Source organism: Acetobacterium fimetarium (genome assembly GCF_014284475.1).
Taxonomy (GTDB): Bacteria; Bacillota; Clostridia; order Eubacteriales; family Eubacteriaceae; genus Acetobacterium; species Acetobacterium fimetarium.
Window position 1 is genome coordinate 1 of sequence record NZ_WJBC01000012.1, and the last position, 57,671, is coordinate 57,671.

General features: G+C 46.3%; 45 protein-coding genes and 1 tRNA gene (1 of these 46 running past the window's edge). 27 read left to right on the forward strand and 19 right to left on the reverse strand.

Features of this window, described 5'->3' with window-relative positions; translation table 11 throughout:
• The first annotated feature begins 318 nt into the window (after positions 1–318).
• From GH808_RS09160 to GH808_RS09170, 3 genes are all read left to right on the forward strand, one after another.
• Positions 319–1,575 (forward strand): ammonium transporter, encoded by a 1,257-nt coding sequence (locus GH808_RS09160; RefSeq protein ID WP_186842571.1) that lies wholly within the window; start codon positions 319–321, stop codon positions 1,573–1,575.
• 61 nt (positions 1,576–1,636) lie between these two features.
• Entirely contained in the window at positions 1,637–1,975 is a 339-nt protein-coding gene (locus GH808_RS09165; protein WP_186842485.1) for a P-II family nitrogen regulator, read from the forward strand.
• Positions 1,976–2,231: 256 nt separating this feature from the next.
• Positions 2,232–2,507 carry an HPr family phosphocarrier protein gene (locus tag GH808_RS09170; RefSeq protein ID WP_186842486.1) on the forward strand — a complete coding sequence of 92 codons (276 nt, stop codon included), beginning with the start codon at positions 2,232–2,234 and terminating at the stop codon, positions 2,505–2,507.
• Between the two features lie 277 nt (positions 2,508–2,784).
• On the opposite strand, the gene GH808_RS09175 is transcribed toward GH808_RS09170, so the two are convergent.
• The 16 genes from GH808_RS09175 to GH808_RS09250 form a co-directional block, all read right to left on the reverse strand.
• Positions 2,785–3,627, reverse strand: a complete 843-nt coding sequence (locus GH808_RS09175; RefSeq protein WP_186842487.1) for a beta/alpha barrel domain-containing protein — start codon at positions 3,625–3,627, stop codon at positions 2,785–2,787.
• Complete coding sequence (locus GH808_RS09180; RefSeq protein ID WP_186842488.1) at positions 3,599–4,531, reverse strand: homocitrate synthase/isopropylmalate synthase family protein; 933 nt, start codon at positions 4,529–4,531, stop codon at positions 3,599–3,601. The genes GH808_RS09175 and GH808_RS09180 overlap by 29 nt, the downstream gene beginning before the upstream one ends.
• Before the next feature lie 77 nt (positions 4,532–4,608).
• Entirely contained in the window at positions 4,609–4,917 is a 309-nt protein-coding gene (locus GH808_RS09185; RefSeq protein WP_186842489.1) for a 2Fe-2S ferredoxin, read from the reverse strand.
• Between the two features lies 1 nt (position 4,918).
• A complete protein-coding gene (gene nifB, locus GH808_RS09190) occupies positions 4,919–7,642 on the reverse strand; it encodes a nitrogenase cofactor biosynthesis protein NifB (protein WP_186842490.1) in 2,724 nt (907 codons plus the stop codon).
• Positions 7,635–8,996 (reverse strand): nitrogenase iron-molybdenum cofactor biosynthesis protein NifE, encoded by a 1,362-nt coding sequence (gene nifE / locus GH808_RS09195; protein WP_186842491.1) that lies wholly within the window; start codon positions 8,994–8,996, stop codon positions 7,635–7,637. The genes nifB and nifE overlap by 8 nt, the downstream gene beginning before the upstream one ends.
• Before the next feature lie 46 nt (positions 8,997–9,042).
• Positions 9,043–10,407, reverse strand: coding sequence for a nitrogenase molybdenum-iron protein subunit beta (nifK, locus tag GH808_RS09200; RefSeq protein WP_186842492.1), 1,365 nt, complete (start codon positions 10,405–10,407; stop codon positions 9,043–9,045).
• Entirely contained in the window at positions 10,401–11,996 is a 1,596-nt protein-coding gene (gene nifD / locus GH808_RS09205; protein ID WP_186842493.1) for a nitrogenase molybdenum-iron protein alpha chain, read from the reverse strand. Before nifD ends, nifK begins: the two co-directional genes overlap by 7 nt.
• A 22-nt stretch (positions 11,997–12,018) precedes the next feature.
• A complete protein-coding gene (locus tag GH808_RS09210) occupies positions 12,019–12,402 on the reverse strand; it encodes a P-II family nitrogen regulator (protein WP_186842494.1) in 384 nt (127 codons plus the stop codon).
• Between the two features lie 11 nt (positions 12,403–12,413).
• Positions 12,414–12,740, reverse strand: a complete 327-nt coding sequence (locus GH808_RS09215; protein ID WP_186842495.1) for a P-II family nitrogen regulator — start codon at positions 12,738–12,740, stop codon at positions 12,414–12,416.
• 32 nt (positions 12,741–12,772) lie between these two features.
• Positions 12,773–13,594 (reverse strand): nitrogenase iron protein, encoded by an 822-nt coding sequence (gene nifH / locus GH808_RS09220; RefSeq protein WP_186842496.1) that lies wholly within the window; start codon positions 13,592–13,594, stop codon positions 12,773–12,775.
• A gap of 822 nt (positions 13,595–14,416) precedes the next feature.
• Complete coding sequence (locus tag GH808_RS09225; protein ID WP_186842497.1) at positions 14,417–15,367, reverse strand: hypothetical protein; 951 nt, start codon at positions 15,365–15,367, stop codon at positions 14,417–14,419.
• Between the two features lie 9 nt (positions 15,368–15,376).
• Positions 15,377–16,018 carry a Fe-only nitrogenase accessory AnfO family protein gene (locus GH808_RS09230; RefSeq protein ID WP_186842498.1) on the reverse strand — a complete coding sequence of 214 codons (642 nt, stop codon included), beginning with the start codon at positions 16,016–16,018 and terminating at the stop codon, positions 15,377–15,379.
• A gap of 181 nt (positions 16,019–16,199) precedes the next feature.
• Positions 16,200–16,682 carry a DUF6773 family protein gene (locus tag GH808_RS09235; protein WP_186842499.1) on the reverse strand — a complete coding sequence of 161 codons (483 nt, stop codon included), beginning with the start codon at positions 16,680–16,682 and terminating at the stop codon, positions 16,200–16,202.
• Positions 16,669–16,881: a helix-turn-helix transcriptional regulator gene (locus GH808_RS09240; protein WP_186842500.1), complete on the reverse strand. Its 213-nt coding sequence runs from the start codon at positions 16,879–16,881 to the stop codon at positions 16,669–16,671. The genes GH808_RS09235 and GH808_RS09240 overlap by 14 nt, the downstream gene beginning before the upstream one ends.
• A 305-nt stretch (positions 16,882–17,186) precedes the next feature.
• On the reverse strand, positions 17,187–18,068 hold the full coding sequence (locus GH808_RS09245; protein WP_186842501.1) for an SPL family radical SAM protein: 882 nt from the start codon (positions 18,066–18,068) through the stop codon (positions 17,187–17,189).
• 19 nt (positions 18,069–18,087) lie between these two features.
• Positions 18,088–18,765, reverse strand: coding sequence for a pentapeptide repeat-containing protein (locus GH808_RS09250; RefSeq protein ID WP_186842502.1), 678 nt, complete (start codon positions 18,763–18,765; stop codon positions 18,088–18,090).
• Between the two features lie 242 nt (positions 18,766–19,007).
• Between GH808_RS09250 and GH808_RS09255 the strand changes: the two genes are divergently transcribed.
• The 3 genes from GH808_RS09255 to GH808_RS09265 are packed head-to-tail and all read left to right on the forward strand — an operon-like array spanning position 19,008 to position 21,918.
• Positions 19,008–20,216 (forward strand): pyridoxal phosphate-dependent aminotransferase, encoded by a 1,209-nt coding sequence (locus tag GH808_RS09255; RefSeq protein ID WP_186842503.1) that lies wholly within the window; start codon positions 19,008–19,010, stop codon positions 20,214–20,216.
• Between the two features lie 14 nt (positions 20,217–20,230).
• Positions 20,231–21,178 carry a 3'-5' exoribonuclease YhaM family protein gene (locus GH808_RS09260; RefSeq protein WP_186842504.1) on the forward strand — a complete coding sequence of 316 codons (948 nt, stop codon included), beginning with the start codon at positions 20,231–20,233 and terminating at the stop codon, positions 21,176–21,178.
• An 11-nt stretch (positions 21,179–21,189) separates the two neighbouring features.
• Complete coding sequence (locus GH808_RS09265; RefSeq protein ID WP_186842505.1) at positions 21,190–21,918, forward strand: acyl-[acyl-carrier-protein] thioesterase; 729 nt, start codon at positions 21,190–21,192, stop codon at positions 21,916–21,918.
• A 106-nt stretch (positions 21,919–22,024) separates the two neighbouring features.
• Here the strand turns inward: GH808_RS09265 and GH808_RS09270 are convergent, their stop codons facing one another.
• The gene (locus GH808_RS09270) at positions 22,025–24,019 is read right to left on the reverse strand and encodes a fructose-1,6-bisphosphatase (RefSeq protein WP_186842506.1); all 1,995 of its coding nucleotides are present in this window, start codon (positions 24,017–24,019) and stop codon (positions 22,025–22,027) included.
• Between the two features lie 240 nt (positions 24,020–24,259).
• Here GH808_RS09270 and GH808_RS09275 point away from each other — a divergent pair, with 240 nt between their 5' ends.
• From GH808_RS09275 to GH808_RS09375, 21 genes are all read left to right on the forward strand, one after another.
• Positions 24,260–24,892 (forward strand): cobalamin B12-binding domain-containing protein, encoded by a 633-nt coding sequence (locus GH808_RS09275; protein WP_243166171.1) that lies wholly within the window; start codon positions 24,260–24,262, stop codon positions 24,890–24,892.
• Positions 24,893–24,906: 14 nt separating this feature from the next.
• A complete protein-coding gene (locus GH808_RS09280) occupies positions 24,907–25,611 on the forward strand; it encodes a GntR family transcriptional regulator (protein WP_186842507.1) in 705 nt (234 codons plus the stop codon).
• A 53-nt stretch (positions 25,612–25,664) separates the two neighbouring features.
• Positions 25,665–25,740 (forward strand) — tRNA-Val (locus GH808_RS09285).
• 335 nt (positions 25,741–26,075) lie between these two features.
• On the forward strand, positions 26,076–26,678 hold the full coding sequence (locus tag GH808_RS09290; protein ID WP_186842508.1) for a DUF1819 family protein: 603 nt from the start codon (positions 26,076–26,078) through the stop codon (positions 26,676–26,678).
• Complete coding sequence (locus GH808_RS09295; protein WP_186842509.1) at positions 26,679–27,257, forward strand: DUF1788 domain-containing protein; 579 nt, start codon at positions 26,679–26,681, stop codon at positions 27,255–27,257. It begins immediately after the preceding gene.
• A gap of 14 nt (positions 27,258–27,271) precedes the next feature.
• Positions 27,272–30,940 (forward strand): BREX system P-loop protein BrxC, encoded by a 3,669-nt coding sequence (gene brxC / locus GH808_RS09300; RefSeq protein ID WP_186842510.1) that lies wholly within the window; start codon positions 27,272–27,274, stop codon positions 30,938–30,940.
• A gap of 133 nt (positions 30,941–31,073) precedes the next feature.
• On the forward strand, positions 31,074–34,742 hold the full coding sequence (gene pglX / locus GH808_RS09305) for a BREX-1 system adenine-specific DNA-methyltransferase PglX (protein ID WP_186842511.1): 3,669 nt from the start codon (positions 31,074–31,076) through the stop codon (positions 34,740–34,742).
• 11 nt (positions 34,743–34,753) lie between these two features.
• A complete protein-coding gene (locus GH808_RS09310) occupies positions 34,754–35,782 on the forward strand; it encodes a hypothetical protein (protein ID WP_186842512.1) in 1,029 nt (342 codons plus the stop codon).
• A gap of 212 nt (positions 35,783–35,994) precedes the next feature.
• Entirely contained in the window at positions 35,995–36,456 is a 462-nt protein-coding gene (locus GH808_RS09315) for a DUF6508 domain-containing protein (RefSeq protein ID WP_186842513.1), read from the forward strand.
• A gap of 45 nt (positions 36,457–36,501) precedes the next feature.
• Positions 36,502–36,834, forward strand: a complete 333-nt coding sequence (locus tag GH808_RS09320) for an AlbA family DNA-binding domain-containing protein (protein ID WP_186842514.1) — start codon at positions 36,502–36,504, stop codon at positions 36,832–36,834.
• Entirely contained in the window at positions 36,831–37,943 is a 1,113-nt protein-coding gene (locus GH808_RS09325; protein ID WP_186842515.1) for an ATP-binding protein, read from the forward strand. The genes GH808_RS09320 and GH808_RS09325 overlap by 4 nt, the downstream gene beginning before the upstream one ends.
• A 239-nt stretch (positions 37,944–38,182) precedes the next feature.
• A complete protein-coding gene (locus GH808_RS09330; protein WP_186842516.1) occupies positions 38,183–38,776 on the forward strand; it encodes a type IV toxin-antitoxin system AbiEi family antitoxin domain-containing protein in 594 nt (197 codons plus the stop codon).
• Positions 38,773–39,618, forward strand: a complete 846-nt coding sequence (locus GH808_RS09335) for a nucleotidyl transferase AbiEii/AbiGii toxin family protein (protein WP_186842517.1) — start codon at positions 38,773–38,775, stop codon at positions 39,616–39,618. The genes GH808_RS09330 and GH808_RS09335 overlap by 4 nt, the downstream gene beginning before the upstream one ends.
• Positions 39,619–39,696: 78 nt before the next feature.
• The gene (gene pglZ, locus GH808_RS09340) at positions 39,697–42,243 is read left to right on the forward strand and encodes a BREX-1 system phosphatase PglZ type A (RefSeq protein ID WP_186842518.1); all 2,547 of its coding nucleotides are present in this window, start codon (positions 39,697–39,699) and stop codon (positions 42,241–42,243) included.
• A gap of 36 nt (positions 42,244–42,279) precedes the next feature.
• Positions 42,280–44,343, forward strand: a complete 2,064-nt coding sequence (brxL, locus tag GH808_RS09345; RefSeq protein WP_186842519.1) for a protease Lon-related BREX system protein BrxL — start codon at positions 42,280–42,282, stop codon at positions 44,341–44,343.
• A gap of 108 nt (positions 44,344–44,451) precedes the next feature.
• On the forward strand, positions 44,452–45,465 hold the full coding sequence (locus GH808_RS09350) for a helix-turn-helix transcriptional regulator (protein WP_186842520.1): 1,014 nt from the start codon (positions 44,452–44,454) through the stop codon (positions 45,463–45,465).
• A gap of 109 nt (positions 45,466–45,574) precedes the next feature.
• Positions 45,575–48,409, forward strand: a complete 2,835-nt coding sequence (locus tag GH808_RS15635) for a PD-(D/E)XK nuclease family protein (RefSeq protein ID WP_186842521.1) — start codon at positions 45,575–45,577, stop codon at positions 48,407–48,409.
• A gap of 2 nt (positions 48,410–48,411) precedes the next feature.
• Positions 48,412–51,999 (forward strand): UvrD-helicase domain-containing protein, encoded by a 3,588-nt coding sequence (locus GH808_RS09360; protein WP_186842522.1) that lies wholly within the window; start codon positions 48,412–48,414, stop codon positions 51,997–51,999.
• A gap of 197 nt (positions 52,000–52,196) precedes the next feature.
• Complete coding sequence (locus GH808_RS09365) at positions 52,197–53,501, forward strand: ATP-binding protein (protein ID WP_186842523.1); 1,305 nt, start codon at positions 52,197–52,199, stop codon at positions 53,499–53,501.
• A 182-nt stretch (positions 53,502–53,683) separates the two neighbouring features.
• Positions 53,684–54,280: a type IV toxin-antitoxin system AbiEi family antitoxin domain-containing protein gene (locus GH808_RS09370; protein WP_186842524.1), complete on the forward strand. Its 597-nt coding sequence runs from the start codon at positions 53,684–53,686 to the stop codon at positions 54,278–54,280.
• Positions 54,281–54,308: 28 nt separating this feature from the next.
• Complete coding sequence (locus GH808_RS09375; RefSeq protein ID WP_311135775.1) at positions 54,309–54,611, forward strand: nucleotidyl transferase AbiEii/AbiGii toxin family protein; 303 nt, start codon at positions 54,309–54,311, stop codon at positions 54,609–54,611.
• 109 nt (positions 54,612–54,720) lie between these two features.
• Here GH808_RS09375 and GH808_RS09380 read toward each other — a convergent pair whose 3' ends face one another.
• Both GH808_RS09380 and GH808_RS09385 read right to left on the reverse strand, forming a co-directional pair.
• Complete coding sequence (locus GH808_RS09380) at positions 54,721–56,577, reverse strand: ABC transporter ATP-binding protein (protein WP_186842526.1); 1,857 nt, start codon at positions 56,575–56,577, stop codon at positions 54,721–54,723.
• Positions 56,574–57,671 carry the 3' portion of an ABC transporter ATP-binding protein gene (locus GH808_RS09385; RefSeq protein WP_186842527.1) on the reverse strand. It continues 642 nt past the right edge of the window, so 1,098 of the gene's 1,740 nt are visible here — the last part of the coding sequence; its start codon lies off the right edge, out of view; it ends in the stop codon at positions 56,574–56,576. The genes GH808_RS09380 and GH808_RS09385 overlap by 4 nt, the downstream gene beginning before the upstream one ends.

The following is a 57,671-nucleotide window of genomic DNA, read 5'->3' on the forward strand; positions in this document are numbered from 1 at the left end:
GTTGTCGCTTTGCTGCATTTGAAAGGAACAAAAAGAAAAAGAGGAATAAATAATTCAACTGATTATCTGAGATAAGGTTTTTGTTCTGGCAAACATCTTATTTTATATAAAAAATGATCAGAAAAGCTGATCAAAGATTGTAGATAAATCACTAACGCAGTACCGACAATTGTTACATCGTGTTGTATGCATCAAGGCGAACAGGCGGTAGCCTGTACGAATTGCAAGCATACAACTGATTAACCATTGTCGGGACGGGGTTTGTCAACAACCTGAGATCAGAAAATCTGATCAAAATATTTAGGAAAAGAGGTAATTATCATGATTAATTCTGGTGATGTTGCATTTGTTATCATAAGTTCAATGCTTGTATTCTTTATGACCCCTGGCCTCGGGTTATTCTATGCGGGAATGGTCCGCAGAAAAAATGTGATCAATACATTAATGTCGGTCGTCTTCTGTTGTGGCCTGGCGACCGTGATGTGGTTTGCTTTCGGTTATTCACTCTCATTCGGTGAGGATGTGGGAGGACTAGGAATCATTGGAAATCTGAGCAATGCGTTTTTCAACGGCGTCAGTGCTACCGATCCCGGTGCCTACGTAACCACAATACCGGGTGCACTGTTTGCAATTTTCCAACTGATGTTCTGTATTATCACACCAGCGATTCTCGTCGGATCTTTATCCGGAAGAATGAAATTTTCAGCACTTTTCATTTTTGTTGCCATTTGGTTATTGCTTGTCTACTACCCGCTGGCTCATATGGTTTGGGGCCTGGGCGGTTTCATCGCCGGATTGGGAGCAGTCGATTTTGCTGGAGGTAATGTTATTCATATCAGCTCTGGTATCTCCGGCCTGGTCGCCTGTATCATTCTTGGATCCAGAAAAGGGTTCGGTATCAAAGACTACCATCCGCATAATATTCCGATGTTTTTCATCGGCGGCGCGATTTTATGGGTCGGTTGGTTTGCCTTCAATGGCGGATCGGCTCTGGGAGCAAATGGTCTGGCCGTTCAGGCAGTGGGAAACACGATGATTGCTTCCGCAGCCGCGATGTTAAGCTGGATGCTGATTGAAACAGTGCTTTACAAGAAAGTCACTGTCATGGGTGCCATGACCGGTGCCATTATCGGTTTGGTTGCCATCACACCAGGTTCAGGCTATGTGCCATTCGGGGCCGCGCTGGTCATCGGCGCACTGGTCAGCCCGATCTGTTTCTTCTTTATTACAAAAGTTAAACAAAAATTCGGATATGACGATGCTTTAGATGCTTTTGGTTGTCATGGTATTGGTGGAATTTGGGGCGGTATTGCCACCGGACTCTTTGCCCAATCTTCGATCAACCCGGTTGCGCAATGGAATGGTTTGTTTTTCGGCGACACAAAACTGTTTGTAGCACAAATTATGGCAGTATGTATTTCAGTGATCTATTCAGCCGTGATGACAGCCATCATCATGCTGGTACTCAAGAAGGTCATGACCATTCGCGTTTCTCCGGAAGAAGAATCACTGGGACTAGATATCAGTGAACACAGCGAATCTGCTTATCCGGCATTCTCCGGCATTGACCAATAAATTTATGGGATTAAGACACTGGAATTTTGACAGAGCAGTTTAATCAAGAAAGGAAAATGATATGAAATTAATTGAAGCGATTATACGTCCGGAAAAACTGGAACCTTTGAAGGATGCCTTCCTGCAGGCTCAAGTTAAAGGAATGAGTGTTCGTCAGGTTTTGGGGTGTGGCAATCAGCACGGCTGGATCGCCCATAACAGAGGGTCATCCGTCATGATGAATATGATTCCCAAAATCGAGATCAAGATTGTTGTAACGGATGAAAAGGTGGAAGACACAGTTAGACTCATCATCGATACCGTCCGAACCGGAGAAATCGGCGATGGTAAAATATTTATTAAATCGGTGGAAGAATGTATCCGCATCAGAACGGGAGAAAGAGGTGAAGGTGCTCTGTAATCCTTAAAAAATCTTATTCTTAGTTTCGCGCGATAAAGCTCAATGTATCTGCCAGCGCAGATACATTGAGCTTTTATCATTTATTGCGGTGTTTATTCTGATTATAAATGGGAACGAAGTAAATATAAGGATGACTGCCGAAACAGGATTCAGGTGCTAGGCAGGAAAATATAAAAGCGGAGGCCAAAAAGGGATTGGTCCATACCGGCCTTAAAAAAAGGAAAGGAATGAGAATTTCATTTTAATGGTGTGAGCGATGCGTATAAAAAAAGTAACCGTGATTAACCCGAGCGGACTGCATGCAAAACCGGCGCTGGATTTCAACAAAGCGGCATGTAAGTTCAGGTCCGAAATTAAAGTAAAAAAACTGGGGGACGATCCCCAGGAGGGGAACGGGAAGTCGATGATTAACATCATGGCGATGCATCTGTCAAAGGGAACCGAGATTGAAATCGTGGCTGAAGGTGAGGATGAACTCAATGCCGTCGAAACACTGGCGGCACTGATTGGCGGCGGTTTTGGCGAAGTTTGAAAACCGAATTGCCCTGCAATATGCAGGGTACAGGTTGTCGATAAAACCCGTACCGACCAATTGTTAATCGGTTGTATGCTGCAGAATCGGACACTCTTCGAGATGTCCGCTCTGATGCATACAACATGATGTAACAATTGTCGGTACTGCGTTAGTGCTTTGTCTACAGTCTCTGCCCTGCAATATGCAGGGTATTTTTTAATAGGGGGAAATTCATTTGTGGATTGAATGGATACGCGCAAAAAAGAATACGCGTCGCGTGCGAGAAATCCTGCGGCTATCGGGCCAACAGGGAAGAGGGGAATGAATGAACGGTATGCCGGTTTTTAAAAATAACCGGCGACAGGATTTCCTGCAGCAAGCGGAGATCATCCAGCCGGATGCCGAAATCCAGCTGGCCTTTCGTAGCGATGAGCAGATGCTCAAGATTGCAGTTGCCCGCGCGTTCGCCGATACCGAAAAGGGTGGCGTCGGCGTATTTTGCGCCGGAACGGAGACCCTGAATGGAGTTGGCAACCGCCATGCCCAAATCGTTGTGGGCGTGAATCTCCAGATCGATGCCGGCGGGAATCTGGTTGATGCAGGCCTTGATGGCGCTGGGAGACATGATTCCGACCGTGTCCGAAATCCGCAGGGTGGATGCGCCAAGTTTTATGGCGCGCTGGGTGAGGCGGACGATAAAATCGCGATCCGCCCGGGAGGCATCCTCCAGACCGATGGTCAGCTCCTTGTTGGCTGAATGAACGAAATCTGCACATGCCGTCAGCTGCTCCAGTACTTCGGCTCTGTTTTTTCTGAGCTTTTCCCGGATCAGCAGATCGGAAGCGGGGACGCAGACATGAATGATGTCCGCGCCGCAACTGATGGAGCTTTTGATATCATCCAAGTTCATGCGGTTCCAGGCGATGATCCGGGCGTAGCGGCAGGCCAGTCTGATTTTTTCGAAGGCCTGGCATTCCTCTTTTCCCATCGCCGGGGTGCCGGCTTCAATCCGGCTAACGCCCAGCTGATCCAGCGCCCTGGCGATGGCGACTTTTTCTTTTAAAGTAAAGGCGATGCCGGGACTCTGTTCACCGTCACGCAGTGTTGTATCAACAATATATTTCTGTTTGATGGTCATTTTTCACCTCGCTGGCAAGGGCGTACAGTTCCAGATCGGAAATGTTGCGTCCCAGTTGGGAACAGCCCTCTTTTATTTGTTTTAGTATCGATTTTGCGCCGGTTTCGGAGAGATTCTGTTCCCGCAATTTATAAAGAACACTTTGCTCGCTGGAATGTTTGCCCAGGACGATTTCCCGCTGGCTACCAACAGTCTGGGGGGAAAACGGTTCATAAGTGGCAGAGTTTTTCAGAACGCCGTCGACATGGATGCCGGATTCCACCTTGAAAATATCGGTTCCGATGACGGCCTTCATCGGAGAAACGGGAAGGCGGGTCATCTTTTCATAAAGATTACGAAGCTGATTGAATACGGACAAATCGCCGACAATGGAAGCGGAGTCTCTCAGTTTGAGGCCCATCAGCACTTCTTCCAGGCGCGGAAAATCGTGACCGCAGGAAAAAGCGCAGCTCACACTGCTGCCGCCGGCAAAAATCCACTCAAGGGCGATGGCCGTGGCACAGTGCATGCTGTTGCTCGGGCATAAATCGAGGGTGGTGGCACCGCTGTGTAAAAGCGCTTCAAAGAAGGTACGGTAGTCGCGGCTGATTAAATCCGCCATTCCCGTGAGTCTGATCTTTCGGCGGGCGATGTCAGGCAACGCATTGCCGGAAAAATTCTGTTCAACCAGATCATTGGGAAAAAGCTGCTGGCGGCCATTTTGTTTCTGAATGAGAAAACAGGTTCCGGCAGCGCCGGTATTCCCGCTCAACCCGGAAAGGCTCAGTCGGGCGGCAAGAGTAGCCGGCAGTTCGATCTTCGTGACCCCGCAAATAAAAAGCAGATCACAAAAATGGCTGAGATCTTGCACTTGAATCTGGTTAGTATGGAGTGCTGTCAGGGTTCGGTCAATGATGGTAACCATTTTTATCCCCCGCTTTCTGAATGGATTTTTAAGAAGGGGCTTTCGTAAAAGCCCCTTGAGTTTTACTCGACAGCCGGTTAAATCAGCAGGTCCTCAACGATCTTGCCGCCTTCAATGTGCTCGTCCATGATCCGCTCAACATCGTCCACGGTCACATTGCCGTACCAGACACCTTCCGGATAGACCACCACAATCGGCCCCTTTTCGCAGATGCCGAAGCAGCCGGTATTGTTGAGCATCACATCGCCGGACAATTCCCGTTCGTCTATTTCTTCAAGAAACGTCTGCAGCACCTTGACCGAATCCTGCTGAAAACAGTAGCCCTGCTGGCTGCCGTTGATCCGGCAGCTGGTGCAGATGAAAAGATGGTGTTTAGGTTTAACCATGTCAAATTCCTCCTGATACATTTTTTAAATTCTGCGATTTTATCATTTTCCGGGCGGCTGTTTTCACCGCCTCCTCGATGCGGTCATAGGTTGAAAAGACCTGGATGCCCTTTTTTTCCAGCCGTCTGGCAGGGGCATCGCCGATGCGCATGGCGATGACGCCGTCGCAATCCTTCAGATGGTTTAGAATCCGGGTGAATTTGTCCTCCTTTTCTTCGCATTCCTCCACGCCCAGACAATACTGATTCAGCTGACGTTTTTCCAAGAACTGGGCTTCGTTATTCTTAAAGTCATAGATGTAGAATTCCGTCGCATGTCCGAAATGCTGATCCACCAGCATGCCGCCCTTGGAGGCTACCGCAAAACGCAGGCCCTTCGGACTGGCCACGGTTGGTTCCACCGTCGGTTCTTTTGAGGATCTGAAATCGAGGGAAACATCGCTGTCGAGTTTGCCGATGGCATCGGCCCGACATTGCTTGCAGTGATACATCTGGTTCAGATGCAGTCCGCATTGTTTGCGGATGGCGTTGATTTCCTGATTCGTGGCGATAGTGAGCGTTTCGAAGGCACTGCCCTTGACGGGAATCAGCGGCATAATATTGGAGATGAAGCAGCCCATTTCTTTCATGGCTTTCACCACCTCCTCAATGTGAGCATCGTTGACACCCATCAGGGTAACGGTGTTGATTTTCACGATGATGCCTTCATCGATGAGCATTTTAATCCCGGAAAGCTGATTGGCCAGCAGCAGGGATGCGGCGGCAATCCCGTGGTAGCGGTGACCCATGAAATCCACATGTTTGTAGATGCGGGCGCCGATTTCGGGATCGACGGCGTTGACCGTCACGGTGACATGGGAGACATTGAGCCGGACCAGATCTTTTACATGGTAGGGAAGCATCAGGCCGTTGGTGGAGACACAGAAGGTCACGTTCGGGTCATCATCGTGGATCAGAGTCAGGGCTTTTTTTGTTTCCTCGAAGTTCGCCAGCGCGTCTCCGGGGCCGGCAATCCCCACGACGGTGAGATTGGGAACTTTTTCCCGGACCAGTTTATATTTTTCAAAAGCGGCTTCCGGAGAAAGAATCTCAGTTGTCACGCCCGGCCGGCTTTCATTGGCACAGTCGAATTTCCGCACGCAGTAGTTGCATTGGATATTGCATTTCGGTGCGATGGGGAGGTGCATTCGGGCATTCTTGTGCGAAGCCCCGCAGCTGAAGCAGGGGTGATTGGCCGTCTTTTCCTCAATCGACAGGGTCGACATGACCGATTTTGTTTGTGCCGGCGTTTCATTTCCCAGAATCCTTATTTTTTTGTGGGGATCCTCTTCCAGACCGTATTTGTATTTGGGTCCTTCATTGTAATAGGTGTTGTATAGCTCTTCCCGGAATCCGCCTTCGACGGTTTTGAGCAGTGTGTTGGTGATCTGATCCAGAAGCATTTGCGAGCCTTCATAGCCCAGGGTTCGAACCCGCTGACCGCCGACCCGGTCGTGAATCGGAAAAGCGCATCTGATCAGTGGGATCTGGTGCTTCTCCTCAATCCGGCGGCCGTCAGAATTGCCAAGCATGATATTCGCTCCCAGCCGTAGTGCTTCCGCCTCGATGGTCTCAAAATCGACATCGTTGAGCACGACATAATCATCGACGAAAAGAATCGCTGCCAGTTTGGCGATTTCCTTTTCGATTTTCGCCTTCAGCTCGGGACAGTTGGAGCCGGTGGCCGCAATTACCGGCATCACCCCGTTTTCACAGCAGAGGCGCACCGCAGAGACGACAAAGTCGGGCTCACCGAACACGGCGATCCGGCCGGCTGCATTGTACTTGTGGGAATCGATCATGCCGTCCAGGTAGCGTCCCCGCTGTTTGGCGATGGATTCGGGAATGGGCATTTTGGAAATTTCTGACAGCATATCGATCAGGGCATCGGTATCCCGAAGACCAATCGGCAGATTCAGACGCAGATAGGGAACATCATAGTTTTCAAAAAGATAGACCCCCGGTGATTCTTCCGGTTTGATCGTGTCGGAAAGCTCGATCGTGGCTCGGGCGCCGGCCATCTGCTGGATTTCAGAGATTGGTGTGCCATGTGCCGGCAGCCGGCTGTAGTTCTTCTGATGCTCGCCGTCAAGATTCTCGGAAAGGTCCGGCAACAGGATGTAGTCAAGGCCGAACGCATCGAGCAGGTCCTTGAGGTAGCGGGTATCCGCCGGTGAAATCATCGAGGTGATGATATTGATTTTGTTGTTCTTTTCGGTTGCCATGTCCACATGGGAAACGATGGCGCGGAGTGCCCGGATAAAGCCCTCAAACTGGGTGCCGCCGTAACCGGCTGATTTAACCGGGATGATCTTAACGTTGCTGTCGGGATGGGATTCATAAAAATGATGGATGATCATTTCAACATCCTCACCGATGGTTTCCGCCAAACAGGTGGTGGAAACGCCAATGACTTCGGGATCGTAGAGTTTGATCAGGTTTTCGAGTCCGATGATGAGATTCCTTTCCCCGCCGTAGACGGTGCCTTCCTCGGTCAGTGAGGAGGAAGCGATATCCACCGGTTCGTTGTAGTGAGTGGCCATGTGGCGCCGGATATAGGTGCTGCAGCCCTGGGACCCGTGGAGGATACTCATGCATTTCTGAATACCATAGAAAGCATTGGCGGTTCCCATGGGCATGCACATTTTGCATGGATTGACATTTAAGTTGACTAAATTTTTAGACATATTTCATACCTCCTTGGGATATTATTTCCCAGACGGGACTGTTCATCGAAAGATTGATTTCAGAAGCAAAATTCAGGGTGCCTTCATAACCGGAGAGCGGATGCTTCCGCTCGTGGTTATGGTCGCAGAAAGCGATCCCCAGTTTGTAGGCAAGCGGCCGTTCCTTGACGCCGCCGACCAGAATGTCGGCGCCCATTTCGGTCATGAAGGCTTCCAGTTCGGCGGGATTAGCGTCATCGAGGATGACGGCGTCCTCATCGACGAGATGCTGGATCAGTTCGTAATCTTCCTTGCTGCCCGTCTGCGTGCCCACCATCACGGTTTTCATGCCGAATTCATTGAACTGCCGAATCAGTGAGATGGCTTTGAACCCACCGCCGACATAGATGGCGGCCTTTTTTCCAACCAGATTTTTTCGGTATTTATCTAAAAGAGGGATCACTCTGTTTTTTTCTTCTTCAATAAAGGCTTTGGCTCTCTCGATGACGTTTTTATCGCCGGTCGCGTAGGCGATACGCAGCAGCGAATCGGAGGTGTCCGTGACACCGAAAAAGCTGATTTTAATAAAGGGAATCGCAAAGGTCTCTTCCATTTGCTTAGCCAGATAGGTCATAGAGCCAGCGCACTGCACCAGATTGAGCTTCGCAGCGGGCGCGTTCTTCAGATCATCGACTCTGGCATCGCCGGTGATGTTGGCCGCCACACTGATGCCAATTTTTCGCAGGTAATTCTTGATAATCCACATTTCTCCGGCCAGATTGAAGTCACCGAGAATATTGACGTCAGCTGTTTTTTCGGGCAGGATAGAAGGGGTGATCAGATTCATGATCGCGTTGCAGGCCATTTTATAGCCGGTCTTTTTGGTTCCGGAGAAACCCGGAGATTTAACGGGGATCACCCGGATTTGATATTTTTCTTCGGCATTTCGACAGATGGCATCGATATCGTCGCCGATGACCCCGACGATGCAGGTGGCATAGATAAAGATGACACGGGGTGAATGCCTGGCCATTACCTCGTCGATGGCAGCGGTCAGTTTCTTTTCGCCGCCGAAGATGACGTCTGTTTCGCGGAGATCGGTGGAATAGCTGTTGCGGTAGCCTTCATCGCCGCTGGACAGGCTGCCACGGATATCCCAGGTGTAACTGGCACAGCCGATGGGACCGTGCACAATATGGAAGGCATCGGTGATGGGATTCAGGACCACTCGGGCACCGCAGTAAACGCAGGCACGCTGGCTGACCGCACCGGAGACACTCTCGGATTCACACTTGATACCGCTGCCGTCGCCGCTGCACTGGGAATAGCGGATGGACTCGATTCGTTCCGGTAAAATTTCATTTCCACATTTCATTTTTGACCTCCTTTCAAATAAGGGGGAGGAACCCCTCCCCTAAAAACTACATGACAATTTCAAAATCTTCATCGGCGCAGTCGCGGTCCTGACGGTCCATGATGGCGGTCAGAATCAGCTCGATCAGGCGCATGGCGCCCTTGTAACCGACGATGGGCAGGTATGAATGAACATAACGGTCGATGATCGGGAATCCGGCGCGAACCAGCGGGATATCCTCAGCCCGGGCAACGGCTTTGCCGTAGGTTCCGCCGATCATCACATCGACCGGATCATTTTTAATCCATTGATGGAGTTCGAAGAGGTCGGAAGCTGATTTGACGACGCAGCCCTCAACCTGGTATTTTTCAAACAGCTCCGTGACGCGTTTGTCAAAGGTGGAACCCGGGGTTCCGGTTACGACGTACTTGGGAATCATCCCCATTTCCAGAACAAACTGGGTGATCCCCAGAACTGTATCCGGATCGCCGAAGATGGCGGCGGTTTTTTCATGGCTGTACTGGCTTGAATCCAGCATGATATCCAGCAGCTGGCCGCGTTCCTCTTCCAGCGCGTAGGGCACTTCTTCCTTGCAGAAATGGTTTAAAGCCATGATAAACGCATCGGTGCTTTCCACTCCGATGGGCAGCGGCAGGGTCTGATAAGGAACCTTGCATTTCTTTTCCAGTGTTTCGGCCGGTGCTTCCGACGTCATCTCGCCCAGCGCCAATGCCGACTGGCAGTTGCCCAGATCGATAATTTCCGCCACGGTCGTTCCGCCCCTGGGGAACATCTCATAGGTACCGGTCATCGGCGAATCCATCACGCCGCTGCTGTCCGGCAGCATCGTGAACGGGATGCCCATCAGGGTCATGATGCGTTTCATCTCACGCATGTCTCCGGGATTGACAAAGCCGGGGAAAACCGCAAGTTTCCCGTTTTTATCGCCGGTGGATTCAGAAAGGTACTTGATAAATCCGGAAATCATATTAGCATAACCGGTAATGTGTGAGCCGACATAGCTTGGGGTATTGGTATGCACGACATATTTTCCTTCCGTGATTTTGGCATCCTGGATATAGCCGGTTAAATCGTCGCCGATGGTTTCGCTCAGGCAGGTAGTATGCACCGCAATAATTTCGGGATCGTAAATATCGAAAATATTGCGCACTGCCGTTTTCAAGTTGGCACCGCCGCCGAAGACGGAAGCGCCTTCCGTGAATGAACTGGATGATGCAATTGCAGGATCTTTAAAATGTCGGGTCAGGAAGGTCCGGTGATAGGAACAGCATCCCTGGGAGCCATGGCTGTGGGGTAAACAACCATGAACGCCCAGGGCGGCATACATCGCCCCAACCGGCTGACACGTTCTCAATGGATTGATCCGCAGGGCCGATCGTTTTGATACTTCTTTTGGTGTTAAATTTAGCATGATTCCATACCTCCTAAACTGCCTTCCAGCAAGGGTTCTTTTTTCCATGGGGCCTGTACCATATCCCAGACGGGAACGGTGATGGCCATGGCCACGTCATTGGCAAAATTCAATGCCCCTTTGAATCCGGCGTAAGGCCCGGCATAATCGTAGGAGTGGAGCTGTCTGGAAGCGACACCGGATCGCTGAATCACAAATTTATCCTTGATGCCGGAGAAAAAGATGTCCGGTTTCAGATATTTGAGGAACTCCTCGGTTTCAAAATGATTGTAGTCATCAGTGATGATGGCGCCGTCCATGATATCCTCCCACATTCCTGAATATTCTTCCATCGGAACGCCGGCTGCTCTTAGTGCCATCAGTTCCTGTTCGGACAGCCGCTCCTTGTAATGATCGGGATCTTTGGTCACGGTGATGCTTTCAATATTCTTGGAGTCCGCATCCTTCTTGATGGTATCCAGCACTTCACGGCCTTCATAGTCATCCCGGTGGCCAAATTCATAACCGGCCAGAACCACTTCCACCCCCAGACTTTTGAGTAAATTGATGTAGTGATGGCTGCGCGAGCCGCCGACATAAATGGCCGCTGTCTTTCCGGCGAGTACGGCTTTGCAGCTGGCCATGCCTTCAGCAATGGCGGCTTCTTCCTCGGCGATGACCGCTTCGGTCCGTCTCGATAGTTCCGGATCATTGAAATACCGGGCCATATCGCGCAACGATTTTTTTGTCGCTTCAGGACCGATGAAATTGATTTTCATCCAGTCAACACCGTACTTGGTTTTCATCATTTCCGCAATGTAGTTGATGGAACGATGACATTGAACCAGGTTCAAATCAGCGGTATGCGAATTCTTGATGGCATCGTAGCTGCCATCACCAGTCATGACGGAAACCACATGATAACCGATGCGCTTCAGGATCCGCTCCGTTTCCCAGCCGTCGCCGCCGATGTTGTATTCACCGAGCAGGTTGACCGAATATTTGATGGGTTCGGCATCACCGGTACCGATGACGTTTTTCATCAGACCGTTGTTGGCAATGTGATGTCCGCCGGACTGGCTGACGCCCTTGTAACCTTCGCAGCTGAAAGCCAGCACCTTGATGCCGTACAGCTCTTCGGCTTCGGCAGCAATGGCGTGAATGTCATCGCCGATAAGTCCCACCGGACAGGTTGATGCGATCGCGATGCATTCGGGATGGAAGATTTCAACCGCTTCCTTGATGGCCTGTTTGAGCTTCTTTTCGCCACCGAAGACGATGTCGGTTTCCTGCATGTCGGTTGACAGGCAGTATTCGCCAAATGCTTTCGTGTTCTCATCACCTTTGGCTTTGTTACGTCGGGTCCCCCAGCTGTAGAAACCACAGCCGATCGGACCGTGGGTGATGGTGGCCACATCTTTTAGTGGACCGATGACGACCCCTTTGCAGCCGGCGTAACAGCAGCCGCGGTTGGTCATGATGCCGGGTACGGTCCGGGTATCAGCCTGGATGACATTGGGCTCTCCTTCATTGATGGTAATCACGTGTTCTTTTCTGTTTTTGTATACTTTTGAACTGTACTTGTCCAGAACAATGTCTCTTGGATCCATTCAATTCACCTCTTTCTAAAAATTAAAATGCATCAGCGTGCTGTTCGCCACTTCGGACACGAATGGATTCTTCAATGGGAAGGATAAAAACCTTGCCGTCGCCGGCATTGCCGGTGGTGTTGGTGTTGATGATGATTTCCACGACCTTGTCCACATCGTCATCTTCAACAATCAGGGTGAAGAATCGTTTCGGAATCAGGCGTGATGTTTCAGTCAATGCTTCACTTGCCTCCGAAATGGGAAACTCACCGGTGTCCACGATATTCTGAATCAGGGACAGATCGATTGATTTCTTTCCACGGCCGAGAACCTTCAGACAGGTAAAAGCCGGAAATCCTTCCGCAACCAGTGCCTCTTTGGTTTTATTAACCTTGTTTTGGCGAATAATCGCCATGACTTCTTTCATGGTGCACCTCCTTACAGGCCGACTTTTCCAGTACTGATTGTATATGCCTCTTCCACGGGAGAAATAAAAATTCGGCCATCTCCAAAAGCACCTTCTTTGCCGGTTTTCGCATTTTTGGTAATGATTTTTATCAGATCATCTTTGTCTTCATCATTGACGATTGTAATCAGCATGACTTTGGGAATTTCATCATAATAGACATCGCCGACCTTGATGCCCTTCTGTTTGCCACGTCCGTAGACGTCCAGTTTTGTAACCGCCGGAAAACCGCCCTCCAGCATTTCGGATAAAACAACCCCTGTTTTTTCTGGTCTGATAATTGCGCGTACCATTAACATATGAGCACTTCCTTTCTTTTTTTTGTGTATTACTAGATATCCATCAGGCCGTGATCCATCAGGATCTCTTCCAGTCGATCCTGAGCCATCGGTTTCGGAACAACAAACATGTCATTGCCGTCGATGGCGGCGGCCAGGCTGCGGTATTCATCGGCCTGGACAGCGGTATCGTCGAATTCAAGCACCGTTTTTTTGTTGATTTCAGCACGCTGGACCATGTTGTCGCGGGGGACAAAATAGATCATTTGAGAGCCCAGCTCCTTGGCGAAGGCTTCAACCAGCTCTTTTTCACCATCGACATTACGGCTGTTGCAGATGATGCCGCCCAGACGGACACCGCCGCTGTTGGCATATTTCTGAACACCTTTAGAGATATTGTTGGCAGCATACAGGGCCATCATTTCGCCGGAAGCGACGATGTAGATTTCCTGCGCTTTTCCTTCACGGATCGGCATTGCGAAACCGCCGCAGACGACGTCACCCAGGACATCATAGAAGACATAATCGAGATCATCGGTGTAGGCACCCAGTTGCTCCAGCATGCTGATTGAGGTGATGATCCCCCGGCCGGCACAGCCGACGCCTGGTTCGGGTCCCCCGGATTCGACACATTTGATGCCTCTGAAACCAGCCTTCAGGATGGCATCCAGTTCAATTTCTTCACCCTCTTCACGCAGGGTATCCAGAACCGTTTTCTGGGCCAGACCGCCTAACAGCAGTCGGGTTGAATCGGCCTTGGGATCACAGCCGACAACCATGATTTTTTTGTCCATTAAGCCGAGTCCGGCGGTCAAGTTCTGTGTAGTGGTCGATTTGCCGATACCACCTTTTCCATAAATTGCGATTTGTCTCATGATTTTTCCTCCAAACATTTTTTTAGAATTCAATGACTATCCAAATCCGTCATAAAAGCAGAGGTCCCGATCCGCCAGATGATGGGGATCGAGACCTCTTTGTCTAAGGGGGGTGTTTGGATAAAACAAAGGAAGTCTCAATCCGCAGATAAATGGCGGGATCAAGACTTCCTCGTCTAAGGTATTTAGTTTAACCGGCAATTGCGAAAGTCCCGTTGGCTTTGCGGTCAGTTTCGCACGAACCAATTTTTACACTGTACGGCGGACAGTCTAGCGACTGTTCGCCTACACGTTACAAAACTGGTTGTGGAAACTGATCGTAAAGCAATAATTGTTCGCTATTTGCGAGATTCGTAACGGCCTGATTAAAATAAGGTCTTGACCAATCGCCAAAACGGCGGCAGATCAAGACCTCATTGTCCAGGATGGGTAAGAAAAAAGGTCTTAACCAGCCACGCAAACGGTAGCTGATTAAGACCTCTTTGTCTAAAGGGGGATGAATAGTTAAACGAAAGAGGTCTTAACCGGCCGCGCAATTGCAGTTGATTAAGACCCTGTTGTCTCACTAAAATTTGGATTTGATTGTTTTCTATGCCCTTATTATCCACGTGCGGACCGGGAAAGTCAAGCAGCTTTGCATGTAAACCCTTTTCATGTTTGCCTGAGTCGGAAAACGGACCGAAATACGCATGCTTGTTTGTATCGATCCGGCATGATCATTTTCTATCTGTTTATCAGGATGAAATCAGTTTCACAAAATGCCCGTATATCCATCCGGAAAAGCGGGTAGAGAATCCTTAATAAATTCTTAAAGATTATGGCTCAGCCGCAATGGGAGCATTCGGAGCAGTTGCCGCAGGCCTTTTTCAGGGGATCATGAACCAGTACGGAACGGACCTGACTTGTTAACAGATCAACTGCGATGACCGTATCTTGGACAATCTCCAGCGCATTTTTGTGAAAAAGAACGGTCATCGGTTCGGGGATCATCACCTCCGGATCGATTTTTCCGGGTTTCATCACGGGCTGAACAAGCTGGGTGCTGCCGGAGGTGGTGACCATCAGGCCGCTGTTGGAAGTCAGCAGGGAACTGATCGTGCCGTCCTGGCCATAGGTCACCGAGTTCTGGTCGCAGTTGATGCCGTGGGCATTGCAGTCATAGGCCAGGATGATGCCGACAGGGGTATCGACGGGTTCCGGCAGTGCGGGCTCGAAGCTTTTAAGGTTGCCGTTTTCGTAAAGAGAAAACCCGTAACGCACCTTGATCAGACCATCGGGACTTTTTATTTCGATGATTTCCTGTGGCCACAGAGTTAAACTCTTCAGGGCGCCGCTTTCATAGAAACACAGGCTGACGATCTTTGCCGTGAAATCACCCACCAGCAGATCAAAAGCAATGGGTTCGGCCAGGGTGTATTCATCATTTTCGGTCCAGTACCCGTTGATCCGCCCGTTTAAAGGAAACAGCCGGTGGATGCTGCCGCTTTCATAAAAGCTGATGCGCTCGGCGGAAAGCAGGCCCAGGGAAGTGGCTACCCCGGTTGCTGCCGCCAGATCAATGCTTTTTATCTGGCCGCTTCTGAAGAATTCAAGCGAAAGCCCCTCCCGGTTTCTCAGCGTGGATTCTCCGTGATTTGGTATCAGAGTGCCAAGCGGTGTTTTGATGTGGTTCGCCTGATTAAAGGCGCAGCCTTTGAGAATACCGTTTTTATAAGTTTCCGAAAAGGTCACGCCGGTCAGCGGGCCGTATTTTTTCGTTTTGATGCTGTTCATTTCAGTCTCCTATTCTTCGCATACGACATGAGTGATGACCACATGCTGGCCGGCAGCATCTTCGGTCGGCTCGGTGTAAGCGAGTCCCATTTCGGGGAGTTTATTTTCAAACCACGGCGGAATGTGGCTGCATACCACTTCCAGGGCGTAAAAGGGGGTGCCCTTCAAAAAAGGCAACAGAATCATCTTGGTACTCAGTTCAGGATGGGATCGCTGCACTTGGTTCAGATCCAGAAAATAGCGGCCGGCATCATCCGTTGCCACCGGGGCTTTGGACACCGGATTGGTATCCGTTTCAGTTTCCTGGGCAAGATCGATTAGATCGGCCTGGATGGCATCCAGCAGACCGAGGTCAAAATCCGCAGCTTCGCAGATGATGAAGCCGGCTTTATCAAAAATCTGGTAGGGAATGCCGGTCAGGGATTGGGTGATGATGATCCGGCAATCGTCAAAAACAGCAATGATCCGGGGGACATTTTCCCGGATCGCGGCGATGCCGCCGGAGAGCTCCGACTTCACCGGAATTTTGCCGGATTGACGCCAGGCTGGACCCTCCTTTGTATAAAAAACAAGGTTTGTCGTGGTATCGAAACGGGTAATCTGATCGGTATCATCACAAAAAACGGCCATTACATTAGCATTTCTTTTCATTTGCTTACCTCATTATTTGAATTCCCTGGAAATATTTCCTGAAAAGGAATAAATTAAATAGTAGTATAGCACAGAAATAAAAAAGTGCGACTAATTTGACGCCGCAATGGTGAAAAAACGATTGCAGAAATTTTGCCTTGAGCAAATAGCAGACATAAAAAAAGAGAGCTTTTTAAACTCTCTATTCACTGTCATCATCAGTAAATTCGTCTTCCAGTTTTTTCTGTCGCTTCTTGACCAGGGTGCCGGTGATAAACAGGGCGGCAAAGATCAGGGCAAAGAGCATGGCGAAGATAAAGGCGGTCAGAGCGCCCAGCGCCAGCAGATTGTCTTTAAAATAAGGGTTGTTCATGTACATGGTAATGGCATAAATTATGGCAAAGGCTGCGGAGCCGATGAGGCTGTAGATCAGGTAGTTTTTAGTGGTCGGCTTACTGTAAAAATCCCACTGGCCCTTTTTATAGCAGCCCACGATCACGCCGATACATCCGACCATGAAGATACTCCACTCAAAACCCCACTGGCTAAAGGGGGCATTTAAAATCATCGATTGTACAATGATGCTGCCCAGCAGCAGCCAGAAGAGAATCCAGAAGCAGACGTGCTCGATTTTATACAGCTCCAGTTCCTGGCGTTCATCCACGACTTTCTTAAATTTTTTCATTTTCATTTTCCTCCCAGAATAAATCGTTCAGTGTTTTTCCCAGTGCTCTGCAGATGGCGATGCAAAGCTGCAGGGACGGATTGAACTTTCCGGCTTCGATCATGCCGATAGTCTGCCTGGTCACACCGACCATTTTGGCCAGCTGCTCCTGAGAAATCTCATTTTCAACACGCGCGATTTTCATTTTTAAATTTTTCATCGAATCCCTCCCCTGTATTACAAATAGTATACTATATCCGTTATAATGTCAACTATATATTGCATAAAGTTTGGAATAAATGACATACAGCAGATTTATCCCCATGAAAAAAAGCCGGATTGCTCCGGATCAGACTTTAGATAAGGGCCTAACGCAGTACCGACAATTGTTATATCGTGTTGTTTGCATCAAGGCGAACAGGCGATAGCCTGTCCGAATTGCAAGCAAACAACTGATTAACAATTGGTCGGTACGGGTTTAGCGATAGCATCAGCGAGATTGCTCCGGCTGATGGACGGTGTTTCTCACAAAAAAGTCAGCTGCTGGCTGCCGTGATCAAGTTTGTAGCTGGCGATGATATCCGGCATTCGGTAGAGGATGCCATGACGGTCGCAGTCGCGCTTGAAGGCAGTCCAAAGGGAGCCTGCCTTGGGACTGGCACAGCTGTACTGATTGCCGAACGTTCTTAGATACTTATCTTTGATGCCCGGAAAATGCTGATCCAGTTTTTCATAAAAATACAGGGCCTGCCGGTCACGTAGTGTCACGCCGAAAGCGGGGTAGATAAAACGGGCACCGCTTTTGGCAGCAAGCCTGACGATGCTTTTGATGTTTTCCTCGGTATCGTTGATAAAAGGAAGAACCGGCATCAGCAGAATGCCGCAGTAAATGCCGCTTTGGGAAAGCTCTTGGATGGCAGCAAAGCGCTGGCTGCTCGGCGCCGCGCCGGGCTCGATGATCCGGGAAAGGGCATCATCGGCAGTAGTGATCGTCATTTTGACGATCACCGGCGAACGTTTCTGAATGGCGGCAAGCAGATCTTTATCCCGGGTAACAAGCGGACTTTTGGTGGCAATGGCCACCCCGAAACCGTGGGCGCGAATCAGTTCCAGGGCCTGTCTTGTCAACTGGTATTTTTCTTCGCACGGGTTATAGGGATCGCTCATGGCGCCGGTGCCAACAACGCCTTTTAAAGCTTTGCGCCGGAGATTGTCGTTAAGAATCAGCAGAGCGTTTTCCTTGGCTTTCACCTGATCGAAGCGCTCAATGCCGTAGCATTCACTGCGGCTGTCGCAGTAGATGCAGCCATGGGAGCAGCCCCGGTAGATATTCATGTTGTAGTCGGTGCCGAACCAGAAATTGTTTTTGGTCCGGGTCAGCATGTTTTTAGCGGGAATGGTTTCCATCTTAAGCCTCCCAGTTAAATTATTTTACAATCAGGCCCAATAATTTGGCCAGCTCCGCAGCCTGATAGACGGTGACAGCAGCGCCGCGCAGATCGTCAATGGCGACAATCAGACCGCTGATTTCACAGCTGGTAAAATCCAGGCCTTTTAAGGGCGTTTTGAAAAAATTGGCTTCTTGAAAATTTGCACCATCGAGTTCAATCTTGGAAAGTTTACACTCGGAGATGGTGGCACTGCGCAAATCGCAGTCTGAAAAAATAGCATCTTTGATCCTGGCTTTGCTGAAGTTGGCATATTGCAAACTACTGTCATCGAAGAACAGGTTCTGAAGCTGAGCCTGATAAAAATCGGTGCCGATGAGTTTGCTGGATTTGAATTCACAGCGGTTGAAATAACCCTCACCGAAATTGCTGTTGGACAAGTTGCAGGACTGAAAGCGCACATCGCGCAGATCAATTTTTTCAAAAGAGCAGTCGCTGAACACACAGTTTTCAAACAGGGATTCCCGGAAAGACAGCCGGGATAAATCCACATCGGATAGCATCAGGTCTTTAAAATGCTGGTTTTCGATTTCCGTTTCATCCTCCCTTGCTTGTTGAATCAGTGTCGGGAGATCAGCTGTCGTTTCCAGATCAGGGTGGATGTTTGGTTTGATGATTTTTATTAGTTTTTGGCCATTTGGCTTGTTCTTGTTCATGTTTTTGCCAACGCCGGGATGGTTAATAAATCGGTTGGCATGATCTTATCCTGCCTTTCTGAGTATTTCATTAATTTTACCATGGCAGTTTGCTGGGGGGCAATCAATAAAGTCCGATTATTTGCATTTCTTTACAATAAAGTTTATAATTTCCACAGAACCAGAATTTGAGTCAGACTTGGCAAATAACAGGATTCTTCACGGGACTCAATGACATGAAATACAAAAAACAGGAGAAATAAATGGAAACCTCTTACCGCATCCAGAAAATGAGCGAGCCGGCCCTGCTCAAGTACTATCCGCTAGTCAGCGAAGCACAGAAAAAAGGAAAAAAAGTCTATTTCCTGAACATCGGCCAGCCTGACATAACAACACCGGAGGGCTTTTTAAAACGTGTGAACAGCATCGATCAGAAAGTGCTGTCTTACCAGGCACCGGAGGGAATCACCGCGCTGCGGGAAGCCGCTTGCGGCTACTATAGCCGCCTGGGACTCAACTACGATACCGGGGACTGTCTAGTCACCAACGGCGGCAGCGAAGCGCTGTTGTTTACCTTTATCGGAATCTGCAATGCCGGGGATGAGATTCTGACAGCTGAGCCGCTCTACAGCATCTACAAGGAAATGGCAGCCGCCACGGATGTCAAGCTGGTGGGCTTCAAGACTTATGCGGAGGACGGCTTTGCCTTGCCCGATCCATCCGTGATCGAAGCCGCCATCACGCCCAGAACCCGGGCGATTCTGATGACGAATCCCGGAAACCCGACGGGAAAAGTCTTTACAAAGAAGGAAATCGAAGTCATGGTGGAACTGGCGCTCAAGCACCACCTGTACCTGATTTCCGACGAGGTCTACCGGGAATTCATCTACGGTGACGAAGGCTATCAGAGCCCGGCCCAGTACGACGAGCTGGCTGATCAGTTCATCCTGGTCGACAGCATATCCAAGCGCTACAGCGCCTGCGGAGCCAGAATCGGCTTCATTCTGTCGAAAAACCAAGCTCTGATGGAACAGCTGAAAAAACTCTGCCAGATGCGTCTGGCCGTATCCACCCTGGATCAGCTCGGCGCAGTGGAGCTGCTGAATCTGGACCAGCACTTCTTTGACGGCATTTTGGCGGAATATACAAAGCGACGAAAAATTGTCTATGATGCCCTGCAGAATATTCCCGGGGTCATCTGCAAGGAGCCCATGGGTGCCTTTTATTTCATGGCAAAGCTACCGATTAAAGACGCGAGCCATTTCATCGAATGGATGATCAACGATTTTGATTATTTGGGAGAAACCGTGCTCTTGTCACCAGCCAACGATTTCTATCTGAACCCCGCGGACGGTGCCGACGAGGTGCGCATCGCCTATGTGCTAAACGGTGCGGATATGCTAAAAGGGATGACAATTCTAAAACACGGCCTGGAAGCCTACTGCATGGCTTTCCCGAAAGCCTGTAAATAAAAGAGGAGAAAAAATTGGAAATCAAATCAGTACAAAAAGGACAGGATTATCTGGGGTATCTGTTCATCAAGTCCCAGATGACAAAAACGGCGACCAACGGGAGCCGTTATTTCAACATGGTTATGAACGACGTGAACTTCGACGAAATCGATGCCAAAAAATGGGACGTGAAACCTGAAGATGAAGCCATCTACACCAACGGAAAGCTGGTCAAAATCAAGGGGAAAGTTCAGGAATTCAACAACCGGCTGCAGCTGATTGTGTCAAAAATGCGTCTGGTGGACGAAAATGACGAGGTCTCCATCGATGACTACATCGAAACGGTACCCGTCAACATCGACGAAATGATCGGTTATATCAACGACACCATCGACGATTTTACAAACAGCGACATCAAAACCATCGCCAGCCGGATTTTCAACGATCAGGTCGGGCATCTGTCGTATTTTCCAGCCGCCAAGAAACATCATCATGCCATCAAGGGCGGACTGCTGTATCACACCTATTCGATGCTGAGAATAGGCAAGAGTCTGGCCGGCATCTATCCCTTCATCAACAAGGATCTGCTCTATGCCGGAGTCATCCTTCACGATATCGGCAAGATCAATGAAATGGTGTCCGACGCCAACGGCTCTGTGTCGGACTACACGCCGGAGGGAAAACTGCTGGGACATATCACCCAGGAAATCGTGGATCTTGAAATCGTCGGTAGCGAACTGGGAACCGATCCCGAATGCCTGATGCTGCTGAAACACATGATTCTCTCCCATCACTACCAGCCGGAGTTTGGAAGCCCGAAACGGCCGATGTTTCCGGAGGCGGAGCTGCTGCATCACATCGACATGATCGATGCCCGGATGTACACGATGGAAAAGGCCATCGACCGCATTGAACCGGGCACATTCACAGAGCCGAACTGGAGCCTTGACGGCATCAGTCTATATCGCAGAAGTTTTGAATAGGAGATGGGATAATGGCGGTTGTAACATCAGAGAAAAGAAGAATCACCTGTTATGAGTCAGATTACGCAGGGAAAATGCTGCCGACCACGGCGATGAATTATTTTCAGGAAGTGTCGACCAACCAAGGGGATACGCTGGGCATCGGCAGCGATTTCCTGAATGAAAACAGCATCGCCTGGTTTCTGGTCAAATATGTCATCCGTTTTAAAACTTACCCCCGCTACAAGGATGAAGTCATCGCGACGACGCAGGCGACGGGCATGGACAAATTCTGTGCCATCCGGCGCTTTACCATCGAGGATAAAAAGGGCGAGGCGATGGTAGTCGCTGATACCCAGTGGATGCTGATCAGTCGTGAAAACGAGAAGATGGAACGCATCAGCGAGTATCCGGAATTCGACGTTTACGACTGCCACGAAAAGGGCGAACCGGTCTTCAAAAAGATCGCCAAGATAAAGAATGTGGATTACGCCAAAACCTTCCATGTGCGGTTTTTGGACATCGACTTCAACAAGCATGTTAACCATGTTAAATATCTTGCCTGGGCCATCGAGGTTCTGCCGCTGGAAGTAGCGGAAACCATGGATCTGACCGAGGCCAAGATCGTCTACAAGGCGCAGTGCTTTTACGGCGACACCATCGAAGCCCTATGTGAAAAGCTCAGCGAAAAACTGTTTCGTGTGGACATCGTTAACCAGGAAAACGTGTTGCTTTGCCAGCTGGAACTGAACCTCGGCTAGAACGGAAAAGGACGATTGCAGAATTTCTTCTGCAATCGTCCTTTCTGCTTATTTTAACCAAACCGGCAGCAAAGCAATTACTGTTTGTGCGTCAAGTATTTTATATTTAAATCAGTTTTTCCTTGATAATCCCCTTGCGATAGGCGGAAATCAGCATTTCGAGATCTTCAACCTGACTCAACAGCGCCTTGCCGTTGTCAGTGTCGCGGACGCGCTTTCGATCGGCTGATTTTTCCACCACCGAGAGGGTGGAATTGATATCGATCCCTTCGGCGATGGCTTTCTCCACCGATTCAAAGGGATCATGGCTGATCAGAATCAGACCGTAGGAATTGTAGATCAGGGTGTAGCCGGCAATTCCGGTGGTCTTCTGGTAGGCTCTGGCAAATCCGCCGTCGATGACCAGCTGTTTGCCTTTGGCGCGGATCGGGCTTTCGCCGGATATGGCCTTGACAGGAATATGCCCGTTGATCAGATGGCCCTCTTCCGGGTCGACGCCGAATTCAGCCAGGATATTTTTGGCCAGGACATCATCGTCGTCAATCAGCGAATAGAACGGGACATAACGTTCTTTGTGCGGCACCTTGTCGTCGATGAAATAGCGCTCAAAAGTTGCCATTTTGTCTTTTCCGAACAGCGGCGAGTCCTCGTGGCACCACAGAAACCAGAGAATGTCCGATTCGTTGTGCGGGGTACACTGATCGGTATTGCCGAAATAAGCCTCTCTGGCCATCTGGTCGAATTTGTCCATCAGCTCTTTTCCGGTATAATCGCGCTTGTCCAGGCGGAGGGTCTTGAAACTGCCGTCGGCATTGAGCAGGACGCAGGCGTGAAACAGCAGGTTGTCGTTGAAGACTTTGTACATGCTGCCTTTGGCGTACATAAACCGGATGTGCTTCTGAAGCTTTTCGCTGTGCAGGAAAGCGTAAACCAGGCGATCCACCACCAGGGCTTCTTCTTCCGTCAGTTCACAGGGACTGTTCGGGTTAAGGGTGGGAAAATATACGTCATTCAGAGGATAAACCACCCCTTCGACAGAAACCGTACCGTTCTCAAAGTCGATGGCGCGCAGCAGCTGGCGCTTTTCCATGTGGTATTCGGGATGATTGTCGATCAGGGCTTCTTCCAGTTTGAACTGGATGATCGAAATCGCCTTGTGCATTTTTCCCATCAGCGTGATTTCCTGATCCGTCACATTCTGCGGCTCGGATATTTTGGGCACGAAAGCAAGACAGGGATCCTCGGCGTAAACCAGGTTTGCAAAAGAGGCCAGGGGCAGAAGATTGATGCCGTAACCGTCCTCGATGACGTCCATGTTGGCATAGCGCAACGCGATGCGCACGGCGTTGGCGATACAGGCGGCGTTGCCGGCAGCGGCGCCCATCCAGAGAATATCGTGATTGCCCCACTGAATGTCCAGGGAATGATGCTGCATCAGCGTATCCATGACCACATCCGGACCGGGGCCACGGTCGTAAACGTCGCCGATGATGTGCAGGTGATCAATGGTCAGCCGTTTGATCACCCCGGAAATCTCCACAATAAAATGCTGGGCCCGGTCCAGTTTCACCAGGCATTCAATGATTTCATTGTAGTATTCCTTTTTGTTGAAACGGTGTTCGTCTTCCTGCAGTAGCTCCTCCATGATGTAGGCGAAATCCCTGGGAAGGGCTTTTCTGACCTTGGAACGCGTGTATTTTGAAGCCGCGGCGCGACAGACAGTAACCAGACGGTAAATGGTGAGCTTGTACCAGTTATCCAGAGACTCCTGGTTTTTCTCCCGTTTGATCAGATCTATTTTTTCTTCCGGATAATAAATTAGTGTAGACAGCTCTTCCAGCTCCTCAAAGGCGATGGTGTTGCCAAGCTCCTGGTGCACCTTCCGTTTGATGGTGCCGGAAGCGTTCTGCATCACATGATTAAAGGCTTCATGTTCACCATGAATGTCAGTCAGAAAATGCTCGGTGCCCTTTGGTAAATTCAGGATGGCCTTGAGATTCACTACTTCGCCGACGGCGGTGGTGATGTTCGGAAAGCTCTGGGACAGAAGTTCTAAATATTTCTGATTTGCCTGTAATTGTGTTTTGGTAAAAGAATGCATTAAAATGACCTCTACTTATCATTTGAATCTAAAAACTGTAAATGTTTTCGTAATTGATTATACACTTGAAAACACTAAAAAGCCATAAAAAATAAGTGGCGATAGTAAAGACAAACGGATTATTAAATGATAGAATAGCTAGGAAACCGAGAGACGAACGAAGTAAACGTATAAATGACAGGTTGATTTAGTTAAGCCTGGCGCTTGATAAATAATTTTAACAGATAAACAGGTGATAGTATGATGGATACAAAAATTATTTCAGCCGTGGAGACAATAGATGAAAAACGTGCCATGAAACTGGTCGCGGCGGAAATTGAATTGGGAAAAGACAAGAAAGAAATATCAAATCAGCTGAATTATGCGCTTCAGCGTGTCGCCACGCGATATGAAGCAGGGGAATACTATATCGCTGATCTGATTATGGCCGGAGAACTGGTATCGAATCTTCTCAAAATGATGGGGATGGACAGCACCCAGTTGATCAACGGTAAAAGCCTGGGCAAGGTGGTGGTCGGCACGGTCTTTGACGACATTCACGATGTCGGCAAAAACATTTTTGTGAGCATGCTCAGAGCCGAGAATTTTGAAGTGGTGGACATCGGGACGGACGTATCCACGGAAAAATTCATCGAGACCATCAGAAAAGAAAAACCGGATATCCTCGGCATCAGTGGCATCCTGACTTCCGTGGTTGAAAACATCAAACAGGTCATCGACGAGATCAACGCCCAGGGACTGCACGAGAAGCTGAAGATCATTCTGGGCGGAGCCCTGGCCGGAACAGACTATGCAAAATACGTCGGTGCCGACGGGTATTCCGGCGATGCCATTGAAGGTGTCAGCATCTGTAAAAAATGGCTTGAACAATGAATGGGTGATCAGCGATGAAAAAAATTCTCTATCTCGATATCGTCAATGATATCAAAGGAAAAATTGAAAAAGGAATGATGAAGCCCGGCGATCTGCTGCCGTCGGAACATGAAATGTCCGAGCAGTATGACGTCAGCCGGACGACACTGCGAAAAAGCCTGGCGCTGCTGGTCAACGAAAAATACATCTACACGATTCCCGGCAAGGGAAATTATGTGTGCGAGCCGTCGTCCAATCAGTACCAGTTTTACTTTGATGAAATCGACAGCCTCAAAGGCGAAATTGAAGAAGTGAAACTGGTCAGCGTCGGGGTCATCACGCCGGGACGAAAGCTCATGCGCGAGCTGAAAATCGGATCTTTCGAAAAGGTCATCAAAATTCAGAAGGCGGTGGAGATAAAAAATGAAGTCATTCAGTATTCGACGATTTATCTGCCGTACCAGAAGGGAAACCCCATCGTTGAGGATGTCATCAATTTTGCAAATTTCCATGGCATCATGGAAAAAGGGAAGCTTCAGTTCCAGCTAAAAAAGGTGCTGAATATCGATATCGTCAATCCACCGCTGGAAGTCCGGGATCGGCTGAACATCGATCATGACGAATGCTGCTTCCTGGTGTCCCAGAACATCATCTCAATGGAGGACGGCATGCCGATCAGTTACAATGAGTTTTTTATCAAGCGGAATTATTTTACCCTGTCCGCGGAAACAACTTTTTAAAAAAGACTTTACTTTTTGAAAATATTCAGGTAAAATTATCAAGCAGTAAAAGTGATCTCGTAGCTCAGCTGGCAGAGCACTACCTTGACATGGTAGGGGTCGTTGGTTCAAGTCCAATCGGGATCACCATATTTGAAGTATTGCGTCCTTCGGGGCGTTTTTTTTATGTAAAAAAACGAACCTGTCCCAAATCTGTCCACTTCCAGCCCTTATAATCAAGATAGTTATATTATTCGTTTCAGCTAGGACAAATGTCAAAGGTGGTATCAACAAAATTTCCGGGAAAAGGTCGCCTTGGATTATCCCCAGTTAATAAGGGCTTGCAGCAGGATAAAGCGTTGCACTTGATTAAAAATAGGTGTAAAATTCTTTTAGTGTGTATAAAAAGTGCGTGCGATTTTTTCACAACAAACCAGATAATTCTGGGATGTCACTAATTGAAAAAAATACCGGAGGAAATCAAGATGCCCAAAAAAGAATACAGTGCCGGAATGACTAAGTTTTCCTTCTGGTTTTCAGAATTTAAAAAGATGGTTCAGCTACAAGACCGTGGCAAAAGCCTGGACGACATTAAGCAGATGAATCTAGCCGAAAACATCTTCTCGGCAACAACACCGAAGCGGGCCAGCCAAATCTTTAATGCAGTATCAACCCGCATAAAAAGTTTAGATCCAACCTTCTATACCGTATTTAACCAAAGCGACATTGCCAACCAGAAGATCATTGTCTTAATCGCCATTATGGAAACAGACAGTTTATTCTTTGATTTTGTTTACGAAGTCTACCGTGAAAAGCTGATCATTGGCATGGCCGAACTGGCGGACAGCGACTTGAGCATTTTCTTTAAAAACAAACAACTGCAAAGCGAAAAAGTTGCCAAATGGACGGATCATACCCTAAAAACGTTGGGGAAAAGTTATAAAACCGTTCTGACTGAAGCGGGGGCCATTGATCGCTCAAAGGGCAACCGAAAAATACTAAAACCAATCCTGGACCGGTCGCTGGAAGACTGTCTGGTACAAAATGGTATGGCGGTGACTCTCCATGCCTTAACGGGGGTACGATAAATGGCGACATTAGCAGAGCGACTGGATCAAGCCGAAACGATCATCAAAACCGAAAGCTTTCGCCAAAACAAAGGACTGGGCAATGAGGTGGGTTATTATATATTTGATTACCCGGCCGAGAAAGAACTGGCAGTCCGGGAACGGATCCGATATATGCAGGGAAAAAACAACCGGGGATCCGATGGGTTTGAACTAAAGGTCTTTGACCTCTACGATCTGGTTATTGATATTCTGGAGGCCGAAGGCTTTCTGGAGCAGTGCTTCCGCTTCGAACAGAAAAAAGGCATGGAGCGGATTATCAAAGCCGTGGGCAATCTGCTTCAGGTAAACGATGAAAACAGCCTGATTGTGAAGCACATCCAGGAGAACACCCCAGCGGATGCCGTGGTCTTTCTGACTGGTATCGGCAAATGCTATCCGATCCTCCGCTCGCACAAGGTGCTCAACAACCTCCATCAGGCCATCGACCGGGTGCCAGTGGTGCTGTTTTTTCCGGGAAAATACGACGGCCAGGAACTGGTGCTGTTTTCCGAAATCAAAGACGACAATTATTACCGGGCCTTTAAGCTCGTAGACTAAGGGGAGAGAAAACTATGTATATCAAGGATATGTTCGCCAAACCCATTGACCGGGACATTAAGGGCGTTATCAAGGTTGGTCAGGCCGATGACGAAAACATCAAACAGGAACTGGAAGAATATGTAGTCACTGAAGAACTGCAGAAACATTTTGCCGATTTTTTTACCAGCTATCGCAAAGGCATCAATGGCCATACCGACAAAATGGGTGTCTGGATCTCCGGCTTCTTTGGCAGTGGTAAATCCCACTTTCTGAAAATCTTATCATATCTGCTGGAAAATAAGCAGGTTAACGGTAAAAGAGCCCTGGATTATTTTGTTGATGATGACAAGATCGGAGATGCTATGGTTTTGGCCGACATGAAATTGGTCGCCAGCGTCCCCACCGATGTCATCCTCTTTAACATCGATTCCAAAAGTGAAATGACAGGCAAAAACTCTAAGGATGCGATTGTGGCGGTGTTTTTAAAGGTGTTCAACGAGATGCAGGGCTACTGCGGATCGATCCCTTATCTGGCCGATTTGGAACGAGAACTGGATGAAAAAGGTCGTTACGAGGAATTCAAAGAAAAATTTGAAGACGATTTCGGAAAAAGCTGGGAATCCTCCCGTCATAAATTTGATTTTATTCAGGACAGCATTGTCGATGTGCTGGATGACATGGGTTTTATGAGCGAACTGGCGGTACGGAACTGGTGCGAAAAATCCACCGATCCCTATCCCTTAAGCATTGACGGTTTTGCCCGGCTGGTCAAAGAATATCTGGATGGCAAAGCCAGCAATCATCACATTGTTTTTCTGGTCGATGAAATCGGCCAGTATATCGGCGATGACTCCAAACTGATGCTCAACCTGCAAACCGTCACCGAAGATCTGGGCACTGCCTGCAATGGAAAGGTCTGGATTGTGGTCACCAGCCAGCAGGACATCGATTCAGTGACCAAAACCAAAGGCAACGACTTCTCCAAAATCCAGGGCCGTTTCGACACCCGGCTCTCCCTGTCATCAGCCAACGTGGATGAGGTCATCAAAAAAAGAATTCTTGATAAAAACACCACCGGTGAACAAACCCTCAGCCTCCTCTACGAAAACAAGGCCACAATCATCAAAAACCTGATCGTCTTCAATGACGGGATTGAAAAAAAACTCTACGCCGACGAACGGGATTTCGCAGCTGTCTATCCCTTTGTCCCGTATCAGTTTAATCTGCTGGCCAGCGTGTTAACCTCCATCCGCACCCATGGGGCATCCGGTAAGCACCTCTCCGAAGGGGAACGCTCGATGATTGCACTCTTCAAAGAATCCGCCATGAAGCTGATGAACCAGGAACAGGGTGCCATCATTCCCTTCAATGTCTTTTATGACGCCCTCCACCAATTTCTCGACCACAGCCATAAAGGCGTGATCACCCGGGCCCTGGACAACGCCTACATCAACCCCGACCATCAGGCTGACTGCTTCAATGTCAACGTTCTTAAAACCCTGTTTATGATTAAATATGTAAAAGAGATCACCGCCAATCTGGACAACATCACCAGCCTGATGATTGCGGAGATTGACACCGACCGGATTGCCCTGAAGAAACAGGTGGACGAAGCCCTGAAGGTGCTGATGCGCCAGATGCTGGTCCAGAAAAACGGCGAGATCTACGTTTTCTTAACCGATGAAGAACAGGAAATCAACCGCGAGGTGGACAGCCAGACGGTGGAAATGGCCGAGGTTATCAGCAAGGTCGCCGAACTGATTTTTGAGGTGATCATCCCGGACAAGAAATACCGTTATCCGGCGTTAAACGGACGCTACAACTTTGCCTTCAATCAATTGGTCGATGACCGCCCCTATAAATCGAACCAGAACCATGCCATTGGGGTGGAGGTGATCACCCCCAGCTCCGATTACAGCGATGACGAAACCAACCTGCGAATGAAGTCCGGCCGGGAACAGAAGGTCCTGGTGGTACTCCCTAACGACGGCGCCTTTATCTTTGAACTCCAGAATGCCCTGAAAATCGAAAAATACCTGCGTCTGACAACTACCGACCGACTGGCCAAATTTGAGCAGATCAAAGAAGCCAAGCGGGTGGAGATGCGGGAAAGAAACGAAAACGCCAAGCTCTTTTTAGTGGAAGCCATGAAAAAGGCCGATATCTATGTCAACGGCGATAAAACCCAGATCAGCCAGAAGGACGTCACCGCCCGGATCACTGATGCGATTGGCAAGCTGGTGGCCACGGTTTATCATAAACTGCCCTATATTGACACCGCCATGGGGGAAGTCAATATTCGTGCTTTATTTAAAAGCTCTTCCCAGCAGGCCTTGTCCCTGGAGGGAACAACCAATCCCAATGCCCATGCCCTATATGATGTGCTGTCGTATATCGGTGCTAATTCCGTCCAGCATACCAAAACATCGATGAAGTCAATCATGGACCGTTTTATCAAAGCCCCTTATGGCTTTGTGGAAGATGACGTGGAGTGGCTGGTGGCCAGGCTGTTTAAAGACGGGGATATTTCCCTTACCGTCAGCGGCGCCTCGGTGACCCTTTTGAATAAATCCGAAGAGGAAGTCATCCGCTACCTGACCAAGAAAGAATATGTCGAAAAGCTCCTGACCGACCGTCGGGAAAAAGCCAATGACAAACAAAAAAAAGCCCTCCGGGAAGTCGCCAAAGAACTCTTTAATGTCTCAAAAATGGATGACGATGATGATTCCATGATGAGTGCCTTCCAGCGGTACGCTCAATCCCTGATGAACGATCTGGAAAAACTGGAAATCAGCTACGAGAACCACCACCTGCCCGGGAAGAAAATTGTCGATTCGGGACTGGCTCTCTTGCGCTCGGTGGTACAGATCCAGTCTCCAGTGGAATTTTTCAATAAGATCGATCGGGATCGGGATGATTTTCTGGATTTTGCTGAAGATTACGAACCGGTCAAAGCCTTTTTTGCCGGGGAACAGATTAATATTTTTATCAGGGCCCAGGAAAAGATAAAAATCTATGATGAGAGCCAGACCTTTATTGTCAGCAAGGAAATCGAAGACCGGGTAGCGGAGATTAAACAAATTCTGAAAATGTCCGCCCCCTATAACGAGATCCCCAGGCTACCGGAACTGATTGACCGCTATGTCCATGCCTACAGCCATTATCTGACCGATCAGCTCCCGCCGATTATCGATGCTATCAACGGAGCCAGGAAAAGGGTCTTTGATGAATTGGAAACCCGAGCCTTCAAGGATGATTTGGACAAAGACTACACCCAGAAGTTCAGAGCCCTTGAGGATAAGGCCAACGCCTGCAATAACGTTGCCACCCTCCAGAACATTAAAGTAGAAGCCGATACCCTAAAAATTAGACTGCTCAATGAAATCACCGCAAAAGATCAGAAGGAACGGGAACGACAGGAAAGCGAGCGACTGGAACGGGAACGGCTTGAAAAAGAACAGCAGGAAAAAGACCGCACCAGAGAAAAACCGGGCACCTACAAGAACGACAAAACCTCAGTAACACCGCCACCACCCCAGCCAAAAATCAAAAAGAAAAAGAACATCAGCATCAAGGCCATCAATCCCCAGGTAACCTGGCAGATCGAAACCCCAGCCGACCTGGACGCCTGTATGACTGAACTGAAAAACCGGATTCTGGCCCAGCTGGAAACCGACACCATCGTCAACATCGAATTCTAATTTGAAACAGACAATGTTTCATGGTGGGCACCGCCCGCCTTTGCCTGTAAAAAACCAACCTAATGCATCATTTCGTAGGGGCGATCCGTGATCGCCCGCTCCCTTAACCCCAATCCACAACAGAGAGGTAATCATGAACAAAACAGCCATCAAAACCTTCGCCATCTGGGCCCGCAACAAGCTTATTGATGATATCACTTATAAAGCCGGACTCCTCGGCATTACCGATAAAGAAATCAAGCCCCCCTTGCCCCAGTCTACCTCCACCGTTCAGTTTTTTGACATCGGTACCAAAGAACCTTATGCCATCACCGGCAATGATATAGAACAACGCCGAAAACTGGTGGAAGCTCTGGTGAATAAAGACGCCGACCATCCCACCGCCTTTAAAAATCTGGTGGAAGAGGTGGCCTATACCTGGTTTAACCGCCTGATCGCCGTGCGCTTTATGGAAGTCAATGACTACCTGCCTACCCGAATCCGGGTGCTGTCATCCGAAAGCCCGGGTAAGCGGGAGCCGGATCTGGTTACTCGTCCCTTTGATGCGGAGCTGGACTATTCCCAGTCGGAACAACAACAAATCGCTCATCTCCAGGACAATAACCTGTGGGATGAGCTGTTTCGGATGCTCTTTATCAAGCAGTGCAACGCCTTTAATGCGGTTCTGCCGGAGCTGTTTGAAAAAACCAACGACTATACCGAACTGCTGATGAACGTATCCTTTACCGATCAGGATGGCGTTGTTTTTCATCTGGTTAATGATATCGACGAAGATGATTTTAATGTAGAAAAAGAAGGCCAGGTGGAGATCATCGGCTGGCTGTATCAATATTATAATACCGAACCCAAAGACGAGGTTTTCGCTCTCCTAAAAAAGAACGTCAAAATCACCAAAGAGCGCATCCCCGCGGCCACCCAGCTGTTTACCCCAGACTGGATCGTCCGCTATATGGTCGAAAACAGCTTGGGACGGCTGTGGCTGGAAGGTCATCCCAATGACAGTCTGAAAGCGGACTGGAAATATTATCTGGATGAAGCCGAACAGGAGCCGGAGGTACAAAAACAACTGGATGTCATCCGGGAAGAGTACAAAAATATCCGCCCCGAAGAGATTAAAATCATTGACCCCTGTATGGGTAGTGGTCATATTCTCGTTTATGCTTTTGATGTGCTGATGGCCATCTACGAAAGCATGGGCTACAGCCAGCGCGATGCCGCTAAAAGTATTCTGGAAAATAACCTCTTCGGCCTGGACATTGATACCCGGGCCTATCAGCTGGCTTATTTTGCCTTGATGATGAAGGCGAGACAATATAACCGGCGGATTTTAAATGGCAAAAACCGGCCAAAGGTCTATGCTTTTGCTGAAAGCAATGGCTTAAACCGAACCCATTTATATGCCTTAGACACCGGTTTTGATAAAGAAGAACGGGAAGTGGCAGTAGCGCAGATCGAAAAACTCCTGCAAACCTTTGTTGATGCCAACGAATATGGCTCAATTTTAAAGATGGAAGATTTGAATTGGGAGTTGCTGAGGTCTTATGCCGATTCGTCCATTACCCGAGGTCAGATAAACATCGATAGTATTGGCGTGGAGGCGACCATTGAACGATTCAAAGGGCTTATTGAACTGGGCCAAGTGCTGGCGCAAAAATATGAGGTGGTGGTGACCAATCCGCCATATATGGGTAGTAGTGGTATGGGGACAAAGCTTTCGGATTTTGTAAAGAAGCAGTATCCGGATAGTAAAGCTGATTTGTTTGCGGTATGCATAGAAAAAGGGAATGAGATGTTAAAACCGAATGGCTACAATTGTATGGTAACAATGCAGTCATGGATGTTTTTACCAAGCTTTGAAAAAATGAGAGCTAAACTGCTGACAACAAAAACTATTACCAATCTCATGCATATGGAGAACATGGTTATGGGGATCGCATTTGGTACGGCAGTTGCCGTATTTAGAGAGCACCATATTAAAAATTTCAAGGGCACGTACAACTTGATTAAATTGGCAGATGTGAAGGAGGATCAACCAGTAGAATTCCCTGTGATTGGAAACCGATTTGCTCAAGTAAGTACGGAGAATTTTTCTAAAATACCGGGGATGCCAATTGCTTATTGGGCTTCAAAAACACTAATTGAAGATTTTATAGTTGGTGATAGGATGGATAGTATTGTAAAGCCAAAACAAGGGCTTGCCACTGCAGATAATGATCGGTTTTTACGCCAATGGTTTGAAGTAAACATAAATAAGATTTCATTCGTATGTGAAACGCTCGATGCATCCAAAACTGCACATAGAAAATGGTTTCCTTATAACAAAGGCGGTGTGCGTAGACAGTGGTATGGCAACTATGATTATGTAGTTAATTGGGAAAATGATGGAAAAGAAATTCGTAATTTTAAGGATAATAAAGGAAAAGTCCGATCAAGACCTCAAAATACTGATTTTTATTTTCGAGAGTCAATAACATGGTCTTTAATCACAAGTGGTGGATTTAGTATTCGTTATCGTAAGATAGGGAGTATCCATGATGTGGCAGGAATGTCTGCATTCTCCGAGGATCATGAATTAATTCTATATATTCTTGGTTTATTGAGTACAAAGATTGCAAACTATGTGTTTAAAATGCTAAATCCAACGATTAATTTACAAATTGGTGATTTTAACAATTTTCCCGTAATTAGGACAGGCAACAAAATGATTATACTTGACATAGTAAGAAGAAATATATCAATTAGTCAAACCGACTGGGACTCCTTCGAAACCTCCTGGGATTTCAAAACCCACCCCTTACTAGCCTTCCGTACCAATGTCGATTTGGGCGTGCTCCGCTCCTACGAACAGGATGAAAACGGTCATCTGGTTGATACCGAAACCACCTTAGGTAACGGTGGCATCCAGACAGCCTTTGAACGCTGGCAGGATTTTACCGAGCTCCAATTCACCCAGCTCAAACAAAACGAAGAGGAACTCAACCGGATATTTATCGACATCTATGGTCTCCAGGATGAACTCACCCCGGAGATCGAAGATAAGGATGTGACCGTACGTCGGGCTGATCTGGGCCGGGAAATCCGTTCCTTTATTTCCTATGCTGTCGGTTGCATGTTCGGCCGTTACAGCCTGGATACTGAAGGCCTGGCCTATGCCGGTGGGGACTGGGACAGCGGCAAATATCAAACCTTTATCCCGGATCAGGATAATGTTCTTCCTATCACCGATGAAGAATATTTTGAAGATGATGTAGTCGGCCTCTTCGTTGCCTTTGTTAAAAAAGTGTATGGGGAAGCGACCCTGGAAAACAATCTGGATTTTATTGCCAATGCCTTGGGTAACAAAGGCAATACCTCCCGGGAAATCATCCGCAATTACTTCCTGAAAGACTTTTTCAAAGACCATTGCAAGGTTTATCAGAAACGCCCGATCTATTGGCTCTTCGACAGTGGCAAGGAAAACGGTTTTAAAGCCCTGATCTATCTCCACCGTTACAATACCGACACCATCGGCAACCTCCGCATCGATTACCTCCACCGGATGCAGAAGGTCTACGAAAGTGAAATGGCCCGCATGCAGGAAACCATCGACAACAGCACCAACCCCCGGGACGTCTCTGCGGCCACGAAACGCAAAGAAAAGCTGATCAAACAGCTCAAAGAAACCAAAGAATACGACGAAAAAATTGCCCATCTGGCTCTGGCCCGAATCGAACTGGATCTGGATGACGGGGTTAAGGTGAATTATGAGAAAGTGCAGACGGATGTGGAAGGTAAGAAAATTCAAGTACTGGGGAAAATATAAGGTGATGCGAAATGAATGAACTGATAAATAAAGAAGTTAAACATAAAAAGTTCGGTGTTGGTAAAATTACCGAACTAAAAAATAATTACATTTATGTATCATTTGAGAAAAAGACAATAGAGTTTAAATTTCCAGAAGCATTTAAAGAGCATTTAAGTATCAATGATTCAATTCTTGCAGAAAGACTACACGATTTGATCGTGAAACAGGAAAAACAGAAGCAAAATGAAAAGATAATTGAAGCAGAGAAACGAGTGAATTGTTTAAAAACCAGCACTATCAATGAGACAGCCAATCAAAGAGTTCGGATAACATCAAAAAAAACAAACAAAAATGGCAATATTGCATTTAAACTAAATTATTGTGATGGCGGACAGACTGCTAAACAGATTGGGTTTAATGGCGTGTGTAGTGATAAGATAATCAAATACAACATCTATGAAGAGGAACGAGCCTGGTGTAGTAATAGAAGATCTCCGTGCTATGAACATTATATCAGTTTCAATCCAAACCGAAAGAAATTAGAGGGCTTAATGGGGGATGAACCTGATGGCGATTATGTATGTTATGAAAGCCAGATCCTACGTAGCTGGAGAGCAGGTGCAGGTGAAACCAGCAGTGGTCAAACAAAAAGAATTCGAGAAGCTCAGCAGAATAAATTAGCGATACTTACGACAATTTTGCCTTATATGGAGGAAGAGGATAGGATTATTTTCGGCTTGTTTTTGATCGATGATATTTTTCAAGGCGATAATGAGGAGTCTGGATACGTCGCATCAAATTCCAGGTATAGAATTAAACTGTCAATGGACGAATCGAAGCAAATGAAGTTTTGGAATTACTACACGAACAGTAAGGACTCTGGCATTGCAAGCTGGAGAACCGGTTTGTTTCGGTATCTGGAAGATGAGATCGCATTAAGGATTCTATGTGATGTGATTAAGTTGAAGCAAGATAAAATAGAAAAAGAATTGGCTGAGGAATTGTTAAACCACTTTTTAAAAGTTAATGGAATTGATCGTAGTTTGATTATATACTGAGTGGTATCTTTGTTATTGTTACTATGTTTGTGGATGAAGAACCTCTTTTGAACAGTCAGCCGGAACTGATCTTTTATATGATAGATAATGAAGTGGATTTTAATAAAGCGATAGATCCAAACAACAAAATGAAATGCTCATAATGGTTGATCGTCCAATAAGATAAAGGGGATTGGTACAGGTAAATGGTTCAGGGTCAACTGGAGAAAAGTATGAAAATTGATGCAAAAAACAGAAATGATCATAGTCAAAAAAAAGAACAATTTGCGGTATTAACAAAATACATCAATGAGTTGGCAGAAGCAGAAGTATTTGGCGAATGGGTAGTTGATCGTAAAAATGACGGCTCTCCGGAACACCCAATTCAATTTCCTTTTGTGAATTTCAGCAGGGTTTCGGAGGCTTTTGTAGAGGATTTCTATAAGTTCTCAGAAAGCCATCTAGAATATGAGCTTCAGCAATATGGTGACATCCTTGAAAGAAACGGACTCAAATGGGATAATGCATTAATGCGACGAGCAGATGTTGAGAATTTAGATGAACAGGTAATTCTGGCCCTGATGATGGGTGCCATCCGTGCAGAACGATTCTGTGATGGTGCTCTGCTTGGCTTTTTTGAAGACGGCTATATGTTGAAATGGCTAAAGCGTTTGAAAGAGATTGATACCAAGTAAAAAGCTAATTGGGAACAACGATACAATGGAAGGGATAATAAACCAATGGAAGAACTGCTTACAGGCGAATCCAGTAGTATTGAATATAAACAAGAAGTGCCAAGCAACAGTGAAAAGTATTTAAAAACCATCATCGCTTTTGCCAATGGCAATGGTGGTCAAATGGTTTTTGGAATCGAAGATAAAACCTGTCAAGTGGTGGGCATTCCACAAGATCAGGTTTTTATGACGGCGGATCGGATCACCAACGCCATTGCTGACGCCTGCCAGCCAGTTATTTTGAAATTAAATATAAAACTATTGAAGAAAAGACGATTATTATCGTCAAGGTGTTTCCGGGGGCAAGACGACCCTATTATCTTAAATCAAAGGGCATGATGGAAGGGACTTATATTCGTGTTTCTGGAACAACACGCAAGGCCGATGATTTTGTGGTGAAGGAATTATCCTTTCAGGGAGAAAATAAATATTACGATCAGACGATTGCCCTATGCCAAACCGTTACCCAAGATCAGATTAAGGCATTGTGTCACACGATGTACGATTATGCGATCAAACAGTGTACAACAGCGGGTGAAAGAGCTGAAGTAAAAACAGTGGAAGAAAAGCATCTGATTGCCTGGGGATTGTTAGTGCAACGTGAAGGCAAAGTTTTTCCCACAAACGGGTTTTTATTATTAACCAACAACCCTTTTTTAGAAGCATCGATTCAATGTGCGTTATTCAAAGGGACGGATCGGACTGTTTTTATCGATCGTAAAGAGTATGATGGCGCCCTATTTGAACAGGTTGATGAAGCCTATCGGTTTGTCCTGCGCAACATTCGGATGGGTGCAGAGATCAATGGCTTATATCGTAAGGATGTTTATGAACTGCCGATCGACAGTATCCGGGAATTGATTGCCAATGCGGTCAGTCATCGCTCATACCTGGATCCGGCAAAGGTTCAGGTTGCCATTTATGATGACCGGCTGGAAGTGACTTCGCCGGGAATGCTGATTGGTGGGATAACGATCGAAGATCTGAAATCGGGTTGTAGCCGGCCGAGAAACCGTGGTATTGTGAGTGCCTTCACCTATATGAAGATTATTGAGCAATGGGGAAGCGGTATACCGAAAATGATCAGTGCCTGCAAGGAAGCTGGTTTACCGGAACCGGAACTGAAAGAAATGGGCGGAAATTTTCGGGTGAATATGTTTCGGCCGGGAGAGAAGACCACGCAAGCTACCACGCAAGCTACCACGCAAGCTACCACGCAAGCTACCACGCAAGCTACCACGCAAGCTAACGAAGAGATCGCTAAGTTACTTGAATTTTGTGAAACACCGAAAAATCGAAAAGAAATTCAAGAATACATGAAATTCGAAAATCGTGAGTACTTCAGGAAAAGCATTCTTAATCCACTGATAAAAGCGGGACTATTGAAGCTGACGATGCCAGAAAAACCAACCAGCCCCAATCAGAAATATTATCATAGTGTGGATTAAGGAACCAATAGCGAACAAATAAGGAACGAATTATTTCTAAAAGGTGCCAATAATGCTGGCACCTTTGACACCATTTCTGGCACCTTTGGCACCAATTAGTAGGTTGTGATTGAGTAACAGCGGATCATTACCATTGTTGAAACGGAGGGATATCATAAACGTGATATGGTTGAATGGTTCAGAGTGTTTCTTTTTGCGCTAATATAGTTTATAATATTAGTGCGAAAGGAAGTGGAATAATGAAACAATACGAACAGCTGGACAAATTGATCGCCGATTATGGCGGAGTCATTCAAACTTACCAGGTTGTTGCTGAAGGCATTTCTAAACCTACTTTTTATAATTATGTCAAAGTGAGAAAATTGGAGCAGGTAGCCCATGGGGTCTATGTTTTAAGGGATGCATGGACAGATTCGCTGTACCTGATCCATCTTCGCTGTGAGCAAGCAATTTTTTCTCATGAAACCGCCTTGTTCTTTCATGATTTGACGGATCGGGAACCGGCGCCTTATTCGATTACGGTTAAGACAGGTTATAATCCCACTCGCCTGAAAGCCGATGGAATCCACGTTTATACGGTTAAATCGGAGCTTCATCCGGTGGGTCGCACCACTGCGCAGACATCCTTTGGGCATACAGTTCCAATTTATGATATGGAAAGAACCATCTGTGATTTGATCCGCAGCCGAAAAGGGATTGAAATCCAAATTTTTCAAGAGGCAATGAAGCAATATGTCCGACGCAAAGATAAGGATCTGCGAACACTGATACAGTATGCAGCCCTGTTTCGGGTTGAAAAAATCTTGAGGCAATATCTGGAGGTGCTGTTATGATTAAGACATCAAAACAATTAAAGGATTTGATCCGAAACCTTTCAAAAAAGAAAGCTGCGGATGCCCAGATGCTGATGCGTCATTATATGATGGAACGCTTTCTGGAGCGAATATCCCTTTCTGAATATAAAGACCAATTCATTTTGAAGGGCGGAATTCTGGTGACGGCGATGATCGGGTTGAATGCACGGTCGACTATGGATTTAGATGCCACGGTCAAAGGTATCAACGTGAATCCTGAAGACGTTGAGCAGATCATTGTTTCGATTGCCTCAGTTCCCTTGGATGATGGGGTATCTTTCCGTATCAAGAGCATTGGTGAGATAATGGATGAAGCTGAGTATCCGGGCATCCGGGTTAGTCTGGAGACAAAATTCGATGGTGTAATCACACCGTTTAAGGTTGATATATCCACAGGCGACATCATTACGCCCAGAGAAGTCCGTTATCAACTAAAACTGATGCTGGAAGAACGTGCGATTGATATATGGGCTTATAATCTTGAGACGATTCTGGCCGAAAAGTTGGAAACCATTATTTCCCGTAACACCACCAATACACGGATGAGAGATTTTTACGACATCCATAGTCTGCTTCAATTGTATGGTGAAAACCTGAATCCGACAGTTTTCAACCAGGCACTGATGGCAACTGCAAACAAGCGTGGTACAGGTCATTACTTAAAAGATATACCGGTGATTGTTGATGAAGTGGAAAACAGTGAGGTCATGGCGAATCTTTGGAGGGCTTATCAAAAGAAGTTTTTTTATGCCTCAGAGATTACCTGGGAGACAATCATGGAATCCGTTCGAAACTGTATGCGATTGGTTAAGATAGGATGAAGATTATGGATCGTGCTAGAAAATGAAAGATATCAATAAGGTTAGACTAGCGAGCAAATTTATAATGGAGGACACCACATGGCAGAACTGAATTTAAAACAAATCACCGATAAACTCAACGCTGAATTTTCCGGAGAAAACCGGAAGTTGGTTTTCTGGTACGATGATCATGGGGATTTTGCGACTGAAATCGAGACATTAGAGCTTACCGGCGCGAAGCTGTATCGGCTGGCGCCGGATAATCAGTTTCAGACAAAATACTTTCTGGAGCGGGTGGATACGGTCACCAGCTATCTGGTTTATGCACCCTTTCCCCGGCCTCCGGTGCGGGATAATCATCTGGAGGATACCATCCGTTATTCTAAGGTTTTTCATGCCGACCGGGTGTCCCTGCTGACCGTCGATCTGGGTATTGATGAGAAGTACAAACCGGTAATCCAGAAATATATCAAATTCTTTTCGGCCCGGGAACGGACCCAGCGGTTTTATGATCTTGAGATTGAGAACTTTACCCGGGAAACCATTGAAGTGGCGCTTATGAGTGTGCTCTGTAAAACCCGGACCGCTTCGTTTGAAGAGGTGGTGCGGGTTGTTTTAATGGATGAAAGCGTTTCTGAAAATAGTTCTGAAGACAACCGTTTTGATCAAAATAAGATGCTGGGTGAGTTTGAAAAGTACGATCTGCTCATACCGTTCTGGGGGCTTTGCGAGGAACACTTTGGTTACAACGATGTGACTCCAAACCTCGAAAAGCTGGTCGTGACCCTATTTGTTACCTATACTGCCCGATATCTCCAAGCCGATCTGCCGGAAGGCTTAAAAAGCTTTGTGAGCTATAAGTCCGGGAATATTATCGCTTTTCTTGACAGTCTGATGAACAACGTCCTTTATCGTGAAAAGTACGATGATTTGTCGGCCTATGTGGCCAGGGGACTCAATGCCGGTGCCGTGTTTAAGGGCTATGATCCCGGGGCTTTAATGGCCTGTGATACATTTGCTGTTATCGATCGGGTTATCATTGCCTGGATAATCGAGCGTCTGCTGGCAGAGGATACCGGGGCAAAGCTTTCGGATCTCACCATTCCGGCGATCTGTGAAGAACGCCAGAAAAAACATTTTGCTGATGTCTTTAACACCAGCTATGGACTCTTTAACCATGCTTATTATCTGATTATTAGCGCCAACTATCAGTGCCAAAACAATTTTAAAAGCGTCGTCGATCGGTATCTGGAGGCCGACTACAGGATTGATGGTCATTACCGGAAATTCTATTATTATTTTGATCAGCTCAGTGAGACCGTCGGTTTTGAGAAGCTTCGGGATCTGGTTGAGAACATCTATACCAACGAATACCTGACCAAGGTAATGATCGGCTGGAATGACGCCCTGGTTAGTGAAGGCTTGCCAGCAGGTTTGCCGCTGCAGCGAAGGTTTTACGAACAGTTGATCAGACCGATCAAGGATAAGCTGGTGGTGATCATCTCGGATGCCCTGCGCTATGAGGTGGGACATGAACTGTTTTTAAAACTTCAGGATGATGAAAAGTGTACCGCCAGACTGTCGGGCATGTTAGGGGTATTACCCTCTTATACCCGGCTGGGAATGGCGGCTTTGCTTCCCCATAAGACGCTGACCATCTCTGATGATTATAAGGTACTGGTGGATGGGTGCACCGCTGATGATCTGAAACAGCGGGAAACAATTCTAAAAAGCTATGTTCCCAACAGCCGGTGCGTTCAGTTTGATGAAATCCGGGCCATGAAAAAGGCCGAGCTTCGGGATGTCTTTACCGGCATGGATGTGGTTTATATCTATCATAACCAGATTGATGCCCGGGGGGATAAGCAAAACACCGAAAATGAGGTGTTTACCGCTTGTGAAGAAGCCATCAACGAGATCCACGGGCTGATCAAGCGCTTGTCAGTCAACGCCAACACCTATCATTTTATGGTTACCGCCGATCACGGATTTATCTACAAACGGGATAAGCTTCAGGAAAGCGACAAGATCTCGAATGGCGCCGGTAAGGATGCCTTGGTCAATCGCCGTTTTATTATCCATCAACAGGCGCTGTCCGGGGATGGCATTGCTTCGATGCCGACGGGGAAGATCATGGGTAATGATGACACCAAAACCGTGTCCTTCCCGGTGAGTTCCAACGTCTTTAAGGTGGCTGGCGGTGGACAGAATTTTGTCCATGGGGGATCGTCACCCCAGGAAATGATCATCCCGGTTATTGATGTCAAAACCGAAAAAGGCCGGATTGAAACCCGGCCGGCCCAGATCATGCTGGTGAGCATGGTTCAGAAGATTAACAACCTGATTGTTTTTCTCGAGTTTATGCAGTCGGAACCGGTGGGGGACGGTATCGTCGCAACCAGTTACCGGATTTACTTTATCTCGGAAGACAATGAGAAAATCTCTAACGAACAGAGCTATACGGCGGATAATAAAGATGACAACGCCCAACAGCGGATTTTCCGGTTGCAGTTCTCGTTTAAAAACAAACAGTATGATAAATCAAAACAATATTATCTGGTGGCTATTGATGAGAAAAATGGCGTGGAAGTGCTTCGGCATGGAGTAGCCATGGATCTGGCCTTTGCCAATGATTTTGGGTTTTAGATGTCTTTTAGTGGATAGGGATAGGATGGTGTGACCATGAGCGAAATCAATCAGGAAGTTGGGACAAATCAGGAACAAGTGCTTAAAAAACTCCAGACTTGTTTTGCGGGAAAAATTGTCCGGAAAGATTTAACCAAGAAAATCAAAGAAGGTGCCAACGTGCCGGTTTATGTGCTGGAGTACCTGTTGGGGATGTATTGTTCATCCATGGATGAAGAGGAAATTGAAGCCGGGGTTGTGAATGTGAAACAGATCCTGGCGGAAAATTATGTCAGGCCGGATGAAGCCCAGAAGATTATTTCCAAACTCCGGGAAAAGGGCAGTTATACGGTTATTGATCGAATTGGGGTGCAACTTAATTACAAACTTGATATCTACGAGGCGGAGTTTTCCAATCTGGGCATTAAAAACGTGCCGATTGCCGAGAAATATGCATCGGAATTTGAACGGCTTTTATGTGGAGGGATCTGGTGTATTGTCCAGATGGAATATTTTTATGACGAAGGCGACAAAAACCGCTGTCCCTTTGTGATTCGCAACCTGACCCCGATCCAGATGCCCAGCCTGGATATGGATGAGGTCAAGGCTGGTCGTGAGCAATTTACCAAAGAGGAATGGATTGATGTAATCCTCCGGTCCACCGGTATGGAACCCGATCAGTTCAGCCCCCGGGTGAAATGGCTCCATTTGGCTCGGCTGATGCCTTTGATTGAAAATAACCTCAACCTCTGCGAACTGGGACCAAGAGGGACCGGGAAATCCCATGTTTATAAGGAAATCTCACCCAATAGCATTCTGGTATCCGGCGGACAAACCACCGTGGCCAATCTCTTCTACAACATGAGCAACCGCACCGTTGGACTGGTGGGAATGTGGGACTGTGTGGCCTTTGACGAGGTTGCCGGGATCCGCTTTAAGGATAAAGATGGCATCCAGATTATGAAAGACTATATGGCCTCTGGATCCTTCAGCCGTGGTAAAGAAGAAAAGACGGCCTTGGCGTCCATGGTTTTTGTGGGGAATATCAATCAGAGTGTCGATGTCTTATTGAAAACCTCCCATCTCTTTGATCCTTTTCCCCCGGAAATGAACAGTGACAGTGCGTTCTTTGACCGGATGCATTGCTATCTGCCGGGATGGGAGATCCCCAAATACCGCCCCCAGTTTTTCACCGATAGCTATGGCTTTATCACCGATTACCTGTCGGCCTTTATGCGGGAACTCAGGAAGATATCCTATGCCGATGCTTTTGACAAGTATTTTAAACTGGGGAATAACCTGAACCAGCGGGATGTGATTGGGGTGCGCAAAATGGTATCGGCTCTAGTCAAACTGATTTATCCCCATGGCCAGTTTGATAAGGAAGATGTCCTGGAGATCCTCCGCTTTGCCCTGGAAATGCGAAGAAGGGTAAAGGAGCAGTTAAAGCGTATTGGCGGGATGGAGTTTTATGATATCAATTTTTCCTATATCGACAACGAAACTTTTATTGAAGACTTTGTGCCGGTACCGGAACAGGGTGGCGGTAAGCTGATCCCCGAAGGAATCAATAAGGCCGGTCATGTCTATACCATTTCCAGAGGCCGGTCGGGCATGATCGGGGCTTATAAAATTGAAACCGAAATGACCACTGGTTCCGGAAAATTTATCTGTACTGGGATTGGTAGTGCCCGAGAAGCGAAAGAGGCATCGGATACCGCCTATCGTTATTTAAAGGCCAATAGCAAATCGATCAGCGGTCAGATTTCAACCCTCACTAAAGATTATATGCTCCACGTCCAGGATCTCAACGGGGTGGGGATGACCAGTAGTCTTTCTCTATCAGCCCTAATTGCCCTCTGCTCGGCGGCGTTGAATAAACCAGCCGTCCCAAGTCTGGCCATTCTGGGAAACCTCAGTATTGGAGGAACATTGACCAAGGTGGAGGAACTTGCCAATATTCTGCAGGTTTGTCTGGACTCCGGGGCCAAGAAGGTGCTGATCCCTATCGTTTCAGCCGGTGATATGGGGTCGGTACCTCCGGAACTGATGGGTAAGTTTAATTTGATCTTTTATCAGAGCCCGGAGGATGCGGTGTTTAAGGCGCTGGGGGTGGAGTAGTGGAAAGAAAGGAAAAGAAGCCAAACCGAAAAAATACAGGCCAGTGATACCAATATAGTCATGGGTATTTTGTTATAATGCTCTAAGAAAAACGATAAGGAGGTTTGCATGGAAAAAACAAAAATGAAACTCTTACGGGTCCTGGATATTCTCAAAGAAACAGATGAAAATCATCCGCTGACAGCCAACGAAATTTGTGAAAAACTTCAATCATATGGGATCGAAGCAGAGCGCAAGTCAGTTTGCCGGGATATCAATACATTAAAAGAGTATTACAATAATGAAAGTGATTATGGATACGAGATAGAATTATCGGATGACAACCGGAAAGGCTATTACATGTGTAGTCGGAGTTTTGAGGATTGGGAGCTGAAAATCCTCATTGATGCAGTCTGGCAAGCCCGGTTTTTAACTGAGAAGAAATCAGAATCTCTGGCCAAGCGGTTGAGACTGCTGGCCAGTTTAGAAAGCAGAAAAGTTCTGCAAAATGTAACGCCGGTAAAATCCTATGTTAAAACCAATAAACTTAAGGTCGCCGAACACATTGATATGCTGTTGATCGCCATTCGAAAAGGACGGAAAGTAAAGTTTCAATATGAATATACGGATACGAATTTGGATCGACAGGTTAAGTTTGATGGAAAAGAATATCTGGTCAATCCCTATTCCTTGAAATGGCGTGGAGACCGCTATTATCTGATTGGGAATTATGATAAGTATGATAATTTATCCTTCTATCGACTCGATCGAATTGTCAATTTTTCGATTACTGATATTCCGGTAAAACCAGCCAAAGAAGTGGTCGGTGATAACCCATCTAACAAAATCGAAGAATATGTTGCTAAAAGTCTCTATAATTTTGGTGGAGAGAAGATACACGTAGTTTTAAGAGTGAAACCAAATATGGTAGATGAACTGATCGACTATTTTGGCGAAAACATCGAGTTTAAACAAAATGGCTCGGATGAGTATGATGTCAGAGTTGCTGTCAATGATGGTGATGGTCTATATTTCTGGCTTTTGCAATATGGAGAAAATGTAAAGGTTGTTTCGCCAGTTCAGGTTCGTGAGGAACTGTTGAAACGGACACAAAAGATCAAAGAACTTTATGCAAATGATTAATTAAGAATAGAACAGATTTAGATTGCAAAAGTGAATAATTGTTTACTGATGAAAGATTGAGAAACAAAAAAATAATTCATGTCATTAAATTGAGTTGGAGGAAATGTCCGTGAAATCAGCTTTAACATTTAACCAGTTTGTGAAAGATAATCCATTTGTAAAGAAAATGCTCATTGTTCCTAATTATACGGTGGGTGAACAATACATAAGACAGGCAAATGATCAGGGGATTCCCTGTATCAATCTGGAATGCAAAACCATTTATGATTTGGCTTTGGGTATTTGTCAAGTTCAGACCGCTTTAGATGGTGAAGAACTGAAGCTGATTAATCAGGACGTTGCCACCAATCTGATGATGGATATCATGCAGGATCAATTGCATCAACTGAGGTATTTTGTCAATCCGGAGTGGATTGATATTCCCACCGCCAGCGAACTGATCCATCAAATCGATGAGATCCGGATAATGGATGCCCAGGATGTGTTGAAGACCAAGGCGGATTCACCAAAATTAATGGATTTGACGATTATATTGGAAGCTTATGAAAATCGGTTAAAGAAAGACACCTTGGTGGATTATGTTAGCCTTTTAATAATGGCCATTGATCTGATTAAAAATGAAGCCGGTTTTAAAAATAGCAAGTTTGGTATTTTTGCCAATACCAATGCCATTGGCGTGGAGCGGGCATTGATCACTGCCCTTGCCGGAGCAGATATCGAAATTATCCAAACACCCCGGATTGAAGGCATCGATCGGCCAGAAACCTTTTATTCCCGAGTACCTGAATCCTTTGAAGCGGGAAACGATCTGGCCGGGATCTATGGGGCAGAAAGTCAGCCGATCAAGCAACCAGCCATCGATTTTTTCCGATCCTATGGCCAGGTCAATGAATTCAAATATGTAGCCCAGGATATTCTGGAAAAAGGTTATGCCTTTGGCGATGTTCAGGTTGTTTTCACCCATTATTCCTACGCCCTTTTACTTCATAATTATGCTCAATCAATCGGTCTAAACCTAAGTCTGCCCGGAGGGATCCCCGGATATCACAGTGAAATCTACGCTTTTATACGAGACCTCTTCACATTTGCAAGAAACGGATATTTTGAAGAGGACTTGAAATCTGTTTTACATAATCGTTCATTAAAACTGGCAACCAATAAGAAATCAAATCGACGGCTTTTCGAAGACTTTAAAATCGAAGGGGTCGGTTTTGGCCGTAGCCGATATCAAAAAGTAATTGAGAAATTTGAGACCTTCCAGGATTCCGAGGATGAAACGGAACGGGATTATTTTGTGTTTGGAGAATTCTTAAGCAAGTTATTGTCACTATTTCCGGAAGATCTGTCGAAAGCGGTTAAATTGAAAGGTTTTATCCTTGGCATCGCCGGTTTTTTATCAGATTATTGTACGAAAGATAACCTGAATGGGGACTATCAACGGGAGTGCCAGCAGGCTGTAACCGCGTTGATTGATTTTGCAGAATTTTCGACCATCGCAATGAGTGCCGGGAGTGCCATGAATCAAATCCAGGTGCTAATCGAAGCATTATCGGTTCAATCAAGCCGGGAAGCAGAAGACGCGATTCTCTGTACCAGTTTTTCAACGGCGGGCGTTATTACCCGACCCTATGTTTATGTGATCGGTCTTGATGCCGATCGCTTTCCCCTTAAAGCAAACGAATCATCGGTTTTATTAGATCAGGAACGGCAGAATTTGGGATTAACCTTTGGGATGTCCACCAGTGTCGAAAAAAACAGTATCTATAGACTGCTGGAGAGTCTCGCCGGAAAGATCAAACGGGTAGTGTTTGGTTATAACTATTTTGATACGGTGGGGATTAAAGAAAAGAATGCATCTTCTTTTTATAATCGCTTGCTGGAAATTCAGCAGGTTGATAAGAAATCTTTAGAGAAAAGCGGTTTCATTGGTGCGAGTAAAAATATTCTGGAAGAAAAAGAATATTATCTTTTTGCCACGAAAGCCCAATCCGAACAACCGACAATGGGGACAATTAAGCGCCGAGGTTATGATCTGGGGTATCAGATGAAATCTTCAGATCAGGGTCTCGGTTCACTTTCGGCCAGCAGTATTATGAGGTTTCTTGATTGTCCAAGACAATATTTTTACCGATATCGTTGCAATCTGACACCGCCAGAAACGGTAGAATATGATCGATCTGTCTGGTTGGATCATCAGAAAAAAGGGATCTTTATGCATAAGGTGTTGGAGGACTATGTGGCAACCGTCATCGTTGGAAATAAAGAGCAAGAATTCAAGGTCACGGCATTTGCTGACATTTACCAAAAGAATTGTGATGAGATGCGAGAAAGGGTGCCCTATCTATCCCGGACGGCCTATGAAATGCAACGCCATCGCTGTCAGGAAGACGCCAGAGGTTGTCTGATCCAACTGTGTGATGAAATGAAAACACAGCGCTTTGTGCCGGTTGCCACCGAACTGACTTTTGGGATGCACCTGGCCGATCCTGTGGCGATCAAGTTAAATGATGGTAATACCCTGGCTTTAAAAGGCTCAATCGATCGGGTTGATGCACTCGTTGATGGTACCTATCGGATTGTTGATTACAAGACTGGTAAGTTTGCCCCGATGCAAAAAAAGCGGGAACTAGGTTTTGATGCTTTTATTCAGGATTATGTTTATGCCATCGTTCTTGAAACCATTTATTCAGATAAATCTTCGGAAGTATCGGAAAGTCGGTATGATTTTCCCTGCGATCGCAACGCCCATTTAATAACGGAAATCAACCAAACATCAAAAATGGCAGTGATGGACACATTAAATGGGATTGCCGATGATATCTGTAGTGGAAATTATGGGCGCTGTTCCGTAGATCCGGATAAGTATATCAATTGGGAAACAACCTGTGGTTATTGTAATTATGGGACATTATGTCAGGCTGAAGCCTGTGCCTGGGAGGTTTGACAATGGAAGATAAAAACAGATCGCAAATACTGAATGATTTTACTCCCAATATTCTAATCGAGGCCGGGGCCGGATCGGGCAAGACCACCATCCTGGTTAACCGGATCTTGAACCAAATCAAAAATACCGAGATTACCTTAGATAAAATGGTAGCGATCACCTTTACCGAAAAAGCGGCCATCGGACTACAGGAGCGCTTTCAGGTAAATTTGTTCAAAGCCCATACCCAGGCAGAGGGGGAGCAAAAAGAAAAACTTAAAAGAGCCATTGAAGATATGGATAAGATTCACATCTCGACGATTCATTCCTTTTGCAGTAGCATGCTCAAAGAAATGCCCTTTGAAGCAGGGCTTAGCCTAGATTTTACAATTGTCCGGGATGATCAGGATGCAGTATTTAAAAAAGGTCTATTTGCTCAGTTTTGTGAAAATGATCAAACCGCCTTTGATCCAGAAATCAGTGAAATAAAGTCGCGAATGGGGGAAGTGGGTATTAATCCCGATATTCTGGAAGATACCTTTTATGCCATCTGCGAAAAAGATGGCATCAACTGGGTCTATGATCAGGATATCTTAGAAAAGGATTCCCAGGACTTTTTCTTAAAGGCCCGACAAATCTTAAAACAGGTTTGTGAGGTTTTAAATAAACAGGATGATCCAGCCATTGGGTTCACTGAGATTGAACTGAAGCGTGGTGGTGCCCTGAGGGACGATGAAACCCCGGTAATTAAAGATGAAACCCGTTCAGTGTATAAATGGTTTACACAACAAGAGCAGGCAAAAGCGAGACCCTCTTCAGATTGCATGGGAATGCTCGAAAAGCTCGATGCGAAAATGAATATTTGTGCGGGCAGAAATGATAAAAATAAAAATTATAACCCGGCGCTTTTGAAAACCGGTAAAGGTGTAAATGATAGACTGAAGAAAGATTATGAATTGGATCAAGTCTGTGCAGAATTAAAAGAGGATTACTCATGCTATCGACATGCCTTGTGTATGCGGTTTTTAATGGGAGCGATCAACTATTTTAATGCTGAAAAAAAGAAAGAAAAAAAACTGACCTATAAGGATTTGCTGGTATTGGCCAGGGATATGATCAAGCAGTCTGAAACAGCCCGGCAGTTTTTCAGTCGTAAATATACCTGCTTCTATATTGATGAATTTCAGGATACCGATCCCATTCAGACCGAGCTGATCTTCTATCTGGCTTGCCGGGAGACGACCTTGCCGGAAAACTGGGAAGACTGCCAATTAAAAGATGGCACGCTTTGTATGGTCGGTGATCCCAAACAGTCCATCTTTGCTTTTACTGGAGCCGATATCAAGCTCTATAACCGGGTCAAGGAAAAAATGCAACAGGACAGCAACTCCAGGGTCTACGGATTACAGCGAAATTATCGCTCAAACAGGCAGATCTGCGACTGGGTTGAAAACAGCTATTCGAAAAAATTAAGCGGGTTTGGTTTCCCGGATCAAACCGAAGCAGGAACCAGTCAGGCAATTTTTGAAGGTATGACCACCTTGACACCAGAGTGTGTTGGCGATCATCAGACGTTAAAGGGTGTTTATCGGTACCAGTTAGGGGAGGGAACAAAGGATGAATTGATTGAACGGGATGCCCCTTATATCGCTGAACTGATTGCCGGTTTAATTGCGAATCAGGCTCAGATCAGTCGTTATGATACTGCGACTAAGACCACAGCGACCCGAGCCGTTACCCCAGGTGATTTTATGATTATTACCTGGTTTACAACCTCGATGCCGCAGTACATCAATGCCTTGAAAGAAAAAGGAATTCCTGTTTCAGTGGCGGGGAAAATTGAGACAAAGGCTCTGGAAGAGGTTAACAACCTGGTGCTGTTGCTGAGCTATCTGGATGACTACCGAAACAGCTATCGGTTAGCTTTGGTTCTCGAAAAACTATTTGCCTGTCACCTGGAGGCGGACCAGCGGTTTACTTATCATCATATCATCTGGAATGAAGCGGCGGTTCAAGCACTAGTCGATATCCGCATCAAAGAGAGTCTGCTTCAGATTCGGAAACTTTTATTACTGATTAACCAGGTTCCTCCGATGGTGGTGGTTGAAACCGTGGTCAATGATTTTAAAACGATTATGGCAAATAAAAACTATGATGTCATCACCCTGAATTCCGCCATGGGAAATGTGGAACAGCTATTGGAAGTGGTTCGGGCTGAACCCTATTCGACTTTCTCAGATATTTTTGCAAGGTTACAAAGTCTCACCGAAAATACCCTGGATCGGGAAATGTCAATCACCGATCTGATTGAAGAAGACGGCGAGTACAATGCTGTTCGAATCATGAATCTCCACAAAGCCAAAGGACTTGAAGCTAATGTGATCATCCTGGCGGATCCTTCAACCGGGGTTTCCGGCTTCAACGACACGATGCTCTTTATCGAGGAAGACGGCATTAAAAAGGGATTTGTCATCCCGAAAGATAAATATGGCAGTTACATTGGAAAGCCAGATGGTTGGGATGATGCCAAGGCCATATCGGACGCCTTAAAAAGGGAAGAACATCTCCGGTTGCTTTATGTGGCCTCCACCCGGGCTAAAGAAGCGCTCATTGTTGCATCCGGGGATCGCATCGATAGCCGGGGGAAAGTTGCAAGGAATACGGCCTGGAAAGAGCTGGAACCCTTGATTGCATGTCCCCAGGAAACAAAGCAGATCTGTGACGGGATACTGGATTATCCCGGGGTGGCTGAGAATATTATCAATCATGAAAAAGATCAACCAAAGCATTGGGGGATTGTGGATACCCATAGCGAATTTATAAAGCATCAATCGGCTTTTGAATCCTGCTGTGAAGAGGCTCAAAAACCAGTGGCCGGGCACATAAATCCCAGTAAGTTCTTAAATCATCTGGCTTCCAATTGCGATGAAGATGCGGAGCCACTTAGTGAGCAGGAAAGTGTTAACAAACCGCTTCGGGGGAACCTCTACGGGATTATCATTCATAAACTGTTTCAGCTATTGGTTGATGGCAGATATTCTAAAATTGCTGATCTTTCAGAAGTCGAGCTTGAAATGATCATGAAGAAATCGATCCTGGCGGGTCTGGAAAGTGAACAGCTAACGAAAAAACAGTGCGATCTGTTAAAAATCGACCTATCAATTGAATTGGCACCGTTTATTGAGCAGTTAAGCGCTGTTTATGATGCGCTTCACGAAGATTTGCGGTTAAAAGCTGAAAATCTTTGTCAAGATCAGCTCTTCTGGAATCGGATTCATCAGGCTGATGCTGTTTATACTGAACTGCCATTCCAGTTGCAGGTGAAATCAGAAAAGGCATCAGAGTTGATTGATCTTTTGAATTTAGCAGAAGTGGAAAAAACAAAACCACTTTATATGCGTGGGATCATCGATCTGGTGATTGTTAAAGGAAATGACTATACCATTATCGATTATAAAACCAATGCCAGGGGAGAGATAGAAGATCTGGATAAATTTAAACAGAATTTAGAGGCTATCTACAAACCTCAGCTTGATTTGTATGAGCTGGCACTAAAGGAAATGGTTGGCGAAAAAAATGTGGAAGCGAAAATTTACAGTTTGTACAATTAGGCTGAAAAATGCAACTGATGATATAAGAAACCAATTGAGAAGACTATTATGCAAATTTATTCTGCGGATATGCAAAGCTGTTTTTAAGTTGTCACACCATATATACAAGTATTCATTGTAAAAAATGTTGACTTGCTACGAATATTCGTCGTAATATATGTTAAGATGGATTGGAACACTAAAATGAGGTGATAAAAATGGAACGACTGGCAATGGAACAGCTAAATAAATGGAAGATAAAGAAAAACAAAAAGCCTCTGATTATTCGAGGGGCCCGGCAGGTCGGTAAAACCTGGTTGATGAAAAACTTTGGAGAGAAAACCTATGATCACGTTGTTTATATCAATTTTGATAATAATCAGCAGATGCAGGATCTGTTTGAAGCCAATATGAAAATTGAACGGATAATTACCGGTCTGGAACTTTATTCAGGCAATAAGATCGATCCCCAAAATACCCTGCTTATTTTTGATGAAATACAGGAAGTGCCCAAGGCATTGACTGCCTTAAAGTATTTTAATGAAAATGCACCGGAATATCAAATTATTTGTGCCGGTTCATTACTGGGGGTTGCCTTGCACCAGGGGACATCATTCCCGGTCGGTAAGGTAGAATTTCTTGACCTCTATCCTTTGTCCTTTACAGAATTTATGAAAGCTATGGGAAAAGATCAATTTGTTGAACTCATCGAAAAAGGCGATTATGAGCTGGCGAACACTTTTAAACAGGAATACATTGATTTGCTCAAATATTACTATTTTGTTGGTGGGATGCCGGAAGTCGTTGTCAACTTTGCAGATAATCAGGATTTTAATGAGGCAAGAGAGATACAGCAGCGAATCCTGACCGCCTATGAGCAGGATTTTTCGAAGCATGCACCAAATGAAATGATCCCGCGCATCCGGATGTTATGGAATAATATTCCGTCCCAACTCACCAAAGAAAACAAGAAGTTTATCTATGGACTGATCAAGGAAGGGTCCCGCGCGAAAGACTATGAAATGGCAATGTTCTGGCTGACGGATTGTGGTTTAGTTCACAAAGTACAACGAGTAACAACACCAGGTCTGCCATTAAAGGCATATGAAGACTTAAAGGCCTTCAAACTGTTTATGTTAGACGTTGGTTTACTATCCTGTATGGTTAGACTGAATCAAAGCGTTCTGCTTGATGGAAATGATCTGTTCAAAGAGTTTAAAGGGGCTTTGACAGAGCAATATGTTCTCCAGCAGTTAAAGACGCTAGAGGGCATTGAAACCTATTACTGGACAAATGATCGGGGGAGTGCTGAGATCGATTTTCTTGTTGATAATGGAAGCAATGTGTTTCCCATTGAGGTTAAGGCTGAAACCAATTTGAAAGCTAAAAGCTTAAGAACCTATCATGAAAAATTCAGTCCCAAAGTATCAATTCGTACGGCAATGACGGATTATAAACAGGAAGATTGGCTGATTAATTTGCCTTTGTGGGCAATCAACACATTACAAATGAAGTTATCTTAAATAAAACACAAGAGCACTAGATTAATCTAGATTTTTATTTTAACACCAATATTTTTAATGTAACAGATGAGATGTTACATTAGAAATATTGGTGTTAGATTTAAGAAAGAACAATTAAAGTTTGTCTTTATTGTTCGTATAAACTATAATACATACGAACGATAAAGACAAGGGGTGGTCGCATGACGGATAAAGAAATGATTCTGGACTCTTTAAATAAGAATAATGGTGTGATTGAGACGAAACATTTTGCAGAGCGGGGGATTGATAATAAGGTCTTCCGGCGATTAGAGCTGGAAGGCAGAATAGAGCGAATCAGCAAAGGGATTTATATTGATGCACAACAAATGGTGGATGATTATTTAATCATGCAGTATCGCTGTAAAAGAGGAATTTTCTCACATGAAACGGCGTTATTTCTCCATGATTTATCCGATCGGTCACCGTTGAAACTGATGATGACCATTCCCACCGGTTATAATACCCGGTTATTGAAAATGGACGATCGCTATCAATTTTTTTATATGAAAAAAGAATTTCATGAAATTGGTAAAATGAATGTGCAGTCGCCATATGGTCATACGATTACAGTTTATGATAAAGAGCGAACCATCTGCGATTGCCTGAAAAAAAAGGATAAGCTGGATACCGATCTTGTTTTAACGGCAGTCCGGCAGTACATGCGTGATCCAGAGAGAGATTTTATTAAACTTCAGTCGTATGCAGATGTTTTTAAGATTTCATCCCTGGTACATCAATACATGGAGGTGTTAGCATGATCATCAATAGTCCCAGACAACTGAAAAGATAGAATCAATATTGGTAAGAAATATCTCCAATACCAGAGCTAGAGACTATTATGATCTTTATATTCTCATTAAGCTCAACAACTCAGTGTTGGATCGGGATGAACTGAAAGTAGCGATCAGGAAAAAAGCTGAAGAAAGAGACAGCACCAAGTATTTAGATAATTACGTTGTTTATCTGGATAGTATTTTCGAAAGTCAGGAACTCCGTAAAATCTGGAATGACTACAGCAAGAAATATTCGTACGCAGAAAATATTGAATTCGATCAGATCATTAAAACGATTCGAGATTTATTGACATAATTCCTTAAAGTATTTTAATGAAAATGCACCGGAACATCAAATTGTCTGTGCTGGTTCATTGCTGGAGGTGGCATTGCACCAGTCCGGCCGGCATAGATTATTTAACTGTTTACACCGCCAGATTATTGAACTGACTGTTGTACAAATCGGCGTAGAAGGTATCGGCGGCCAGCAATTCCTGATGGGTTCCCTTTTCCACAATGGTGCCGTTTTTCATGACCAGAATCAGATCGGATGATTTGATGGTGGAAAGCCGGTGGGCGATGACAAAACTGGTTTTTCCCTTCATACTCTGAACCATGGCTTTCTGCACTTCCAATTCGGTTTTGGTGTCAACACTGGAAGTCGCTTCATCCAGAATCATCAGGGCGGGATTGGCCAGCATCGCTCGCGCAATCGTCAACAGCTGCATCTGCCCCTGGGAGATTTCACCATCATCATTGGCGATCACCGTATCATAACCTTCCGACAAGGTTCTGATAAAATGATCGCATCGTGCCGCTTTGGCAGCCTGAATGATTTCCTCCCGGGTGGCATCCATTTTTCCGTAAGCAATATTTTCGGCGATGGTGCCTTTAAAAAGCCAAGAATCCTGAAGGACCATACCAACCATGCGTCGGAGCCCGCTTTTGGAAAGCTCCTTGATATCAATGCCATCAACTTTAATCCTGCCGCCGTTGAGCTCGTAGAATCGCATCAGCAGATTAACCAGGGTGGTCTTGCCGGCACCGGTAGGCCCAACGATGGCAACCATCTCATTCGGTTTTACGGTAAAGCTCACATCCTGCATCAAGATGTCCCCCGGATGATAACCAAAGCGGACATGTTCAAATGAAACGGCCCCGTCCGGATTGGCAATCTGCTTAGGTGAGCTGATTTCAGGCACTTCTTCCGCGGCATCCAGAAATTCAAAAACCCGTTCAGCTGATGCTAATGCGGCCTGCATGGAATTAACAAAATAAGACGACTGGGTAATGGGGTCGGCAATCTGGTTGACATACTGTAAAAATGCCTGAACGGTGCCGATCGTCATGGTGCCATTAATGGCAAAGATGCCTCCGACAATGGCGGTCACCACAAAACTGAGCTGAGTGAGAAAGCGAATCGCCGGATAGATGGCATAGATGACAAATTGTGATTTTTTGTTGGCTTGATATTGCCGGTTGCTTAATTCCCGCTCGGTTTGAATAATCTGCTGCTGTTGGTTAAAGCTTTTAATAATCAGGTTCCCGGTGTAATATTCTTCAATCTTACCATTGAGTTCCCCTAAAACGACCTGATTTTCATAGAAAACAGCATGCGTTTTTCCGGAAATCCATTTGGTGGCAAAAACGCTCAGCGACATGGTTGATATGATGATCACGGCCATGATCGGGCTTAGGGCGAACATGATGACAACACTGAAAACAATATTGCACACAGCATTGACAAACTGCAACGTCCCGGTTTTTAAAATCTCGGCAATCTTATCGGGATCATTGGTGGTTCGGCTTAAAATATCGCCGGTTTCATTGGCATCATAATAATGCAGCGGCAGCTTTGTAATCTTTTCACTTATTTTCTCCCGTAGCGATAAAGCCAGCTTTTCGCCAACACTCGCCATGGTGTATTCCTGAAGAAATGAGAAGGATGCCCCAATCAGATAAGCCAAGCTTAATAATATCAGCGGTAGTCCCAGCATTTCTGCCAGTTTTTGATAACTGCCCCCAATCCCATAATCGGTGACACCCTTAATGAGCAGATCCAGCGCCTTGCCCATAAGGATCGGGGTGATGGCAAACAGCCCGCTGCTGACCACTGCCGCCACCAGAATAATTATCAAGGCCGCTTTTTGTTCGAGCAGCAGCCCCATTAATCGTTTGGCAGCGGCCTTGGAATTCTTGGGTAGATCTTCCATTTCAGGGACATCGGCGGGAGATACCGCTTTCTGATTTTCGTTTTTAGTTTTTTCACGTTGCTTTTTCATAAGCTGTCGGCCTCCTTTTCGGTGAGCTGAGAAGCGACGATTTCCTGATAGACAGCACAGGTCTTCAGGAGGTCGCCATGTTTGCCGATCCCGGCCATCCTGCCGGAATCCAGCACGATGATCTGATCCGCATCCATAATGGTACTGATCCGTTGGGCAATGATCACGACCGCCGCGTCGGCTATTTCCTTTTTCAGGGCTTTTCTGAGTACCGCATCGGTTTTAAAATCCAGGGCGGAAAAGCTGTCATCAAAAATATAGACCGGGGCTTTTTTTACCAGAGCCCGGGCAATACACAAGCGTTGCTTTTGTCCCCCGGAAAAATTCGTGCCACCCTGGGCTACCGTGCTTTCATAACCATCTTCCAGCTCAGTAATGAAGGCATCGGCCTGGGCTGTTTTAGCCGCATATTCCAGTTCTGCTGCAGTTGCTTCGCTGTTTCCCATATGCAGATTCGCGGCGATGGTGCCGCCAAAGAGAATGGCCTTCTGGGGCACATAGCTGATTCTTTCCCGGAGCTGATGCTGGGTCATCCGGCGGATGTCCGTTCCCTCCAGAGTGATCCGGCCGCTGCCCACATCGTAGAGCCGCAGCATCAGACTGGCAATGGTGCTCTTGCCCGATCCGGTTCCTCCGATGATGGCGGTGGTTTTCCCCTGCTCGCAGGTAAAGCTGATGTCCGCCAAGACCGACTCTTCGGCGCCCCGATAGGAAAAGCTGACCTGATCAAAGACAATTTTTTCCGGGTTGTTCGGGTTCCCCGATACCGCCTGCTCGTTGTCATCGGCTATTTCGGGAATCGTATCCAAGACCTCCTCGGTTCGATCCAGGCAGGCTTTCATTTTCGGCAGCATCACCATCACCATGGAAGACATTATCAGTGCGATCAGCAGCAGAATGGTATATTCAGAAACCGCTGTAATACCGCCAATCTGAATTTCGCCATTGAGCACCAGAAAGCTGCCAAACCATAACACAGCGACCATACTGATCCCCACGACTGTCCAGATCAGGGGACTGAAGACGGCGAAGGTCTTATTTAAATGAATGACATTATCGGCATAATTCAAAAAGGCATCGTCGGTTCGCTTTCT

Bases quoted from the DNA above. Each gene is read 5' to 3' on its own strand.
- GH808_RS09165 (WP_186842485.1), top strand. From the start codon at position 1,637: ATGAAATTAATTGAAGCGATTATACGTCCGGAAAAACTGGAACCTTTG.
- GH808_RS09170 (WP_186842486.1), top strand. From the start codon at position 2,232: ATGCGTATAAAAAAAGTAACCGTGATTAACCCGAGCGGACTGCATGCA.
- GH808_RS09175 (WP_186842487.1), bottom strand. From the start codon at position 3,627: ATGACCATCAAACAGAAATATATTGTTGATACAACACTGCGTGACGGT.
- GH808_RS09180 (WP_186842488.1), bottom strand. From the start codon at position 4,531: ATGGTTACCATCATTGACCGAACCCTGACAGCACTCCATACTAACCAG.
- GH808_RS09185 (WP_186842489.1), bottom strand. From the start codon at position 4,917: ATGGTTAAACCTAAACACCATCTTTTCATCTGCACCAGCTGCCGGATC.
- nifB (WP_186842490.1), bottom strand. From the start codon at position 7,642: ATGTCTAAAAATTTAGTCAACTTAAATGTCAATCCATGCAAAATGTGC.
- nifE (WP_186842491.1), bottom strand. From the start codon at position 8,996: ATGAAATGTGGAAATGAAATTTTACCGGAACGAATCGAGTCCATCCGC.
- nifK (WP_186842492.1), bottom strand. From the start codon at position 10,407: ATGCTAAATTTAACACCAAAAGAAGTATCAAAACGATCGGCCCTGCGG.
- nifD (WP_186842493.1), bottom strand. From the start codon at position 11,996: ATGGATCCAAGAGACATTGTTCTGGACAAGTACAGTTCAAAAGTATAC.
- GH808_RS09210 (WP_186842494.1), bottom strand. From the start codon at position 12,402: ATGAAAGAAGTCATGGCGATTATTCGCCAAAACAAGGTTAATAAAACC.
- GH808_RS09215 (WP_186842495.1), bottom strand. From the start codon at position 12,740: ATGTTAATGGTACGCGCAATTATCAGACCAGAAAAAACAGGGGTTGTT.
- nifH (WP_186842496.1), bottom strand. From the start codon at position 13,594: ATGAGACAAATCGCAATTTATGGAAAAGGTGGTATCGGCAAATCGACC.
- GH808_RS09225 (WP_186842497.1), bottom strand. From the start codon at position 15,367: ATGAACAGCATCAAAACGAAAAAATACGGCCCGCTGACCGGCGTGACC.
- GH808_RS09230 (WP_186842498.1), bottom strand. From the start codon at position 16,018: ATGAAAAGAAATGCTAATGTAATGGCCGTTTTTTGTGATGATACCGAT.
- GH808_RS09235 (WP_186842499.1), bottom strand. From the start codon at position 16,682: ATGAAAAAATTTAAGAAAGTCGTGGATGAACGCCAGGAACTGGAGCTG.
- GH808_RS09240 (WP_186842500.1), bottom strand. From the start codon at position 16,881: ATGAAAAATTTAAAAATGAAAATCGCGCGTGTTGAAAATGAGATTTCT.
- GH808_RS09245 (WP_186842501.1), bottom strand. From the start codon at position 18,068: ATGGAAACCATTCCCGCTAAAAACATGCTGACCCGGACCAAAAACAAT.
- GH808_RS09250 (WP_186842502.1), bottom strand. From the start codon at position 18,765: ATGAACAAGAACAAGCCAAATGGCCAAAAACTAATAAAAATCATCAAA.
- GH808_RS09255 (WP_186842503.1), top strand. From the start codon at position 19,008: ATGGAAACCTCTTACCGCATCCAGAAAATGAGCGAGCCGGCCCTGCTC.
- GH808_RS09265 (WP_186842505.1), top strand. From the start codon at position 21,190: ATGGCGGTTGTAACATCAGAGAAAAGAAGAATCACCTGTTATGAGTCA.
- GH808_RS09270 (WP_186842506.1), bottom strand. From the start codon at position 24,019: ATGCATTCTTTTACCAAAACACAATTACAGGCAAATCAGAAATATTTA.
- GH808_RS09275 (WP_243166171.1), top strand. From the start codon at position 24,260: ATGATGGATACAAAAATTATTTCAGCCGTGGAGACAATAGATGAAAAA.
- GH808_RS09280 (WP_186842507.1), top strand. From the start codon at position 24,907: ATGAAAAAAATTCTCTATCTCGATATCGTCAATGATATCAAAGGAAAA.
- GH808_RS09290 (WP_186842508.1), top strand. From the start codon at position 26,076: ATGCCCAAAAAAGAATACAGTGCCGGAATGACTAAGTTTTCCTTCTGG.
- GH808_RS09295 (WP_186842509.1), top strand. From the start codon at position 26,679: ATGGCGACATTAGCAGAGCGACTGGATCAAGCCGAAACGATCATCAAA.
- brxC (WP_186842510.1), top strand. From the start codon at position 27,272: ATGTATATCAAGGATATGTTCGCCAAACCCATTGACCGGGACATTAAG.
- pglX (WP_186842511.1), top strand. From the start codon at position 31,074: ATGAACAAAACAGCCATCAAAACCTTCGCCATCTGGGCCCGCAACAAG.
- GH808_RS09310 (WP_186842512.1), top strand. From the start codon at position 34,754: ATGAATGAACTGATAAATAAAGAAGTTAAACATAAAAAGTTCGGTGTT.
- GH808_RS09315 (WP_186842513.1), top strand. From the start codon at position 35,995: ATGAAAATTGATGCAAAAAACAGAAATGATCATAGTCAAAAAAAAGAA.
- GH808_RS09320 (WP_186842514.1), top strand. From the start codon at position 36,502: ATGGAAGAACTGCTTACAGGCGAATCCAGTAGTATTGAATATAAACAA.
- GH808_RS09325 (WP_186842515.1), top strand. From the start codon at position 36,831: ATGATGGAAGGGACTTATATTCGTGTTTCTGGAACAACACGCAAGGCC.
- GH808_RS09330 (WP_186842516.1), top strand. From the start codon at position 38,183: ATGAAACAATACGAACAGCTGGACAAATTGATCGCCGATTATGGCGGA.
- GH808_RS09335 (WP_186842517.1), top strand. From the start codon at position 38,773: ATGATTAAGACATCAAAACAATTAAAGGATTTGATCCGAAACCTTTCA.
- pglZ (WP_186842518.1), top strand. From the start codon at position 39,697: ATGGCAGAACTGAATTTAAAACAAATCACCGATAAACTCAACGCTGAA.
- brxL (WP_186842519.1), top strand. From the start codon at position 42,280: ATGAGCGAAATCAATCAGGAAGTTGGGACAAATCAGGAACAAGTGCTT.
- GH808_RS09350 (WP_186842520.1), top strand. From the start codon at position 44,452: ATGGAAAAAACAAAAATGAAACTCTTACGGGTCCTGGATATTCTCAAA.
- GH808_RS09360 (WP_186842522.1), top strand. From the start codon at position 48,412: ATGGAAGATAAAAACAGATCGCAAATACTGAATGATTTTACTCCCAAT.
- GH808_RS09365 (WP_186842523.1), top strand. From the start codon at position 52,197: ATGGAACGACTGGCAATGGAACAGCTAAATAAATGGAAGATAAAGAAA.
- GH808_RS09370 (WP_186842524.1), top strand. From the start codon at position 53,684: ATGACGGATAAAGAAATGATTCTGGACTCTTTAAATAAGAATAATGGT.
- GH808_RS09380 (WP_186842526.1), bottom strand. From the start codon at position 56,577: ATGAAAAAGCAACGTGAAAAAACTAAAAACGAAAATCAGAAAGCGGTA.